The sequence below is a fragment of the Marichromatium purpuratum 984 genome, assembly GCF_000224005.2.
In the GTDB taxonomy this organism is placed as follows: domain Bacteria; phylum Pseudomonadota; class Gammaproteobacteria; order Chromatiales; family Chromatiaceae; genus Marichromatium; species Marichromatium purpuratum.
Genome location: NZ_CP007031.1, coordinates 170,182 through 227,852, shown reverse-complemented (window position 1 = coordinate 227,852; position 57,671 = coordinate 170,182). Strand labels below are relative to the sequence as shown.

The following is a 57,671-nucleotide window of genomic DNA, read 5'->3' as shown; positions in this document are numbered from 1 at the left end:
GAAGCTTTGCCGCAGCACACTGTCGATGGCCTCGGCGATGAACGCCTGATGACGGTAAGCCGGAATCACGACACTGACACATGGACTCTTGCTCATGATTCCTCTCTGTTGAAAACGGCGGCCATCATCACTCACGCCCCTTTCGCCGCAAGCCGTTCACCCGCCGCATCAGCCAGCGCAGCGGTGCGGTCATGGTCCAGGATCGGGAGGACTGGATGTCCCGCAGTGCGGCCTCGGCCGAGGCATGTCGCGACTGGCTCAGGTCGAGCGCCTGGTTGACCGACGCCAGCTCGGCGCGCTGACGTGCGACAACATCCTGCAGCGTCTCGACGTCGCGCTGGAGCTGGTGACAGATGCCAACATGGCGCTGCCAGAAGATATCCGTCTCGCCGGTGAGACGCAGATACGCGGAGAGTTCCGGGGCGCCCGCGGCCACGGGCTCGCCGGGCGCAAGCGCCCGATGAAGGATCTCCAGGGCCAGCGCGCGATGAGCCGGCGTCCCGATCGCCAGGGCGGTCCAGGCCAGGCGCAGGCGCGACGACGGCTCGTCTGGCGGCTGCGCCGGATGCGGCAGCGGAGACACATGCCCGTCGAGACCCTCGCTCAGATAGTGACGCAAGACCTGCAACCGCTCCCAAGGCTCGCGAGCAAGCACCTCGGGACGCGCGGCGCTGGCATTGCGCTCGCCGTCGAGGATGCGGAAGTCGACCAGCTGCGCGTCGAGGATATGGATCTCGTAATGCGCGCAGAGCCGCACCCACATGTCCAGATCGGGCAACTGGGCCAGACGCGGGTCATAACAGCCGACATGGTCGTAGCATGAGCGCCGGATCAGGACCGAGGGGTGACACAGACAGTTTCCGGCATGAAAGAAGTGATCCAGCCATGCCTGACGAGAACGGTTCGCCTCCTCGAAGATCAGATAGTCCTTGTGTCCCGCGTCGGTGAAGGGCGCGCCGCGCTCGTCGATCAGGCGCGGCTTGGCAAACACCGCGCCGCACTCGGGGTGGCGCTCGAGAAACGCCACCTGAAGCGCCAGCTTGTCCGCTCGCCAGCGATCATCGGAGTTGAGCACGGCGATGAACTCGCCGCGCGCCCGCGCGATGGCATCGTTGACCGCGATGCAGGCCCCCTGGTTGACGGCAAAGCCGTGAAAGCGGATGCGTCGATCCGAGGCGGCAAGCTCGCGGAGGATATCGGCGGTGCCGTCATGGGAGCCGTCGTCGGTGACGACCAGCTCCCAATCGGTGAAGGTCTGGGCCTGCACGCTCTCGATGCATTCACGCACAAAGGCGGCATGGTTATATGCAGCGACAACAACGCTGACTCGTGGACTACTCATGATCGATCCATCTCTGTACTCGGCGCCAAGGCCTGCCTATCCTGCCCGCGGCGGCCAGGACTCCATGTCCTATCGTGGCGCGTCCTCGCCAAGCAACGCCGCCTCCAGTCGCAGCAGCTCGCGCGAGCGCTCCTTGACGCGCCGCGCCGGGCGACCGGCATAGATGCCGAACGCCGCGCAGCGCTTGGTGACCAGGCTGAGCGCGCCGACCGCCACGCCCTCCTCCAGCGTCACCCCGGGCAGGATCACGCTCCCGGCACCGACGATCGCATGCCGCCCGAGCCTCACCTCGCCGTGGGCAACGGCCCGATAGCAATCGGGCACCGTCGGATTGGTCAGCGCGGCGCCGGAGTAGTCATCGCTGCTCGAATACACCGACACCCGCGAGGACAGACCGCTGAAGTCCTCCAGACTGATCCGCGCCGCGCCGATCAGGGTACAGCCGACGGCAAGATGCACATGGCTGCCGATCGCGATGCCTCCGGCACCCGCCGACACCACGCAGAAGTCATCGATGCGCACCGCATCGCCCAGGGTGATGCGCGATGCGCCATAGAACACCGCACGCTCGGAGATCTCGACGTCGCGACCGACGCCGGCGAACCCCAGCGCCTCGACCTCGGCACGCTCAAGCATCGCCATCACCGGCCTCCTGCAAGACCGCGATCACGCGCGCCTGATCCTCCGCCTCGAGATCCGGGTAGAGCGGCAGACAGAGCACCTGTTCGGCCGCGCGCACCGCGTTCGGCAACAGGTCGGGCTGCGCCGATGGCAGCCCCCGGTACATCGGGAACGCCGAGATCAGCGGATAGAAATAACGCCGGGCATGGATGTCTCGCGCCTTGAAGCGCTGGTACAGAGCATCGCGATCGATGGGGTACGCCGACTCCACCATGATCGGGAAATAGGCATGATTCGCCCCCTCCGGCACCGGGTCCGGGTGGCAGCGCAGTCCGGGGATCTCGTCGATGGCCGCGCGATAGATCCGCGCCAGCTCCGCGCGACGCGCCAGCGCGGCATCGACGTGCTCGAGCTGCAACAGGCCGAGTGCCGCGCAGAACTCGTTCATCTTGCCGTTGATGCCGGGGGCCACCACCGTCACCTCGTCGACGAAGCCGAAATTCTTCAGCCGATCGATACGCTGCTTGGTGCGCGCGTCCGGGCAGATGATCGCCCCGCCCTCGAAAGTGTTGAAGACCTTGGTGGCGTGGAAGCTCAACACCGACAGGTCGCCATGATCCACCAGACTGCGCCCCCCCACCCTGGCCCCGAAGGCATGCGCGGCATCATAGATCACCTTCAGGTTGTAGGTGTCGGCGATGCGCTCGATCGCATCCAGATCGCACGGATGGCCATAGACGTGCACCGCCAGGATCGCCGTGGTCTGCGGCGTGATCGCCGCCTCGATGCGCGCCGGGTCCAGGTTCAGCGTCACCGGATCGACATCGACGAACACCGGCTTGATCCCGTTCCACAACAGCGAGTGCGCCGTCGCCACGAACGAGTAAGGCGTGGTGATCACCTCCCCGGTGATGCGCAGCGCCTGCAGGGCCGTGATCAGCGCCAGCGTACCGTTGGCGAACAGCGCCAGGTGCTCGACCCCCAGGTACTCGCCCAGCGCGGCCTCGAAGCGTGCGTGGAAGGGACCAGCGTTGGTCAGCATCCGCGCATCCCAGATCTGCTCCAGATAGGGCATGAACTCCCGCAGCGGCGGAAGGGCGGGTTGCGTCACATAGAGGGGTCTGGAGGAGGACATGAGTGCCGATCAGCAGAGGTTAACGGAGAGATCCCGATGTCTCGCAGACGCTGCGGGCGCGCACCAGAGGCCGTCGGCAAGCGGGGCCGCGGCGACCGACGCGCGGTCGCGGCGACAGCCCCGGACAGCGCCCCTACGCCTCGCCCTCGAGCGTGCGGTGTGCCACCTCGTTCTGCCAGTGACAGGCGGCATGCAGCGGCAGGGTCTCCCCCCGCACCACCTTGAACGCCAGCGCGATGGGCACGAAGTCACACACATCGACCTGAGCGATCTCGAGATTCTCCGGGATCGACAGCATCGCGGCGATCGAGTAATCCCCCTCGCGCAAGCGCACGGTAAAGCGCCAGTCCGTCTGCACCACCTGGCCGGCGCGCAGATCGGTGATGGGGCGCGACTCGATCTCGGTGTCGGAGTAGATGATGTCATACCCCGTGCGATCGCGCACATGGTAGGCCATGCCGGCCAGCGCGATCGCCTGATTGGCGCGAAACAGCATGCGCAGCACCACCGTCTGGCCGAACTCGACGCACTCCAGCGGCTGGCCGTCGAGATCCGTCAGCCGCACATCGAGGAACTCCGCCTGACCGTTGCGGATGCGCTGAAAGTCCGCGCGCCGCGCGAACTCGGCCTGCGCCTCGAGATCCGCGGGATCGAACAGATCCTGCGCGGGCAGCTCGGGCGAGGCGGCCTCCGGCGTCGGTCTGGCGGCGCGCTCCGCCTGTACGCGTGCGCTGTAATAGGCCTCCACCACCCCGGCGGTCTCGCCCAGCGCCACCGGCTGCCCCCGGTCGAGATAGAGCGCGCGCTGGCACACCGACTTGACCGCGCCCACATCGTGGCTGACGAACAGCAGGCTGACCCCGTCGTCGATCAACCGCTGGATGTGCGCCATGCACTTGGCCTGAAAATACATGTCGCCGACGGCCAGGGCCTCGTCGACCACCAGCACGTCGGCATCGACGTTCACCGCCACCGCGAAGGCCAGACGAACGTACATCCCGCTCGAATAGGTCTTCACCGGCTGGTCGATGAAGGTGCCGATATCGGCGAAAGCGGCGATGCGCTCGAAACGCGCGTCGACCTCCGCCTGCGTCAGCCCCAGCACGCTGCCGTTGAGATACACGTTCTCGCGCCCGGTGAACTCCGGGTTGAACCCCGCGCCCAGCTCCAGCAGCGCGGCGATCCGCCCCCCGGTCTCGACCCGCCCGGTGGTCGGCGCCAGGGTGCCGCAGAGCATCTGCAACAGTGTCGACTTGCCCGAGCCGTTGCGCCCGATGATGCCGAGCGTCTCCCCCCGGCGCAGCTCCAGCGACACCTCGCGCAGCGCCCAGAACTCGCGATAATACTGCGGCGGCGGCTGCCCCCGCAGCCCGCGCCAGCGCGCCACAACCGATTGCTTGAGCCGGTCCTCCGGGCGTTCGTACACCCGATAGCACTTACCCAGCCCCTCGGCGCGGATCATCATCGGCTCAGACGACATCGGCAAACCCTCGGCGTGCCCGCTGGAACCACCAGAAACCGCCCCAGGCCACCATCACGCTGATGGCCGAATAGACCAGCAGACCGCCCCAGTGCGGCAACTGACCGAACAGCAACACCCGCCGGCTCTCCTCGATCACCAGCGTGAGCGGGTTGAGATACAGCAGCGTCTGCCCCAGCTCGGGCAGCGCCGAGAGCGGATAGAAGGTCGGCGACAGAAACAGCATCACCGTGGTCAGCAGACCGATGCTCTGCCCGATGTCGCGCAGATAGACCCCGGTCGCGGCCAGGAACCAGCCGCACCCGAGCGTCACCAGCAACAGCGGCGCGACCACCACCGGCAACAGCAGCGCGGTCCAGGGCAGCGACTGCGTCAGCAGCCACTGCCCCGCCAGCAGCACCACCAGACTGATGCCCATGTGGAAGAGCGCCGAGCCCAGCGCCACCCAGGGCAGCACCTCCAGCGGAAACACGACACGCTTCACATAACTGACATTGTCCAGGATCAGCCGCGGCGCGCGATTGGCCACCTCGGAGAACAGCGCATGCACGATCAGCCCGGCGAACAGCACCAGACCGAAGGCCGCATGCCCGTCCTCCACCGGACCACCCCAGCGCGCCTTGAACACCACCGAGAACACGAAGCTGTAGACCAGCAGCATCAGCACCGGGTTGAGCACCGACCAGGCCAGCCCCAGCCACGAGCCGCGGTAGCGACTGCTGATGTCGCGCCGGACCAACTGGAGGACCAGCCCCCGGTTGCGCCACAAACTCGCCGGCAGGGCCGACGGCGCGGTGGTGGATATATTGGAATACGGAGAGTCCATCGGCAGCTTGGGGAGGTCGGGTGAGCAGGTGACGGCGGGCCGCGCGGGACACGCGGGACACGCCAGGGCAAGTCAAGGGGCTCAGTGTAGCGATCCGGGGCGGACGGGACAATCTTGCGCACCACCAGCGGTCGCCCGAGGTGATGCTAAAAAGAGACACGTTTCAATATAGTGTCAGTCGCGCACTTTCAGGCTTGTTTTATGGAAAACTTTGAGTAGAATTTAGCAGTGCTCGTATCCAATGTTGCTTTTTGGGGACACCAAAATGAGTTCCTGGTACAGGTCGGCACAGCGGAATCGGGCGCACGAAAGCCTGTCGGCGCCACCGCCCACGCTGAACCGCTCTGGTACAGCAACTCGACGGCCGAGCGCTTGCGCCATGGCGTGAGTTGCTGATAGCGTCAGGCTGCGTTAGCCTAGCCGAGTTTCGGGCTCACCCACCACCCTAACATCCCACCGTAAAGGACTAAAACTCATGGCTCTCCAGACCTTCGTTCAAGACTACTATCTGCAGCAGAACCCCGACGTCCTCCAGGCCATCCTGCAGGGTGTCTTCACCAGTGCCGAGCAGCACTACACCCTTTACGGCGAGGCCGAGGGTCGTCAGCCCAACCCCTACTTCGAGCCGACCGGCTACTACACCCAGAACCCGGACGTGCTCGCCGCCGTGCAGGCCGGCACCTTCTCCAGCGCACTGCAGCACTTCGAGATGTACGGTGCCACCGAAGGTCGTCAGCCCGGCGCCGACACCTTCAACGAGGCCACCTACCTCGCGGACAACCCCGACGTCCAGGCTGCCGTCGACGCCGGCACCTTCAGCAGCGGTTACGAGCACTTCGTGCTCTATGGTGCGGACGAGGGGCGTGACTCGGGTGGGTCTGAGACTCCGACGAGTGGGGAGACTTTCACGCTCACTGAAGGTGTCGACAAGGCGACCGCCAACGTCTTCGATGCGCCGCGTGCCTACACGCCGGGCGGTACCGACCAGGTCAACTCGCTGAACGACGACGACGTTCTGACCGGCAAAGGTGACAACCCGACCCTGAACCTGACCTTTGTTGACGATGCCGATACCGGCAATGCCGTTATCGCTCCGGTGCTGAACGGCATCGAAACCATCAACACTGACGTGGTGGGTACGGCCAACAAGACCCTGGATCTCCAGGACGCTACCGGTGTTAACGAGCTCAACGTCTCTCGTATCAACAACACCAACTACACCACCCAGAACATCACCAGCGCGGTTGAGAGCTTCTCGCTCAACAACACCAACGCGCCGGCCGGCAACGTTACCTTCGTTCACTTGGCCTCTGCGCTGAGCGGCGATGCAGACGAAACAAGCCTCACGCTGAACAATGCCCAGGTCAACACCCTACGCGTTGATGCCGGCACGGCAGGCGCTACAACCGCCGGCGTTGGCTACGAGACCGTCAACCTGGAAAGCGCTGGCTCTGCCAACGCCGTGAACAACCTGAGCCTGGAAGATGTAGAAACGCTGAGCATCTCCGGCGATCAGAACCTGGTGATCGGTGGTCTGGGTAACGCAGCCGGCTCGCTGAGCAGCATTGCGGCTGGCGAGCTGACAGGCAACCTGGACATCAACCTGGACGGCGTGCTGAGCGCTACCCAGGACGGTACCTCGGGCACCAACATTGGCTTGTCTACCGTGACCGGTGCCGGTGACGACACCGTTCGCATTACCAACGACACCATCGGTACCACCGACAGCATCGAAGCCGGTGAAGGCGACGATACGCTGGCGCTGCAGGCCGACACCACCAACAACTTCACCCCGGCTCTGACCGGCGATGCGCTGGTGACGGGTGTTGAAAACGTCTCCATGACGCGTACCGATGACGGCCTTGTGGCTGATGGGGCAGACACGCTGACGCTGGATCTGGCGCGTATCGACGGTGACCAAGCCACTCGCCTCTTCAACAACGGCCAGAATGATGCAAGTGGTGACGGTGTCGCTACCTTCAACCTGAACAACGCCTCCGAAGGCGACGCAGCCAACATCAGCATTCAGCACAGCTCCAGCAACAACAACGCGCTGACTGACACGGTCGTCAACGTAGACGTGGAAGCCGGCGTTGATACCGTAGGCATGGCCATCGAAGAAGGCGTTAACGACGACCCGCGCTTCAACTTCGAGCTGAACGCTGACAGCGACGGCATTGTCGCCAATTCCATCAACAACGTGAGCAACATTGCGCTGGCGGACAACGACTCCGAGTCCAACACGGTCGAGCTGACCCAAGCGGCGCGTCACACTGGCACCATCAGCGTCACCGGCGGCACGGAAGGCACCTTCCTCAACCTGGATGCGACTGCTGGTGGCGGTGCCACAGCAGGCGGCTACGGCCACGTGCTGACCGGCGCTGCAGGCGATGCCACGACTGCCGCTGCTGCGGCTGCGGAGACTCGCGACACGGCCGTGGATCGCGTGTTCAACTCCGTTACCGGCGACCAGGTGCTGACCGCCTCCAACATCGATGCCGCCGACTTTGCCGGCAACTTCGAGGCGCGTCTGGGCGTGTCCAACACCAACGCTCAGTTGGGCTCCGGTGACGACACCCTGATCTTCGCCGACCGTGCCGGTATCTCCAGCGCGACCACCGGTCTGACCATTCAGGACACCGTTTCCGGTGGCGAAGGTTACGACACCATCATCCTCGATGGCGGCGCTGCTCCCATCACCCTGGGCGCGTCCGAGTGGACCAACCTGTCCGGTGTGGATGAAGTGCGTGTGGCCGGCCAGGCAGGTGGTAACTACACCGTGCGCCTGACCGATCAGCTGGTGACTCAGTCCGACAGCGGTGACACCATCAACGTCGTCAACAACGACGGTGATCTGACCACCAACGCTGAGAACACCCTGACCGTCGACACCCGTGCGCTGGCAGCTTCCAGCTCGGTGACCTTCACCGGTGCCAACGGCGACGGCTCCTTCGCTTTGGGTGCTCGCAACGCGCAAACCGTTATCTTGAACGACGTGACCGCCAACGGTAACAACGTTCTGGACGGTGGCGATGTCAACGTGGTGTCCGAGTACGTGGCCAACGGTCGTAACGTGTCTGGCGGTGCTAACGCCACCTTCGCCACCCAGGCGGCGGCGGATGCCCAGTACGTGGCTGACGTTGCTGCTGGCACCGAAGGCAACAACAACGTGCTGCAGATCTTCAACACGTCCGAAGTGACCGTGGGCGATCTGGCCAACACCCAGAACTTCAGCACCATTAACTTCACCAACGATCAGGCAGCCGTGCAAACGCTAAACCTGACGCTGGACAACGCCACCGTGGATTCGCTGGTTGACGCCAGCCACACGGCGACGGCCGAGCAGGTGGAGACGCTGACCATCACTGCCAACGACAACGCGATTGTTCCTGGTGCCACGTCCAACCTGAACGTACAGGCCGGCACCGTCGGTGCGCAGTTCAGCCTGAACGTGACCGGTGACGGCGGTGCTGACGTGATCGTGGCGGGTGCGGGCGCCGACATCATCACCGGCGGCGGTGGTGCTGACACCCTGACCGGTAGCGCGGGCAACGACAGCTTTGTAGTTGCTGCTGGCGATAGCGTCGAAAGTGGCGCGGGCAACCTCGACGGCGATGTTATCACTGACTTCACCTCCGCTGATGATCAAATCGATCTGGCAAACGTAGGTGCATACAGCGAAGCCGACCAGTCCGCTGCCGCTAACTACGCCGCGGTCGTTGCAGCTGTTGATGCCGCCTTCACTGGTGGCGGTGCAGGTAACGAAGACATCTACGCTGCCGTTGATGCTCTGGGCAGCGGCGACACTTGGGTATTTGTCGATACCAATGCTGACGGCTCTTACACTGCTGGTACGGATACCTTCATCACTCTGCAAGGTGTTAACACCCTCGCAGGCGTTGATGCAGCTGACTTCGTATAACACGCTAGTGAAAGCTTCAATGCCTATCCAACGATAGGCAAACACTTCCAACCCCCGGCCTTGGTCGGGGGTTTTTTTTTACTCAAGGGAAGAAAAAGGGAAGAAAAAGACACCCACTTACCTTTGACTTCCCTCCCCGCCTCTCCTACCTTCCTTTCATCACCCCTTGCGGAGAGACCTCATGACTCGTCCCCGCGCCTCGCTCGTCTCCCTCTCTGATACGCCTTGGTACCACCTCGTCACGCGCTGCGTGCGCCGGGCCTATCTGTGTGGCTTCGATCGGTTGACCGGACGGAGCTTCGAGCATCGGCGCGGCTGGGTGGAGTTGCGGTTGCGGCAGCTCGCCGGGGTGTTCGCGATCGATGTCGCGGCCTATGCGGTGATGAGCAATCACGTGCATCTGGTGGTGCGGCTCGATGCGGAGCGTGCTTCTCAGTGGTCGGATGAGGAGGTGTTACGGCGCTGGCGATGTCTGTTCCGGGGGCCGGTGGTGGTGGAGCGGTTCCTGTCGCCTGCGACGCGGGCGGGGATGACCGAGGCGGAGCTGGATGGTGTCGCGGAGCTGGTCGCGACCTACCGCGCGCGGCTGGTGGATCTCTCGTGGTTCATGCGGGTGTTGAACGAGTCGATCGCGCGGGCGGCGAATCGGGAGGACGGGGTGCGGGGGCGGTTCTGGGAGGGACGCTTTCGTTCACAGGCGATCCTCGACGAGACCGCGCTGCTGGCGGTGATGGCCTATGTCGATCTCAACCCGATTCGGGCGGGGATTGCGGAGACGCCGGAGGCGAGCGCGCACACCGGGATCGCGGCGCGGATCGCCGACTTGCAAGGGGACGGAGAGGAAGCAGAGGCGGCACCACAGCCCCGGCAAGGCTCATCGCATCCACCGCCCACCCCAGCGACAGCATCGACGCCGCCAGAGACCGAGGACACGGAGCCCAGGGCAGACGCACGCAGCGCTGAACTCTGGGAAGCCGCCCTCAGCCGTCTACCACCTGCCCCACTGATGCCATTCGGCAACCCCGCCGAATGCCCCGCCACCATCCCCTTCACCTTCGACAATTACCTGATCCTGGTCGACTCGCTCGGGCGTGCCCTGCATCCACGCAAGCGTGGCGCGATCCCGGCGGAGTTACCCGACATCCTCACCCGGCTCGGCATCGCCCCCGAGCGCTTCGTCGAGCACGCGGGATTCCTGCTCAAGGGGTTCGGTGCGGCGATCGGTGCGCCGGAGCGAATGACGGCGCTCGCCGCACAGCGGGAGTGTCGCTATCTGCGAGGCGTGCGACGCGCCAAGCAGTTCTTCACGGCTGCCGCCGCCACGGCCTGAGATATCGATCGCCCATCTGCCGGGGTCGTTTCGTGGGCCCAGCCTGAACCCACCCTGGGTCCAACGCGCCCCAACCCCTGGGGCCTGGCTGACCCCTGAACGGACGAATCCGAAAGCACGAATGATCGCTCCCCCGTGGCCCCCTCGGGGCGGGACGATGAGCGGGCGGAGATACGGCGAACGCGAGAGACGCCAAGGGTTGGCGCGGAGATGGGGAGGCTCGACAAGCCGGACTGGGCGAGGGTAGGATGGCCACCGTCGCGGGGGTGTTGGAGCACCTGACCGCGTAAAGCCCCGACTGACACAGAGTCGAGCGCACCAGTGGCCGGCGGTATTCTAGCAAAGTCCCCCAGGGGCTGGCGTGTGCCGTACTGCCCGTTCGCGATCCCTCTCAATCCAGTCGGTGGTCTCCGTTTCCGTATACTGGAGATTGCCGAATGTCCATTCAGTTCGCCACCTCGCCGGTGGAGATCCTGGCCTGGCAGCGCCGCGTGCTGTCCGAGCCGAGGCTGAGCCATACCGCCAGCCGCATCGCCACCAGTCTGTCGCTGCACATCAATTCGCACTCCGGCGTCGCCTGGCCGTCGCTGCGTACGCTCGCGCGGGTGTCGAACACCTCCTACAGCTCGGTCAAGCGCGCCATTCGCCGCATGGTCGAGCTACAGCTGCTGCAGGTCGAGCGCGGCGATGCCAGACGGGCGAATCGTTATCGGGCGATCCTGCGGCGCAACCCACCCCGGCCCGCGGCGCAACGCGCGCCCGACCCTGCGCCCAGACAGCAGGCCGAGCCGCGTCCCGTCGATGACGCCGCCATCGCGCGGGTCGTCGCCCACCTCAACCGCGCGGCCAACGCCTGCTTCCCCGACGCACCGGGCACCGCGACCTACCGCATCCTGCGCCGCGCACTGCGACGACACGCCCCGGAGACGCTGTGCGCCGTGGTCGACCTGAAGACCGCCCAGTGGGGCCGCACCGAGCAGGCGCGTTATCTGCGCCCATCGACGCTGTTCACCCCATCCCGGCTCGAGGGCTATCTCTCCGAGCTGCACCAGCGCGGACGACCGGCCTCGCCCCCTCCCCCACCGTCACCCGAACCCCCGCGCAACCCCGACCGCACCACGCGCCCGCCGACCGCACCGGGCAAGGTACGGCGCCATCTCGATGCGATGCGCCATATCCTCGGGCCGAGTCGCTCCTGAAAAGGACACCCACTTACCGGGAAGCGCTCCTGAAAAGGACACCCAGTTACCGCGGATACTGAAACGACATCGCCCCTTCCCCGGCGAGATCGCGCCGCGCACTCGCCCATGCGTGTCCAACACGCGCACGAAACAGCGAACAACACCTCAGGACGACAATAAATCGTCCACAGTCACTCCCCATCGATCGACATCCGTCATCGGACGTGTTGGAGTGGTTCGGGCACTTGCGCCCTTGTGACCGACCCCATCGACAGGAACTGGTCGACAACGGCGTATCGGCCCTCGAGCCCGGACGGCTCGATCTCCTCCCCGGCCATCACGGCGGGGAGGATTGTCCCGAACCCCGGTGCGCACGATGGAGAGATCGCAGATGGTTAGGTTTTTCGACGAAGACTTTTACTTGCGCAACAACCCGGATGTCGCGGCGAGCGTACAGGCCGGCACCTTCACCGCTGAGGAGCATTTCGAGCAATACGGACGTTTCGAGGGACGCAACCCCAACGCCTTCGTCGATCTCGATTTCTATTTGCAGCAGAACCCGGATGTTGCCGAGGCGGTCGCCAATGGCAGCACCACCGCTTACGACCATTTCGTCACCTACGGCGCGCAGGAGCAGCGCCAACCCTCGCCGCTGTTCGATCCAGCCTTCTATCTGGAGCAGAACCCGGATGTCGACAGCGCCGTGACGGCGGGCACGCTGACTCCCTTCGCGCACTTCTTCGACTACGGCCAGGGCAACGGCGAGCTTCGCGCCCCCGCCCCCGGCATCGATCTGCAGGCCTATGCCCAGGCCAACCCCGATGTGCTGGCGCAGGCCGAGGCCGGACAGATCGGTATCGCCGAGCACCTGTTCACCTACGGCTTCGCGGAAGGGCGTGATCTCGGCAATGGTCTGAATCTCGCGGACTTCGCCAACGATCCCGACTTCCAGGCTGCGGTGGCCTCCGGCAATGCCGCCGCCGCGCTCGCACGGGTCAACGAGGTCGCGCCCTTCCTGCCCGCGTTCACCCCGCCCGAGGGCTGGACACCTGCCGCCGACGCCTCGATCCCGGTCGACTTCATCCCCACCGAGGGCGTCAGACTACAGATCCCCCAGGGCGTCGAGGTCCCGGACGACATCGAGCTGCCCGACACCTTCGAACAACCCGGCTCGTCGGAAACGCCAGACGAGTCGGGCAGCGGTGGCGGCACGCCATCGACCCCGACGTTCAGCGTCACCGAGAGCGGCACCTCGCCCAACATCACTCTGACCTTCGCGGGATCGGCGACCGGTGACATCACCGTCACCGAGAACGCAGGCGCACTGACCTTCACCCGCGATGGTCACGAGGCCAGCACCAAGCCCGACCTCACCGACCTCGACGACGCCGGCATCCCGGGGCCGCTGACGATGAGCGCGGCCACCTTCGCCGTGACCGGCCTGGCGGCCAAACTCGCCGCTGGCGCCACCAAGGTCGACGCCAGCGGCGCCACCGCGGCGCAGCTCACTGCGCTGTCGAGCAATGCAGCCAAGCTGGCGGCCGACGGACTCAGCAACCTGACCCTGACCAACACCCAGAGCACCACCGAGATCGGCAACCTGCTCGGCAAGGCCACGGACGCGCAGGTCACCGCCACCAACATGGACGGCACCGACCTCGCGGCGGTATCCACCAACATCGCCAAGGTCGTCACCGACGGCATCACCGGCACCCTGGCGCTCTCCACCACCGGGCTCGACGAGACCGACATCGGCAACCTGCTCGGCACCCAGACGGCGACCGCCGCCACGGTCAACGTCGATGCCGCCAGCATGACCGATGCCGAACTCGGCGCCGTCAACACCGGCATCGTCAAGGTCGACGCCATCTCCAACCTCACCCTGACCGACACCCAGAGCGCCGCCGCGATCGGCAACCTGCTCGGCAAGGCCACGGACGCGCAGGTCACCGCCACCAACATGGACGGCACCGACCTCGCGGCGGTATCCACCAACATCGGCAATGTCGCCAACAACGGCATCACCGGCACCCTGGCGCTCTCCACCACCGGGCTCGACGAAACCGCTATCAGCAACCTGCTCGGCGCCAAGACGGCCGACGCTGCCACGGTCAACGTCAACACCGCCAGCGACAGCGACAGCGACAGCGACAGCGACAGCGGGATGACATCCGCGGAGCTGACCGCGGTCGCTCAGGGTCTCGCCAAGATCAACGCCCTCACCATCGACACCACACACCAGATTCAGGGGCAGGGGCAGGCGGCCGACATCAGCGGCCGGAGCTTCTCGCTGACCGGCACCAACACCACCACCGACTATCTGCAGCTGGGCACGACCTCGGGCGACGACACCATCACGCTGACCAACGTCACCACGACGGACGCGAGCGTGGTCGTTGACGCCTCGACCGGCACCGACACCATAGCCTTCGGCACCGGCACCTTCTCCGTACTGTTCGACCACACCGCTGATGGCACCGGCGGCAACTCCATCACCGGGTTCGATGTCGGTGACGGCGGCGATGTGCTGGCCTTCAAAGACAACGCCAATCTCGACCTCAGCGGCACGGCCAGCGAGACCTTCGACAAGGGCGACATCAGCAACGCCGATCAGGTGACGGGCAATGTCATCGTCGCCACCAACGCGATCACCGCGGCCAGCGACATCGAGACCATGCTGGCCAACCAGAGCGGGGTCACCGGTGGCGCCGTGGTGGTCGCCTACAACACCAACACCACCCAGACGGAGCTGTACTTCGACAGCGATGGCGCCAACGACGGCAGCGGCGCCGAGGTCACCCTGCTGGGCGTGGTCGACATCACCCAGGCCGACGTCGCCAACCTGACCGCCTACAACTTCCACGTCATCTGACGACAGCCCGCGCCCGCGACGGCGCCCCGAGCTGCGGGGCGTCGCGCACGATCCGGCCACCGAAGACGGCGACCGAGCTACACTGCCGAGATGAACCAGGCGCAAGCGCGCGTGGTCATATCGTCCATTCATCCCCGTAGCGAAGCCCCGCCATGGTCAGCACCGTCACTCGCGCGAACGATTCCACTCATCGAGCCGTCCCCGGCCTCGGCTACGACGGCGTGGTCAAGGTCAGCGCCGGCGGCTATTACGGCACCGGCGTACTGTTATCCGACGGGCAGGCGGTGCTCACCGCCGCGCACCTGTTCGATCCCGGCGTGACCTCGGCCAGCGTCACCTTCGAGACCACCGCCGGCAGCGAGACGCTGACGGCGAGCCGGGTGACGCTCCACCCCGACTACGACCCGGTCAACGGCAACCACGATCTGGCGCTGGTCTGGCTCGACCAGTCGGCCCCGGTCACCGCCGAGCGCTACGGGCTCTATCGCAGCCCCGACGAGATCGGGCAGGTGTTGACCCTGGTCGGCTACGGCACCCCCGGCACCGGCGCGAACGGGACCATCGATTCCTATTCCGGCGAGTCGTTGCGACTGATGGCGTTCAACACCTTCGATGCCGGGATCGAGACCCTGGACGCGCGCTTCGGTCGCATCCTCACCTGGGACCCGGCCACCGGCACCCAGCTGATCGCCGACTTCGACGACGGCACAGCACGGCGCGACGCGCTTGGCCAACTGCTCGATCTCGACCATCTCGGCATCGGCGTGAACGAGGGGCTGATCTCGCCCGGTGACAGCGGCGGACCGGCCTTCGTCGACGGGCGCGTCGCCGGGATCGCCAGCTATACCGCCAGCATCAACACCTGGCTCACCCAGCCCGATGTCGACAACCAGGTCAACAGCAGCTTCGGCGAGATCGCCTCCTGGCAGCGGGTGAGCCACTATCAGCAATGGATCGACCTGAGCCTGCGCGCCAATTACACCGACGCGCCGAGCAACGCGACCGAGGTCTCGCCGATGGTCCAGGAGGGCGACAGCGGCACCAGTCACGCCTACTTCCTGCTGGAGTTCAACGGCACCCGCAGCGGCCCCGAGGCCTGGCTGAGCGTCGACTACGCCACCCGTGACGGCACCGCGGTCGCCGGCCAGGACTATCTGCCGGTGAGCGAGACCCTGGTGCTCTATCCCGGCGAGGATCAGGCGGTGATCGCCGTCGAGGTGATCGGCGACACCATCCCGGAAGAGGCCGAGACCTTCTATCTCGATGTCTTCAATCCGGTCGGCGCCGACTTCGGCGCCGGCGTCACCCAGCTGAGCGCCACGCGCATCATCGTTGACGACGACTGGTGGGGCTGAGGCCGCGCCGCCGCGCCGACCTGCAGCGATCGCGCCATCCGCGTTATCATGATCGCCTGACTCGAACGCCCGTGCGCCAGGACCGACGCGCCGGTCGGCGACGCCCGGGATCGGCGCGTCCGATCCCCGCTCCAGCCGCGCCCTCGGCCACGCGCCACCCTGCCCCCATCTTCATCCGAGGTCGAATCCATGCCCAAGATCGCTGCCTTGTCACGCGAGCGCCACGCCGCTCGGCGCTGGAAACGCTATGACTCCTATGCCTTCGCCCGGGGCGCGGCGCTGGTTGATGTGGTGGCCGCCGAGCTGCCCAAGGCGACCATGAGCCTGCCGCTGGCCTTCGTCCGTCAGGGCGAGGGCTTCGCGCTGAGCGCGGTGCTGGGGCTCGCCCCCGGCCGCAACCTGTGCGTGACCCAGGAGGGCCGCTGGGTCGGCGGCGGCTACATCCCGGCGGCGCTGCGCGGCTATCCCTTCCGCCTGGTGCGCACCGAGGGCGACCAGCTGGTGCTGTGCATCGACGAGGACAGCGGCCTGCTCACCGACGACCCCGAGGACGAGGCGCTGTTCGACGATGAGGGCAAGCCCTCGGCGGCGATCACCAAGGTGCTCGAGTTCCTCCAGCAGGTCGAGACCAACCGCCAGGTCACCGCACGTGCCTGCGCCGCGCTGGCCGAGGCCGGGGTGATCGCGCCCTGGCCGATCAAGGTCCAGGGCGACGAGGGTGAGCGCGAGATCGAGGGGCTGTTGCGTATCGACGAGGCCGCGCTCAATCAGCTCGACGCCGAGACCCTCGCCGGGCTGCGCGCCAGTGGCGCGCTGTCGATGGCCTACTGCCAGCTGCTCTCGATGCAGCACCTGCAACGGCTCGGCCTGCTCGCCAAGGCCCACGCCCAACACGACGAGGCCGCGGCCAAGCAGGCGCGGGCGATGCTCGACCAGCCCGAGGAGGAGAGCTTCGAGTTCGACTGGGACGCGCTGACACGCTGAGCCCGACACCGCCAACCGCTTGACCCGACAAGAAGATCGCGCGCCGCCCGGCAGATCCCCGCCGCGGTGGCGCGGACACGGACGAGGCACGCCCTGTGCTAAAATTGCCCGTTGATCAATCGAGGAATCCCCATGGCCGAACTGCAGCCCGCGAAGACCCTCAAGGAAGCAATGGCGATCTGCCGCAGCTCCTTCTACGGTGCCGGTTTCTTCAGCCTGTTCATCAACTTGCTGATGCTGGTCCCGCCGCTGTACATGCTGCAGATCTACGACCGGGTGCTGGCCTCGTCGAGCGTCTCGACGCTGATGGCGCTGACCGTGCTGGTCGCCTTCCTGATGCTCACCATGGGGCTGCTCGAATGGGTGCGCTCGCTGGTGCTGATCCGCGTCGGCGCCCGACTCGACGGGGTGCTCAGCCAGCGGGTGTTCGACGCCACCATGGATGTCGCCGCGCGTCAGCCCGGCCAGGGCAGCGCGCAGCCGATCAGCGATCTCGGCGGCTTTCGCCAGTTCATGACCGGCAACGGGCTGTTCGGCTTCTTCGACGCGCCCTGGATCCCGGTCTACATGGTGGTCATCTTCATGTTCCACCCGCTGCTCGGGGTGATCGCGCTCGGCGGCGCGCTGATCCTCATCGCGCTGGCCTTCCTCAACGAGTTCCGCACCCGCAAGCCGCTGATGGCCGCCTCCAACCAGGCGATCCGCGAGCAGCACGTGCTCAACGCCAAGCTGCGCAACGTCGAGGTGATCGAGGCGCTGGGGATGCGTCCGCAGATCCAGCAGCGCTGGCACGACCACCACGCCGAGACCATCGGCTGGCAGGCGCGCGCGAGCGAGGAGGCGGCGCTGCTGATGGCCACCAGCAAGTCCTTCCGCATGTTCCTGCAGTCGCTGATCCTCGGCGCCGGCGCCTGGCTGGCGATCCAGCAGTCGATCACCCCCGGCGTGATGATCGCCGCCTCGATCATGATGGGCCGCGCGCTGGCCCCGGTCGACCAGATGATCGGCTCCTGGAAGGGCTTCGTGAACGCCCGCGCCAGCTATGGCCGGCTGCAGAAGCTGCTCACCGAGATCCCGCCGGGCAGCCGTCACATCAGCCTGCCGGCACCGACCGGCGCGCTCCAGCTCGAGGGCGTGGTGGCCGCGCCCCCCGGCGCGCGCAAGCCGGTGCTGCGCGGGATCTCGCTGGAGATCGCCGCCGGCGACGTGGTCGGCATGATCGGCCCCTCGGCGGCGGGCAAGTCGACCCTGGCGCGGGTGATGCTCGGCATCTGGCCCCTGGCCTCGGGCGCGGTGCGGCTCGACGGCGCCGATCTGGCGCTCTACAACCGTGACGAGCTCGGCCCGCACATCGGCTATCTGCCGCAGGACGTCGAGCTGTTCGACGGCACCGTGGCCGAGAACATCGCCCGCTTCGGCGAGATCGAGGACGCCGAGGTGGTGGCCGCGGCGCAGCGCGCCGGGGTGCACGAGCTGATCGGCCAGCTGCCCAACGGCTACGACACCCGGCTCGGCGGCGGCGGCGTGATGCTCTCCGGCGGTCAGCGCCAGCGCATCGGGCTCGCCCGCGCGCTCTACAAGAACCCCAAGCTGGTGATCCTCGACGAGCCCAACTCCAACCTCGACGACCGCGGCGAGGCGGCGCTGCTCGAGGCGATCGACAACCTGCGCGCCACCCACGCCACCGTGGTGCTGATCTCGCATCGCCCGAGCGTGCTCAAGGCGGTCGACAAGGTGCTGGTGATCAAGGACGGCCGCATCGAGGCCTACGGTCCGCGCCAGGAGGTGCTCTCACGCGTGCTCAAGCCTCGCTCGGTCCAGCCCGCGTCGCTGGACGCGGCCTCCAGCGCCAGCGCCTGACCCGAGAAACGACCGGCGCGGGCAGCGGCCCGCGCCATACCCCGCTCTACCCCACCCTCCCACTGACAGGTGACCCGACGTGTCGCAAGCATCCGATTCGACCACCCAGGCCCCGCAGGCCAGCATCCAGGATCAGCGCATACGCTGGTTCGGTATCAGTGTCATCCTCGTGATGTTCGGCGGCTTCGGGAGCTGGTCGGCGATGGCGATGCTCGACAGCGCCGCGGTGGCGCCGGGCGTGGTGACGGTGGAGTCCTACCGTCAGGCGGTGCAGCACCTCGAGGGCGGCATCGTCAGCGAACTGCTGATCACCGAGGGCGATCTGGTCGAGGCCGGCGACCTGCTGGTGCGGCTCGACGACACCCAGTTCTCCTCCCAGCTCGAAGCGGTACGCAGCGAGCTCGGCGCCCTGCTCGCGCTCGAGGCGCGACTGCAGGCCGAGCGCGATCGCAACGAGGCGATCGCCTTCCCCGAAGAGCTGATCGAGCAGGCCGAGCACGACTCCCGGCTGCAGGAGTTCATGGAGACCCAGCATCAGGTCTTCATCGCCCGCCGCGACGACCTCGAAGGCCGCGTCGGGGTGATGGAGCAGCGCATCGAGCAGCTGCGCGAGCAGGTCAACGGGTTCTCCGAGCAGGAACGCAAGTTCGAGAAGCGCATGGCGCTCTACGAGGACGAGCTCAAGGGGCTGCGCGCACTCTACAAGGACGGCATGGGCGACAAGGTGCGGATGCTCGCGCTCGAGCGCGATCAGGCCGAGGTCGAGGGCGATCTCGCCGCGGTGCGCTCGCAGCGCGCCAGCGCCACGCTGCAGATCGACGAGACCCAGCTGCAGATCGACCAGGCGTGGCGCGAGTTCCTGCGCGACGTGGTCACCGAGCTGAGCTCGGCGCAGGAGCGCCTGTTCGACGCCCAGCAGCGCCACCGTGCGCTCGCCGACCGGGTGCGCCGCACCCAGATCCGCGCGCCGGTCTCGGGCAAGGTGGTGGGGCTGCAGGTGCACACCCTCGGCGCGGTGATCTCGCCCGGCGAGCGGGTGATGGACATCGTCCCCGACAATGACCTGCTGGTGATCGACGCCCAGGTCACGCCGCAGGACATCGACAAGGTGTTCCCGGGGCTGGAGGCACAGGTGCGCTTCACCGCCTTCAACTTCCGCACCACCCCGACCCTCACCGGGCAGGTGGTCACGGTCTCGGGGGACCGCCTGATCGACGAGCAGAACGGCCATCCCTACTTCCTCGCCCGCATCGAGATCCCCGAGGACCAGAGCCAGCGTCTCGGCGACCTCAAGCTGCTGCCGGGCATGCCCGCCGAGGCGATGATCGTCACCGGCGAGCGCACCTTCCTCGACTATCTGCTGCGCCCGCTCAAGGATGCCCTGGCGCGTTCGATGCGCGAGGAGTGACCCGCAGGGGAACCGACCGCGGGCCGCGGCGCCGGTGGTCGATCCCGTCTCGAGCATCCTCGTGCCCGCGACAGGATAAGGCCCGCTCAGGCCGCTGTTCCTGCCTTTTGAGTATCGCCATCCTCTTGTGAAGGCCATCATCACGGTGCGCTCGACTCGGGGCTGCTCGCGATCGCTGTATGGCCGTGCCGACTGGCGTGGCAGTCGTTTTTTCGATAGTGCCCTGACCGATACGTTTCGATAAGATCAGAATCTCTTGCGAGGTTCCCCCCGAATTTCGTCCCCCAAGGATTGACGATCAACGCTTGGAGAGCACGATGCAGAAGATCCCGAAGCGGGTGTACACGCAGGAGTTCAAGGAGCAGGCGGTCAAGCGAGTGCAGTCGGGGCGCAGTATCGCCCGATGGCGCGCGAGATGGGCCTAGTGGAGCAGACGGTACGCAACTGGGTGCGGCGCAGCGAGGCGGGGAAGCTGGTGGCGAGCGCGGGCCAGGCGGTGACGCCCGAGGGGATGGAGCTATCGCGGCTGCGCGCCGAGGTTGCCGAGCTTCGCGAGGAGAACACGATCCTGCGAAAAGCGACGGCGTACTTCGCGAAGGATGCGCTGTGAAGTCCGCCTGGATCGATGCGCATCGCGGCGCGCACGGCCTGCGTCGGCTGTGTGCGCTGCTGGGCGTCAGTGCCAGCGGTTATGGGGCCTGGCAGCGCGGCGGCCAGCGCCAGGGGCTGAATGATGCGCAGCTGACGTTGCTGCTGCAGGCCATTCACGCCGAGACCGGTGGCGCCTATGGCAGTCCGCGGATGGTGCGAGCGCTGCGCGCCCGCGGCCTGAGCGCGAGCAAGGCGCGTGTGGAGCGGCTGATGCGTGCGCACGGCCTACGCGGGCGTCATCGGCGTCGCTATCGCGTCACGACCGACTCGAGCCACCGCCTCCCCGTCGCCGAGAATCTGCTCGCCCGGGACTTCCGGCCCAGCGCCCCGAATCAGGTATGGAGCGCCGATATCACCTACCTCTGGACCGACGAGGGCTGGCTCTATCTGGCCGTCGTCCTCGACCTGTTCAACCGCGAGGTCGTCGGCTGGTCGATGCGCGCCCGCATGGACGCCGAGCTGGTCATCAGCGCCCTCGACATGGCCCATGCCCGGCGCCGGCCGCCACCAGGGCTGCTGCACCACTCCGACCGGGGCAGCCAGTACGCCAGCCACGCCTTCGAGCAACGCCTGCGTCGCTACGCCATGCGTTGCTCGATGAGCCGGCGCGGCAACTGCTGGGACAATGCCCCGACCGAGAGCTGGTTCAACAGCTTCAAGCACGAGCGCGTCTTCGGCGAGCGCTTCCCGACCCGCGAGGCGATGCGCGCCACGGCCTTCGAGTACATCGAGGTCTTCTACAACCGCAAGCGACTGCACTCGACACTCGGCTATCGCTCACCCGTCGAGTTCATGCAACAGTGGGAGGCGAGACAGCGCCGCGACCAGACGGTCGCATGAGAACAACCCCTTGGGGGACGAAAAAACAGGGCAACTTCACTTGCTTTAAGGATGAAGAAGATGTATCTGACATGTCCGCGGTGTCACTCCAACCATGTGACCAAAAATGGATTCAACCGGCTGAACAAGCAGTTGTACAAGTGTCAAGATTGCGGTTGTCAGTTCGTTCTCCATCCTGCCAAGGAACCGGTTTCTCAGGAAACCCGCGAACTGATCGATCGGTTGCTACTGGAAAAATCTCCCTGGCCGGAATTGCCCGTGCGGTGAAGGTCTCCAATGCCCGGCTTCTGTGGGATTCCATCCCAGCGCAATATCAGACTTTCGCTCCCGTCTACACAGATTTCTGGAGCGCCTATGCGCGGATCATCCCAGCACACCGACATTACCCCAGTGCGAAGTCCCAAGGGGAAACCAAGCACATCGAACGGTTCAACGGTACACTCCAGCAGCGTATCTCCCGCCTGGTGAGAAAGTCGCTCGCGTTCTCGAAGAACCAGGAAAACCATCTAGGTGCACTCTGGAACTTCATTCATCATTACAACGCCACGATGTGCGTGTGATTTATTATGGGTGAGCCGAACATGCCGAACGATTCAAAATCCTATCGGTCAGGGCACTACCGTTTTTTCCTCCTCGCCGAGGGTGCGCGATCAAGGTCTGGGGCCGATTGCTGGCATCGGGATGTGACCTTGTCCGCCAGTGGTGACCACCGGTGGCATTGTGCCGCTTCGAAATCCGTGTTCTCGTTGCGCCGGACGATGCCATGACACCTGCCCGGATTCCCACCAACAGATAAAAACAACATCCATGTATTTGCCGAGATGCTTTTCAATTCATCTGCGTTCATTTTTGTCTTTCTGCCGATCGCCTTCTTCGTCTATTTCGCACTCAACAGTAGGCGCTGGGTGGCAGCAGGACGGTTCTGGCTAGTCTTCTGCAGTCTTTTCTTTTACTCCTACTGGAATCCCATCTACTTGCCGTTGATCCTCGCTTCGATGGCGGTCAACTATTTCCTGGGAGGCGCGCTCAAGCCAGGAAAGAGAAACGATTTCGTGTTGCTTCGGCCTTTCTCGGCTGCCCGCAGGAAGCAGGTCATTCTCGGTATCGGCGTCGCTTTCAACCTCTCGGTACTGGGATACTTCAAGTACGCGGATTTCTTTATCTCCAACCTCAATCATCTCGGTGCCGATCTCGATCTGCTCGGGATCGCGCTGCCGCTGGCGATCAGCTTCTTCACCTTCCAGCAGATCGCTTATCTCGTCGACAGCTTCCGTGGCGAGACGCAGGAATATCGCTTCATCAACTATGCGCTGTTCGTGACCTTCTTCCCGCAGTTGATCGCCGGACCGATCGTTCACCACAAGGAGATGATGCCGCAGTTCGCATCGACGCGTCTGCTGGTGATAAACCACAAGAACATTGCCCTGGGACTTTTCATCTTTTCGCTCGGGTTGTTCAAGAAGGTCGTGATCGCCGATTCTTTCGCGGTCTGGGCCGATGCCGGGTTCTCTTCTGCGGTACCGCTGGTCTTTGTCGAGGCCTGGACCACCAGTCTGAGCTACACCTTTCAGCTCTATTTCGACTTCAGTGGTTATACCGATATGGCCATCGGTGCTGCCCTGCTCTTCAATATTCGCCTGCCGATCAATTTCAACTCGCCTTACAAATCCCTTGATATTCAGGATTTCTGGAGACGCTGGCACATCACCCTCGGTCGTTTCCTCAAGGACTATATCTACATCCCGCTCGGTGGCAACCGCAAGGGCAAGACGCGGACTTACATCAACCTGTTGATGACCTTCCTGCTCGCGGGGCTGTGGCATGGTGCGAGCTGGATGTTTGTGTTGTGGGGGGCGCTCCACGGGATGGCGCTGATCATCCACCGCTTTTGGAAACGGCTGGGGCTGTCCTTACCGGCTCTGGCTGCGTGGCTGGTGACCTTCAACTTCGTCAATCTTGCCTGGATATTCTTCAGGGCGCCGGACCTAGCGACAGCGACCAATGTCATCTCCGGCATGTTCGGTCTGAACGGTTTCGGTGGGGTCGGTTATGAGCACTTCACCACCGCACAGTTAGCCTGGCTCGGAACCATCCCAGATGCCCTGAGCGGTACTCAGCTGATATTGCTGACCAATGCCATCCCACTCTTCGCCAGCGTTCTGGCGTTGGCGCTGATCTTCCAGCGCAATACGATCCAACTTGCCCGAGAACGCTTAACCATGACCCGGATCTCGTTGGCATCGTTGTTTTTCTCCATTGCCGTCATGGTGATGGTGAACAGCGTCAGCAACGTCTTCCTGTACTTCAATTTCTGATCAAGATGAAGAAAAAAGTCATCGTTTTCTTGTCGTTGGCGGCATTGCTATTGGCGATTCTTCCCGTGACCAACGTGGTTTATCTGCTGCGTTCCGATCAGGAGATCAAGAGCAAGTTACTCTATCGTCTAGATCCCATACTGCCTGACCTGAGTGCGATGATGAGTCGCTTTGGGATCAGCCTGTTCCCTTCCCAGGTCGTCATCGGCAAGGATGGCTGGCTCTTTCTGGGCGACAAGTACTCAGAGGCAATCACGAAAAAAAGGGTTGGAGCCGAGTCAGAGCACACCGAACGTGCAAGGGTCTCTGGCGCTACCCTGGAGTTGTGGCGGACTCACCTGTTGGCGACGGGAGTGAAGGATGTCGTGCTGATGCTCGCGCCCGACAAGTCGACCATCTATCGCGATTACTTGCCTGAGTGGATGCGTCCGGCCCCGGTGACGCTGGCCGATGTCTTTGTCGGCTCGATGTCGAGCGATGCCTGTATCGATCTTCGCGGATTCATCGCAGAAAGATCCCGTCAGGAAGATCGTCTTCTTTACTACAAGACAGACACCCACTGGAACAACCACGGGGCTTGGCTGGCTTACGACTTTTTCATGACCGATGTGTCGTCCAGGCACTCTGAGATCAAATATGCCTTGACGGGTTCCGTAAGCGATCAAAAGACCATTCCCGGTGGGGATCTTTCACTCTTTTTAAGAATGAGTGATGTGCTTGAAGACTTTTCCCCCGTGCTTCAGGTCGAACCGGAAAAGCAGATCGATGCCAAGCAAATCGATTTTCAAACCAAGGCGGTCAAGTCGGCGGCAGGGAATCCTCCCGTGTTCTTCCAGCTCGAACCGTTGCTGGTCGTTTCCAGTGATGCCGAAAACGATTTGAAGGTGATATGGCTGAGGGATTCCTTCGGGACAGCGCTCTCACCCTATGTCGCGCGATCCTTTCGTGAGGTTTTGCAGGTTCATTATTCCGCCATGACGCCCGCCAAGCTGGATGCGCTGGTTGAGGCATTCCGGCCCGACTACATCTTCATCACGGGCGTGGAAAGAGATGTCACGACATTTTTCGCCTACTTTGCCGATCATCCGTTCAGATGAGTTGGACTGCCCCCACCGATCTTCAATCCATGACTTCGTCGGCTGGGTCGCCGTTTGGCAACCCAGCAAGGCGTCGGTACTGGGGCCACGAGGCGATGGCAAAGTTGGCCCCGTGGCCCAATCGCTATCACCGCATCTCAGTCGCCGAGGTCGTCGAGCCTGATCTCGACATAGGCCTCGTCGCACAGTTGACGCAGCCACAGCAATCGGTGCACAGCGAACTCTGCGCCTTGCTCGCGCTCGAACGTGATCAGGCCGAGGTCGAGGAGGATCTCGCGGCGGTGCGCTCGCCGACCGGCTGCGCCCGCTCAATGATGCCCTGGCGCGTTCGATGCGCGAGGAATAATCATCCGCCACCCCGGAGACCCCAGGCGCGGCCATCGATCGCCGCGCCCGGGGGCCGCTACGACGTCTCCCATCGCTCCGCCAGCCCGCTTGGCAGCACCCCGCCTCGCCCCAACCCATGCCATAACCATGGGCATCGCCCATGATGGTCATCCGCACAGATCGCAGGGCACCTAGCCCGCAAGGACAGGCACGATGGAGCATCTCTCACGCATCCTCTATGTCAGCCGTACCAGCCAGGGGGTCGGCGAGGCCGAGCTCAAACAGATCCTCGAACAGTCGAATCGGCACAACAAGGAGCAGAGGATCTCCGGCATCCTCTGCGCCGGTGGCGGCCACTTCATCCAGGTGCTGGAAGGACCGCAGGAGGCGGTGTTCCGGCTCTATGGCCGTATCCTCGACGATCGTCGTCACTACGACAGCTTGCTGATCGGCGTCGCCCCGATCAAGCAGCGGATGTTCCAGGGGTGGTCGATGGGCTATCTGTCCAACCCACCGGAGGTGATGGAGGCCAGGCGCAAGCAGCTGCTGGCGATGTGGGAGAGGCGCGCCGAGGCCGACGAGCTGGTGGTGCTGATGCGCAAGTTCCTCGAACAGCTGCGCGGCTGAGGCCTCAGCCCCCGCCCATGCGTCGGGCACGGGCGGGGAGACGGGGAACGCACACGACCGCGCCCGCTCAGGAGTGCTGGGCGGCGGTCTGGGGAACCACGGCGGGGGCCGACCACAGCCGCTCGAGGCTGTAGAAGTCGCGGACCTTTGGCAGCATGACGTGGAGCACGATGCCGTTGAGGTCGACCAGGGCCCACTCGCCCTCGGCCACGCCCTCGGTGCCGAGCGGCGCCTCGCCGGCGTCCTTGGCGCGGAAGGCAACGGTCTCGGCGATCGCCTTGACGTGACGATCCGAGGTGCCGGAGGCGATGATCATGAAGTCGGTGACGGCGGTCTTGCCGCGCACGTCGATGACCTCGATGTCATTGGCCTTCATGTCGTTCAGGGTCTCCACGACCAGTTCCCGAAGTTGCTCGAGCTGCATGCGATCTCCTCTGCTTTGAGAGTGTTTGGGGTGCCTGTGCACCGGTCACGACAGGTCGCGATCATCGCGACGCCTGCCCTCCTGGCCCTGGCCGGTCGACGACGTTGCAAGCGTGATCGCCGGCGCCGCGCCATCCCTGGCACGGCCTTGTCGGACGGGGAACGCCCCATCCCGCGGAAAAAGACTGACTCAGGCGGGCAGCTCGCCCATGCCGCAACCGTCATAGACGCCGGTGCGCGCGATATAGGCGCGCACCGGCTCGGGCAGCAGGTAGCGCGGGCTCTGCCCGGTGGCGAGCAACCGCCGGATGCGGGTCGCCGAGATATCGATCTGGGTGACCTCCTGGAAGAGGATGCGCCCACCCGGCGCGCGCGCGAGTTCGGCGCGCGTGTCGCTGCCGCGACGCGCGTACAGCGCCTCCAGCTCGGGATCGACCAGCGCCCGGTGACCGGGACGACGCATCACCACCAGATGCGCCAGCTCCAGGATCTCCTGTGGCCGGTGCCAGCGCAGGAAGGCGGCGAAGGCATCGGCGCCGACCAGCAGACACAACGGCCGCTGCGCGCCGAGCTCGGCGCGCAGCGAGGCCAGGGTGTCGTAGGAATAGGAGCGTCCGGGACGCTCGAGCTCGCGCGCATCGACCATGAACCTCGGCTCGTCGGCAATGGCCGCCTCCAGCATCGCCAAGCGGGCGGCCGGTGAGGCACAGGGCTGGGGTCGATGCACCGGAACCTTGAGCGGGATGAAGCGCAGCTGCTCCAGATCCAGTCCCTGCAGACACTCCAGTGCGGGTCGAAGATGGCCGAAGTGGACCGGATCGAAGGTACCACCGAAGATGCCGATCATCGCTGCCGCGGTCCTGACGCCAGGGCGACGACGATGACTCGGGGGCGGACGCGACCGACCCCGAGCGGGGCGCGCGCATGGACCGGGGCGGTCACTGACGGACGATGGCGAGCGGCGAAACGGGCCTGTTGCAAGGTCTCCTGTCCAGATCGGTGGGTGATCGATACATGGATCGAACGCTAGCAGAAAGCGCGGCCTTTGTCGCCATCTTCGACCCTGCCGAGCGCACACGCCAGGGCACGACTTTTGCCGCCGAGGGTCGTTCGGCTACACTCCATCGAGGATCGAGCCCACCCGGATGTCGACGGCCGGCGGCCCGCTGCATCCCCGACCCGCGTCACCAGGAAGACCATATGTCATGAAAGCCATCCACTCCTCCCTGCTGGCACTCGGCCTGCTGGCACCGTTGCACGTCGTCGCCGACTCGCTCGGCGGCTATCCGGACAACTGCGGCACGGCAAGCGACGAGGCCTACGGCAGCGGCTTCGAGGCCGGCGTCTCGTCCTGCTACTCGGACCCTGGCAGTTGCGGCATCAGCCTCTCCTCCTGCCTGCCCGCGCCGAGCTTCGGTGAGACCGAGCCCAACGACAACCTGGTGAGCGCCGACCCGCTGCTGCTCAACGCCAATTTCTGGGGCCAAAGCTACGGCCCGCAGGACCAGGACTGGTACTACACCCAGACCACCAGCCCCAACCAGAACATCATCGTCAACTTCTCCACCCCCGGCTCACCCGACCCCTCGGGCTGGAAGGTGACCATCCGCGACGCCGCCGGCAACGTCTTCGCCGAGTTCGACACCGGGGTGGTCGGCTCCGGCGGCGTCGCCGGAGACACCATCGTCTACCGCGCCACCCTCGGGCTGGTCGGCAGCTACTACGTGGTGGTGCAACCCTACGACAGCGCCAAGGTCTACAGCGCCTACCAGCTCGCCGTCTCGCTGCAGGACTCGGGCCTCGGCACCCCCAACTACGTCGTCGGCTTCCACGACGTCGAGACCGAGCCCAACGACTTCCCGAACATCTCCGATCCGCTGGCGACCAGCGTCACCATGTACGGCGTGGTCAACCTGAGCTTCAACGACACCGTCCCACCGAGCGATGGGGAAGACCCGGACGCCACCTACACCTGGGGCCAGGGGGAGGAGGACTGGTTCGTCTATTACAGCCAGGGCAACGAGCTGATCTCGGTGACCTTCTGCGAGCGCGAGGGCTGCGGTCTCGGCGACTGGCAGATGGAGGTCTATAACATGGCCACCGCCACCCAGATCGTGAACGGCGTCCCGCGGACCTCGGTGGTCCCGTTGCTGTCGTTCAACACCAAGAACACCGACTCGGACGGCGATGCCGTCGACCCCGAGACCTTCCTGCTCGGGCTCGACCAGCCGGGCTATTACTTCGTCCGGGTCAGTCACAAACGACTGTTCACCGCACCTTGTGAAAACTACAACTTCGTCTCCGACAATATGCCGGGAGGACATGGCGATACTTGTGGTCCATGCGACCCGAGCAACGGCAACAGCTGCTACGTCCCGGTCGACAGCGCAAGCTGCAGCGCTGGCCTGACCTGTCGCAACGAGACGGTCGACGAGTGTGTCCCCGGCATCGAGACCGGGTGCGTCCTGGACGGCGCCTCCGGCTCCTACTACAAGACCACCGCGCTCTGCGGCTGCTCGGTCTTCGGCGGCGTGGTCGAGACCCCCGAAGGGGCCTACACCAGCCCCTACAACTTCACCTGGTTCGCCACCCAGCTGCCGCCCCATACCTACGACACCGAGGCCTATCAGGACTTCATCAACCGGGCCAACCCCTACAACTGAGGCCCTGACGACACGCGGCCGCCCCGGTCCACCGGGGCGGCCGCGTCGTGTCCGCTCAGCCGATCGATCGCCCGGTCGCGCCGCGCGACCGGGTCACGCCGTTCAGCCGCGCACCTGACCGTCGCCAAGCACCACGAACTTGAGCGAGGTCAGCCCCTCCAGCCCGACCGGGCCACGGGCGTGGAACTTGTCGGTGCTGATGCCGATCTCGGCACCGAGCCCGTACTCGAAGCCGTCGGCAAAGCGCGTCGAGGCGTTGACCATCACCGAGCTGGAGTCGACCTCGCGGAGGAAGCGACGCGCGCGACCATAGTCCTCGGTGACGATCGACTCGGTGTGCGCCGAGCTGTGCCGGGCGATGTGGTCCATCGCCGCGTCGAGACCGTCGACCACCCGGATCGAGAGGATCGGCGCCAGATATTCGGTATCCCAGTCGGCCTCGCTGGCGGGCAGCGCCGCGGGCAGCTGCTCGCGGGTGCGCGCGCAGCCGCGCAGCTCCACCCCGCGCTCGGCGAAGGCCGCGCCCAGGCGCGGCAGGATCTGCCCGGCGACGGCGGTGTCGACCAGCAGGGTCTCCATGGTGTTGCAGGTGCCGTAGCGCTGGGTCTTGGCGTTGAGCGCGATGGCGAAGGCCTTGTCGAGATCGGCGTGGGCGTCGATGTAGACGTGACAGATGCCGTCGAGGTGTTTGATCACCGGCACCCGCGCCTCGCGGCTGATGCGCTCGATCAGCCCGCGGCCACCGCGCGGGATGATGACGTCGATCGACTCGGGCATGGTGATCATCGCCCCGACCGCGGCGCGGTCGGTGGTGGCGATCACCTGCACCGCGTCGGCCGGCAGCCCGACCTCCTCCAGCCCGGCGTGGATGCAGCCGGCGATCGCCTGGTTGGAGGCGAAGGCCTCGGAGCCGCCGCGCAACACCGTGGCATTGCCCGACTTGAGACAGAGCGCGGCGGCGTCGGCGGTGACGTTGGGACGCGACTCGTAGATGATGCCGACGACGCCGAGCGGCACCCGCATGCGCCCGACCTGGATGCCGGAGGGACGATAGTCGAGATCGGTGATGGCACCGATCGGATCGGGCAGCGCGGCGATCTGGCGCAGCCCCTCGATCATCGCGTCGATCCGCGCCGGGGTCAGTTCGAGCCGATCGAGCAGCGCGGCATCGAGCCCCTTGGCGGCGCCGGCCTCGAGGTCGCGACCGTTGGCCGCGGCGAGCTGGTCGCGCGCGGCATCGAGCCGCGTGGCGATGGCGAGCAGGGCGCGGTTCTTCTCGGCGGTGGTGGCACGCGCCAGGGCGCGGGCGGCGGCGCGGGCGCGCACGCCGAGATCACTCATGTAGGCGTCGATGTCGTGGATGCTGGATTCGCTCATGTCGATGACCTTCGATGGATGGAAAAGGCGTTCAGTGCGCGTCGCCCCGAGCGAGATCGTCGGCGATCGCGGCCAGGCGCTGCCAGGGATCGCCCGGAGCAAGCCCCTTGATCGCCAGATCGGCCTCGGCGCAGCGCCGCAACAGACCGTGGAGCTGACCCGACGAGCGTCCACGCAACGCGCGCTCGACCACCGGCATCCGTGGCCTGGGCACCCGGTGGGCGGCCAGCACCTTCGCCGGGGACTGTTGCCGGGCGACGGCCTCGGCGGCCTCGGCGAGCATTCGCAGCTCGCGCGCGAGCACCCAGAGTACCAGGCTCTCGGCGCTGCCCTCGGCGCGCAGCACCGCGATGATCCGCTGCACCCGGGCGCGATCGCCGACGAGCGCGGCGTCGGTGAGGGCGAAGAGATCGAAACGGGCGCTGTCGGCAAGGGTGCCGAGCAGGTCGTCGAGCCCGAGCGGGCCCGGCTCGCCGAGCAGGCGCAGCTTCTCGATCTCCTGGGAGGCGGCCAGCAGGTTGCCCTCGGCGCGCTCGGCGAGCAGCGCGGCGACCCCGTCGGCGGGCGCGAAGCCGACCCCGCGCAGCCGTTGCTCGACCCACTGCTCCAGCTCGCGCCCCTTCAGCGGCCACACCTGCAGCACCGCGCCGCATTCCTCGACCGCGCCGACCCAGCGCGCCTTCAGCTCCTTGCGCTCGAGCCCGGGGGCGAGGATCAGCAACAGGTTGTCGGCACAGGGCCGGGCGCAGTACTCACGCACCGCCGCGCCGCCTTCCTTGCCGATGCGCGCCCCACCCAGGCGCAGCTCGATGAGCTTGCGGGTGGAGAACAGCGACAGCGCATCGGCCGCCGCGCCGAGCGCGTTCCAGTCGAAGCCGCCGTCCTGGTCGAGCACCTCGCGCTCGGCGAACCCGGCCTTGCGCGCCGCGGCACGGATCAGCCGCGCGGCCTCGTCGAGCTGGAAGGGCTCCTCGCCGCAGAGCAGATAGACCGGCGCGAGTCCGCGCGCGAGCTGGGCCTGGAGTTGATTGAAACGCAGACGCATGATGTACCAGGGGTCCGAACAAGGGAGCAGCGCGCGCCGGCGTCAAGGCAGGGCGCGCGCCGGGGAGCACGCAAGGTCGGCACCGACGCGACCGGCGGGCCGGGTGATGCCGCCGCGCCAGCGGCGCTCAGCGCAGCGCCACGCGCAACCGGGTGAGGATACGATCGGCGGCCTCGGTGGCGAAGTCCTCGAAGATCAAGTCCTGCTCGAGCCGCTTGCCGAGGACTTCGACGTCGGGGTTGTCGAAGGTGCGCACCAGATCCAGACCCTGCGGCGCGACCAGCTGCACCCCAGCCTCGCCGAGGGCGTCGAACTGCACCATGTAGTGCAGCTCGTAGGCCAGGGTCTTGCCGTTGATATCGACCGCGGCGACCCGCGAGGAGCTGGTCTCGGCGAGGATGCGCAACACCATCCGCGCCTCGGTGGCGTTGCGGGTCACCTCGACGTCGCTGCCCGCGAGCAGATCGAGCAGGGCGCGCCGCACCGGCGAGCCGGCATCGGCCTGGATATAGAGCGGGTTGAGCGTCGGCGGGATCTCGACGCTGCCGCGCAGCTGGAAGCCACAGCCGGCGAGCGCCAGCAGCACCGCCGTCAGCAGCACCATCCACGGACCCCGGCCACCGGGCATCGATCGGCTCATTCGTTGCTCACTCCGTCTCTCGCGTCTCGCGACACCCCTCGCCGGGAGCGGCCCCGAGGAGGGGCGCACCTCAGGCGACGATGTTGACCAGCTTCTTCGGTACCACGATCACCTTGCGCACGGTCTTGTCGCCGATGAACTTGCGTGCGTGCTCGTCGGCCAGCGCGGCGGCCTCGATCGCCACCTTGTCGGCGTCGGCCGCGACCTTGATCTTGGCGCGCACCTTGCCGTTGACCTGCACCACGTATTCGATGCAGTCCTGCACCAGCGCCGACTCGTCGACCTCGGGCCAGGGCGCGGCGAGGATGTCGTCGCCGAAGCCGAGGTCGCGCCACAGATGGTGGGTGACGTGCGGCGCGATCGGGCCGAGCAGCCGCAGCACGATGCTCACGCCCTCGCGCAGCACCTGCGCGCGCGCCGCCGACTCCAGCCGATAGAGGGTGTTGACCATGCTCATGCAGCCCGACACCACGGTGTTGAACTGGTTGCGCTGATAGTCGAACAGGGCCTTCTTGAGTGCGCCGTGGATCTCCAGACGCGCGGCCTTGGCCGCCTCGTCGAGGTCGGCCGGCGCGGCACCGGCGCGGATCGTCTCGGCCTCAGCGGCGGCCAACGCCCACAGCCGCTTGATGAAGCGGAAGGCACCCTCGACACCCTCGTCGTTCCACTCCAGCGACTGGTCCGGCGGCGAGGTGAACATGGTGTAGAGCCGCACCGTGTCGGCGCCGTAGCGCTCGGTGAGCGTCTGCGGATCGACACCGTTGTTCTTCGATTTCGACATCTTCTCGATGCCGCCGTAGGTCACCGGCTCGCCGTCGGCCTCGAGCACCGCCGAGACCACCCGCCCCTTGTCGTCGCGCACCGGCACGACCTCGGCGGGATTGAACCACTGCTTGCGCCCGTCGGCGTCCTCGCGATACCAGGTCTCGGCCACCACCATGCCCTGGGTGAGCAGCTTGGTGAAGGGCTCGTCGCAGTCGACCAGGCCCTCGTCGCGCATCAGCTTGTGGAAGAAACGGGCATAGAGCAGGTGCAGCACCGCGTGCTCGATGCCGCCGATGTACTGATCGACCGGCAGCCAGTACTTGGCGCGCTCGTCGAGCATGGCGGTGTCGCAGTCCGGCGAGCAGTAACGGGCGTAGTACCAGCTCGACTCGAAGAAGGTATCGAAGGTGTCGGTCTCGCGGGTCTCGCCGTTACCGAGCTCGGAGAACTCGGGCATGCGCTTGAGCGGCGAGCCGGAGCCGTCGACCACCACGTCCTCGGGCAGACGCACCGGCAGCTCGGTCTCGGGACGCGCCTCGCCGTCGGCGGTATTGACCACCGGCAGCGGACAGCCCCAGTAGCGCTGGCGCGACACGCCCCAGTCGCGCAGGCGGAAGTTGACGGTGCGCTCGCCCTTGCCCTGCTCGCCGAGCCAGGTGGCGATGGCGTCGAAGGCCTGCTCGGAGGTCAGACCGTCGAACTCGCCGGAGTTGAACAGCACGCCCTTGTCGGTGAGGGCCGCGGCGCTGATGTCGCAGCTCTCGGCATCGGCCGGGCGGATCACCGCGCGCTTGGCGATGCCGTAGCGCTCGGCGAACTCCCAGTCGCGCTGGTCGTGCGCGGGGACGGCCATCACCGCGCCGGTGCCGTAGCCGATGAGCACGAAGTTGGCGGCATAGATCGGCACCGGCTCGCCGGTGATCGGGTGGATGGCGTCGATGCCGAGGGGATGACCCTTCTTCTCCATGGTCTCGATCTCGGCCTCGGAGATCCCGCCCTGGCGACATTCCTCGATGAAGGCGGCGAGCGCCGGATCGGTCTCGGCGGCGCGACGCGCCAGCGGGTGCTCGGCGGCGACGGCGACATAGGTCACGCCCATCACGGTGTCCGGGCGGGTGGTGTAGATGCCCAGCGTCTCGTCGCTGTCGGCCACGCCGAAGGTCATGTGCACGCCCTCGGAACGGCCGATCCAGTTGCGCTGCATGGTGCGCACCCGCTCCGGCCAGCCGTCGAGACCGTCGAGCGCGGTGAGCAGCTCCTCGGCGTAGTCGGTGATGCGCACGCACCACTGGGTGATCTCGCGCTTCTCGATCGGCGCACCGGAGCGCCAGCCGCGCCCGTCGATCACCTGCTCGTTGGCGAGCACGGTCTGGTCGATCGGGTCCCAGTTGACCATCGCCTTGGCACGATAGGCCAGGCCCTTGTCGATCAGCCGGGTGAACAGCCACTGCTCCCAGCGATAGTAGTCGGGGTCGCAGGTGGCCAGCTCACGATCCCAGTCGTAGCCGAAGCCGAGCTTCTTGAGCTGGTCCTTCATGTAGGCGATGTTCGAGCGCGTCCACTGCGACGGCGGAATGCCGTGGGTGATCGCGGCGTTCTCCGCCGGCAGGCCGAAGGCGTCCCAGCCCATCGGCTGGAGCACGTTCTTGCCGAGCATGCGCTGGTAGCGTGCGATCACGTCGCCGATGGTGTAGTTGCGCACGTGCCCCATGTGCAGCCGCCCCGAGGGATAGGGGAACATCGACAGGCAGTAGAACTTCTCGCGCGAGCTGTCCTCGACGGCCTTGAAGGACTGGTGCTCTTCCCAATAGCGTTGGGCCGCGGCCTCGACGGCGCACGGATCGTAATCGGTCTGCATGGGTCTTCGGTCTTGTGACAACTGGGGTTGGAATGATGACGAAAGCATAACCCAGCTCGATGATGCACGGCGACCGGGGGGGAGGCAGCCGTCGGTGGCCGGCGATCGAGAGATTGAACCGCAAAGACCCAAAGGACGCGAAGAGAGCGACAGCCTTCAGCGAACAGCCTCCAGTATCGGTGTGCGGTCAACCGCGACGCGACGAGACAAGCCAGCCCCCTCACTGGAGGCTGGCAGCTGGAAGCCTTTCTTCATCTTCGCGCTCTTAGCGCCTTTGCGGTTCAAGCCCCCGGTGTCTTTGCGGTTCAAAATCCTAGCCGCCGAGTCCCGCTAGCGCCCTTTTGCTATGCTGGAGTCGACGCGATCCACACCGGGTGTCGCCCGATGCCCGCTGTCTTCGCCCCGGGCCGATGCCGGCCCAAGATGGTCCAGTGGACCACTGGAGAGACAGATCATGAGCGATCAAGACAGGAACCCGAAAGACGACCGGCTGGTGCGCGCCTACGAGCGCATGCTCGAGGACGCCCACGAGGCGATCGAGCAGGCGCAGAACGAGACGGCACCGCGGTTGCGCGAGGTGCTCGACAAGACCCGCGACAACCTGGTCGAACTCGGCGAACTCAGCCGCGAGGAGGCGCAGCGCGTCGCCGACTACATCCGTCGCGACATCGAGGACGCCGCCGGCTTCGTCGCCGAGACCGGCCAGGACATCCGCGACTGGTGGCGCTTCGATCTGGAGCTGATGGAGCGACGGCTGTTCGAGGCCTTCAGCCAGGTCGCCGACCAGACCCGGCTGCAGCTCGCCCAGATCGCCGAGACGGCGCGGCGGATGAGCCTCTACCAGGCCGGCGAGATCACCGGACCCGGCACCCTGGTGTGCGACAAGTGCGGCGCCGAGACCCACTTCGTCAAGGCCGGTCGCATCCCGCCCTGCGCCGAGTGCGGCGCCACCAGCTTCCGCCGCAATCCGGTCGGGCGCGAGGACCAACAGGGCTGAGCCATCCAGCGCGCGCGGGTGCGAGCCCGCGCGCGGGGCTGGAAATCGACCGGGGGCACGCTTATAGTGGCCGCTCGTGTCATGTCCCGCGGGAGAGACCGGCAGCTTCGCCGGCGCCGAAGGCGCAACATCGCCCGGAATCGCTCAGGCAAAAGGACTGCGGGAACGAGGACCGACTCTGGAGAGTGGCCGCCACAGGCGCGGCCCACCGACGGGGCAGCGGTGGAACCACCCGGTCACCACCAGCAAACTCTCAGGTCTAAGACAGAGGGGCGATGCCGCGGATCGAACGATCCGCGACGTCGTTATCTGGCCGCGCGCGCGGCATCCCGAACAGTCTAGCGGAGAGTCGAATGGGATCACGTACCCCCCTGTTTGCAGAGCACGTGCGTCTGGGCGCGCGCATCGTCCCCTTCGGCGGCTGGGACATGCCGCTGCACTACGGCTCCCAGCTCGAGGAACACCACACGGTGCGCCGCGCCGCGGGCATGTTCGACGTCTCCCACATGCGTCCGGTCGACATCGAGGGTGCGCAGGCGCGCGACTTCCTCCGCCACCTGCTCGCCAATGACGTCGCCCGTCTCACCCAGCCCGGCAAGGCCCTCTACAGCTGCATGCTCAACCCCGAGGGCGGGGTGATCGACGACCTCATCGTCTATCTGCGCGGCCCCGAGCGCTATCGTCTGGTGGTCAACGCCGCCACCGCCGCCAAGGACCTCGACTGGATGGCGCAACAGCGCGCCGGCTTTGCGGTCGACATCCAACCGCGCGAGGACCTGGCGATGATCGCCGTGCAGGGCCCCGAGGCCCGCGCCAAGACCCTCCCGCTGCTCGCCGCGCCGCTGGCTGAACGGGCACAGGCGCTCGCCCCCTTCTTCGCCACCGAGCACGAGGACTGGTTCGTCGGGCGCACCGGCTATACCGGCGAGGACGGCTTCGAGATCATGCTTCCGGCCACCGAGGCCGCCACGTTGTGGCAGGCGCTGGAGCAGGCCGGGGTACAGCCCTGCGGCCTGGGCGCGCGCGACACCCTGCGCCTCGAGGCGGGCATGAACCTCTACGGTCAGGACATGGACGAGGAGACCAGCCCGCTCGAGGCCGGGCTCGGCTGGACCCTCGCCTGGGAACCGGCCGAGCGTGACTTCATCGGTCGCGCCGCGCTCGCCGCGCAGCGCGAACGCGGCGGACTGCGCCGCTTCGTCGGTCTGGTGCTGGAGGGGCGCGGCGTGCTGCGCGGTCACCAACAGGTGCTGATCGACGGCGAGGTCGCCGGCGAGATCACCTCCGGCGGCTTCGCCCCGACCCTCGGCGGCTCGATCGCGCTGGCGCGCGTCGCCCCGACGATCGGCGAACGCTGCGCGGTGCTGATCCGCGACAAGGCCGTGCCCGCGCGCGTGGTCAAACCGCCCTTCGCGCGTCACGGCAAAGCATTGATCGACCTCGCCTGAACCCCGACCCCTATCCGAACCTGCCGGGTCTCTCCCGGCAGCCATGACATCGAGCGTCTGCGCGCAGACCGCAACGGAGAACCCCCAATGAGCGACATCCCCGCCGATCTGAAATACACCAAGAGCCACGAGTGGGTGCGCGACAACGGCGACGGTACCGTCACCGTCGGCATCACCGATCACGCCCAGGAGGCGCTCGGCGACATCGTCTTCGTCGAGGTCCCGGAGACCGGACGCCAGGTCGCCGCCGCCGAGGCCTGCGCCGTGGTCGAGTCGGTGAAGGCCGCCTCCGACATCTACGCCCCGCTCGCCGGCGAGGTGGTCGAGGCCAACGAGGCGCTCGGCGACGCCCCCGAGCTGATCAACGCCAGCGCGCACGCCGAGGGCTGGATCTTCCGTCTCGCGCCGAGCGACGCCGCTGCGCTCGACGCCCTGCTCGACGCCGCGGCCTACGCCAAGGTGCTCGAGGAAGAGGACTGAGCCCAGCCACCGGCCCCGATCGGGGCCGGCACCTCGCCCGGCGCGCGCGGCGCGCGCTGGTCCCGTTCAAGGCAGACGCGCCCGCGCCGCGGGCCCCGGAATCCAGACCATGCCCTTCATCCCACACACCGACGACGACGTCGCCGCGATGCTCCAGGCCATCGGGGCCCCCTCGATCGAGGCGCTGTTCGACGAGATCCCCGCCGCGCTGCGCAGCGGCGAGCGCGCCGAGATCCCGCCCGCGCTCTCGGAGCAGGAGATCACCCGACTGATGCGCCTGCGCGCCCAGACCGACGAGCAGCCGGCCTGCTTCATCGGCGCCGGCGCCTATGATCACTACATCCCGGCGGCGGTGTGGCAGATCGCCACCCGTGGCGAGTACTACAGCGCCTACACCCCCTACCAGGCCGAGGCCAGCCAGGGCACGCTGCAGGTGCTCTACGAATTCCAGTCGATGATGACCGCGCTCACCGCGCTGGACGCCTCCAACACCTCGCTCTACGACGGCGCCACCGCGCTCGCCGAGGCGCTGCTGATGGCGGTGCGCGCCAACCGTCGCTGCAAGTCCAGGCGCGTGCTGATGCCGCGCGCGCTGCACCCGCTGTACCGGAGCACGGTACGCACCATCGTCGAGCCGCAGGGGCTGGAGCTGGTCGAGGTCGACTTCGACGCCGCCAGCGGCCAGACCCCGGTGGAGCGCTGCGCCGCGCTCGCCGGCGACCAGGGCGTGGCGGCGGTGATGATCAACCAGCCCAACTTCTTCGGCGTGCTCGAGACGGTCGACGCCCTCACCGACTGGGCCCACGAGCAGGGCGCGCTGGCCGTGGCGGTGGTCAACCCGCTGGCCCTGGCGCTGCTCACGCCCCCCGGCGAATGGGGCGCGGCGGGCGCCGACATCGCCTGCGGCGAGGCCCAGCCGTTCGGCATGCCGCTGTCCTCGGGTGGCCCCTACGCCGGTTTCCTCTGCTGCAAGCAGGCGCTGGTGCGCCAGCTGCCGGGGCGTATCGTCGGGCGCACCCTCGATGCCGACGGCAAGCCCGGTTTCACCCTCACCCTGCAGGCGCGCGAGCAACACATCCGCCGCAGCAAGGCGACCTCCAACATCTGCACCAACCAGGGGCTGATGGTGACCGCCGCGACCATCCACCTGGCGCTGCTCGGCGCCGAGGGGCTGGAGCAGGTCGCGCGCGCCTGTCATGCCAACACCCTGGGGCTCGTCGAGCGGCTCTGCGCCCTCCCCGGGGTCGAGCCGGCATTCACCGGCGCAATCTTCCACGAACAGGCGCTGCGCCTGCCGCGCGCGCCGCGCGAGGTGCTCGACCGGCTCGCCGCCGAGGCCGACGTGCTCGGCGGCTTCGCCCTCGGCGCCGACTATCCCGAACTCGACGACGCGCTGCTGGTGTGCGCCACCGAGCAGCGCAGCGAGGAGGAGATGCGCCGCTACGCCAGCGCCCTCGCCGAGATCCTCGAGGCCGGCTGAACGCCCGGCCACGGCTTCCCCATCGCAGCGGAGACATCACCCATGGTACAGACCGCACTGCAAGGCTCGCCCGTCACCCTCACCGGCACCCTGCCCGCCGTCGGGCAGCAGGCCCCCGACTTCACCCTGGTCGACAAGGACCTCAACGACCGTACCCTGGCCGACTTCGCCGGGAAGAAGAAGCTGCTCAACATCGTCCCCAGCCTCGACACCCCGGTGTGTGCGCTCTCCACCCAGCGCTTCAACGCCGCCATGGCCGAGCGCGACGACGCCGTGGCGCTGGTGATCTCGGCCGACCTGCCGTTCGCCATGGGCCGCTTCTGCGGCGCCGAGGGCATCGACAACTTGATCCCGCTGTCGCTGATGCGCTCGCAGGCGTTCGCGCGTGACTACGGGGTGCTGATCGCCGACGGTCCGCTGGCCGGCATCTGCGCCCGCGCCGTGGTGGTGCTCGACGCCGAGGACCGGGTGATCCACTGCCAGCTGGTCCCCGAGATCACCGAGGAACCCGACTACGCGGCCGCCCTCGCCGCGCTCTGAACCGACCCGCGCCGCGCCCCGAGGTGCGGCGCGGCCCCAGCTCCCGGGCCCGCCGACGCGGGCCGCACCACCCGACGGACCCTATCGCCATGCTGATCCACGACCAATCCCGCCCCGGACGCCGCGCCAACGTCCTGGCCCCGAGCCACACCCCAGAGCCGAGCGACATCCCGCAGGCGCTGCGCCGCCGCGCGCGTCCGCGGCTGCCCGAGGTCTCAGAGCTGCAGGTGGTGCGTCACTACACCCGGCTGTCGCAGCAGAATTTCTCGATCGACACCCACTTCTACCCGCTCGGCTCCTGCACGATGAAATACAACCCGCGGGTGTGCAACAGCCTGGCCGCGCTGCCCGGCTTCGCCGAGCGTCACCCGCTGGCGCCGGTCGAGCACGGTCAGGGGGTGATGGCCTGTCTCCACGACCTGCAGGAGATCCTCAAGGCGGTGACCGGGATGAGCGCGGTGTCGCTGGCGCCTGCCGCCGGCGCCCAGGGTGAGCTGACCGGAGTGGCGATGATCCGCGCCTATCACCTCGCGCGCGGCGATCACGCCCGCACCGAGATGCTGATCCCCGACGCCGCCCACGGCACCAACCCGGCCTCGGCGGTGATGTGCGGCTACCAGGCGCGCGAGATCCCCACCGGTCCCGACGGCGACGTCGACGTCGAGGCGCTGAAGGCAGCGGTGGGGCCGCAGACGGCGGGCATCATGCTCACCAACCCGAGCACCGTCGGGGTGTTCGATCGCAACATCGAGGAGATCGCCCGCATCGTCCACGACGCCGGCGGCCTGCTCTACTACGACGGCGCCAACCTCAACGCCATCCTCGGCAAGGTGCGTCCGGGCGACATGGGCTTCGACGTCATCCACATGAACCTGCACAAGACCTTCTCCACCCCGCACGGCGGCGGTGGTCCGGGCGCGGGTCCGGTGGGCGTCTCGGCGCGGGTCGCGCCCTATCTGCCGGTGCCGCTGGTCGAACGCGAGGGCGACGACTACCGCTGGCTGACCGAGGCCGACCGCCCCGAGACCATCGGTCGCATGACCGCCTTCGGCGGCAACATGGGCATCCTGCTGCGCGCCTATGTCTACGCGCGGATGCTCGGACGCGAGGGCATGGCGCGGGTGGCCGACTTCGCCACCCTCAACGCCAACTATCTGATGGCGCGGCTGCAGGCGGCGGGCTTCGAGCTGGCCTACCCGGAGCGGCGCGCCAGCCACGAGTTCATCGTCACCCTCAAGCGTGAGGCCAAGGAGTACGGCGTCACCGCGATGGACTTCGCCAAACGGCTGCTCGACCATGGCTTCCACGCCCCGACCACCTACTTCCCGCTGCTGGTGCCCGAGTGCCTGCTGATCGAGCCGACCGAGACCGAGACCCAGGAGTCGCTCGACGGCTTCGTCGAGGCGATGATCGCGATCCGTCGCGAGGCCCAGGAGGACCCCGAGAAGCTCAAGGGCGCGCCCTACACCATGCCGCGGCGCCGTCTCGACGACGTGCGCGCGGCGCGCCACCTCGACCTCGCCTGGACCCCACAGCAGGCCGACGGGGGCGGCGATGGCCAATAACGGCGGCAATCAGGGCTGGCGCCGGGTGGTGCGCGCCTTCGGCTACTCGATGAAGGGCTTCCGCGCCTGCTACGAGCTGGAGGAGGCGTTCCGCCAGGAGCTGTTCCTGCTGATCCCGCTGGTCCCGCTCGGGCTGTGGCTCGGCGAGACCCCGGTCGAGCGCGCCCTGCTCGTCGGCAGCCTGCTGGTGGTACCGATCGTCGAGCTGCTCAACTCGGCGATCGAGGCCAACGTCGATCGCATCGGCACGGAGCGCCACGAACTCTCGGGGCGCGCCAAGGACATCGCCTCGGCGGCGGTGTTCTCCAGCATCACCCTGTGCGTGGTGATCTGGGCCCTGCTGCTGGTGCCCAAGCTCTTTTGACCGCAGCGGCCGGCTACCAGCCGCCAGCCGTCAGCCCCGGCCACCAGTCCCGGTGGCTGGTGGCTGGCGGCTGACGGATGATTCAAGCGACGCTCCCCAGCGGGCGTCCGCGGGTAGCGATCATGAGCGGCAGCGGACCGCCGCGCCTCACTGGCGGCTGGTGGCTGGTGACTGACGACTGGCGGCTGGCGCAAACGGCGCTCGATCGCCTGGAGCGACCACCCAACCGAAACATCCTTGCTTCGCGCGCTTGGCGTCTTTGCGGTTCGAATCAGCGTCCAGCCATCAGCCCCGGCGGCTGACGACTGGCGACTGGTGGCTGACGACTGGCGGCTGGTGGCTGACGGCTGACGGCTGACGGCTGACGGCTGGCGCAAACGACGCTCGACTGCCTGCAGCGGCCATCCAACCGAAACATCCTTGCTTCGCGCGCTTGGCGTCTTTGCGGTTCGAGTCAGCGTCCAGCCATCAGCCCCGGCGACTGGCGGCTGGCGGCTGGCGGCTGGCGGCTGGCGGCTGGCGACTGGCGACTGGCGGCTGATAGCTGGCCGCTGGGAGCTACCCTCCCCCTTGCCAGCCCCGCAGCGGGCGGCGATGATGACCCGACGCGTGGCGTGTACACGCCCGTCTCGGATCACTGAGCCAGCAGGGAGTCTTGCCGCATGTCCCAGACGACCGGATCGCCCGAGTTCCTGCCACTGCGCATCGCGCTGATGACCGTCTCCGACAGTCGCGACCTCGCCAGCGACACCTCGGGGGCGCTGCTCGAGGAGGCCGCGCGCACGGCCGGGCACCAGGTGGTGACGCGCTGTGTCGTCGCCGACGACATCTACCGACTGCGCGCCCAGGTCTCGCAGTGGATCGCCGACCCCGCCGTCGATGTCGTGATCAGCACCGGCGGCACCGGGGTGACCGGCCGCGATAGCACCCCGGAGGCGCTGCGCCCGCTGCTCGACAAGGAGATCGAGGGCTTCGGCGAGCTGTTCCGACACTACTCGCTCGCCGAGATCGGCCCCTCCACGCTGCAGTCGCGCGCCTTCGCCGGGCTGGCCAACGCCACCTTCCTGTTCTGCCTGCCGGGCTCGACCGGGGCCTGTCGCACCGCCTGGGAGCGCATCCTCGCCCCCCAGCTCGACCGCCGCACCCGCCCCTGCAACTTCGCCCAGCTGCTGCCCCGTCTCCACGAACGTTGAGGTCCGCGATGTCCGCCAGTTGTCCCGCCTCTCCCCGCGCCCTGTCACTCGAGGCCGCGCTCGCGCGGCTGCTCGAACAGGCGCCGACACCCAGCACCAGCGAACCGGTGGCGCTCGCCGCCGCGCTCGGTCGGGTGCTCGCCGCACCGCTGCGCAGCCCGCTGGCGGTCCCGCACTGGGACCACAGCGCGATGGACGGCTATGCGCTGCGCCATGCCGACCTCGCCGCCGCCGACGGCTGGCTGCCGATCGGCCAGCGCATCACCGCCGGCACGGTCGGCACGCCGCTCGCGCCGGGCAGCGCGGCGCGGATCTTCACCGGTGCCCCGGTGCCCGAGGGCGCCGACACCGTGGTGATGCAGGAGCAGTGCGAGCGCGACGGCGAACGGGTACGCATCCCGCCCGAGTGCAAGGCGGGCGGCAACATCCGCCACGCCGGCGAGGACTTCGCCGCCGGCACCGAGGTGATCGCCGCCGGCACCCGGCTCGGCCCCCAGCACCTCGGGCTCGCCGCCAGCCTGGGGCTGGCCGAACTCATGGTGCGCCCCCGGCTGCGGGTGGCGATCGGTGCCAGCGGCGACGAGCTGGTCGCGCCCGGCGCACCGCTCGGCCCCGGCCAAATCTACGACTCCAACCGTCTCACCCTGGGGGCGATGCTCAGCGCGCTCGGCTGCGAGGTGATCGATCTCGGGCGCATCCCCGATGACCTGGAGGCGACCTGCGCGACCCTCGCCCGCGGCGCCGACGCGGCCGATCTGGTGATCGCCAGCGGCGGGGTCTCGGTCGGCGAGGAGGATCATGTACGCCCGGCCGTCGAGCGCATCGGCACACTCGCGCTGCACCAGGTGGCGATCCGCCCGGGCAAGCCGGTGGCCTTCGGGCGGGTCGGCGACACCCCGTTTTTCGGCAGCCCCGGCAACCCGGTCTCGCTGTTCGTCACCTGTGCGCTGCTGGTGCGCCCGCTGGTGCTGCGGATGCAGGGCGTCGGCGGCGACCTCGCGCCGCGTCGGCTCAGGCTGCCCGCCGCCTTCGCCTGGCCGCGCCCGGACAAGCGCCGCGAATTCCACCGCGCCCGGCTGGTCGAGGACGACAGCGGACAGCCCCGGGTCGAGGTCTTCGCCAGCCGCTCCTCGGCCTCGCTGCGCTCGCTGGTGTGGGCCGACGGGCTGGTCGACCTCGCCCCCGGGGTGACGATCGCCCCGGGCGACCCGGTCGAGTTCATCCCCTTCACCGAGCTGCTGCACTGAGAGCGCGATGATCCACGTCCGCTACTTCGCCAGCCTGCGCGAGCGCATTGGTCACGACGAGGAGCACATCGAACTCCCCGCCGGGGTCGACACCCTGGGCGCGCTGGTCACGCACCTGAGCGCGCGCGGCGCCCCCTGGCGCGAGGCCCTCGCAGCCACCCCTCGGCTGATGATGGCGCGCAACCAGACCCTCGCCCGCGCCGAGACCGAGATCAGCGACGGCGACGAGATCGGGCTCTTCCCACCGGTGACGGGGGGGTAGCGCGTCGGGGAGATGAACCGCGAAGATGAACCGCGAAGGCGCTAAGGACGCGAAGGAGAGGAGTGCCTCCAGCCGTCAGCCACCGGAGCTGGCGGCTGGGAGCTGACAACTCAGGTCCGGACGTAGGTTGGGTTGCCATCGGCAACCCAACACCGGACAGCGATAGAACAATAGACGCACGGGCAACCCAACCGGCAAAAACTTTGCGCGCTTGGCGCCTTTGCGGTTCAGTCTTTAGCTGTTCGGTCTTCTGCGCCGACGAGGGTTGGGTTGCCGTCCTGGCAACCCAACCAACGTACCGGCGATTGGCGGGACGATCAGCCGGTGGCGCGGCGGATCCACTCGACGCGCTTGTGCATCACGCCGTAGTAGACCACCGGGATCACCACCAGGGTGAGGACGGTGGAGACGAACAGACCGAACAGCAGCGACACCCCGAGCCCGGAGAAAATCGGGTCGTCGAGGATGAAGGCCGCACCGGCCATCGCCGCGACCGCGGTGAGCGCGATCGGTCGGGCTCGGACTACCGCCGAGTCGATCACCGCCGAGGCGAACGCCTTGCCCTCGCGCACCTGCTGGTTGATGAAGTCGACCAGCAGGATGGAGTTGCGCACGATGATGCCGGCCAGGGCGATCATGCCGATCATCGAGGTGGCGGTGAACTGGGCGCCGAGCAGGGCGTGCCCGGGCATGATCCCGATGATGGTCAGCGGGATCGGCGCCATGATCACCAACGGCACCAGATAGCTGCGGAACTGCGCCACCACCAGCAGATAGATCAGGATCAGTCCGACCCCATAGGCAGCACCCATGTCGCGGAAGGTCTCGTAGGTGATCTGCCACTCGCCGTCCCACTTGAGGCTGTACTCATAGGGGTTGTCCGGCTGCTGCAGGAACCACTGATCGAACCCGATGCGCTCGTCGAGCGCGGCGGAGATGGCGAACATACCGTAGAGCGGGCTGTCGGTATCCCCGGCGACGTCCGAGGTGACATAGACCACGGGCAGCAGATCCTTGTGGTAGACGCTGTGCTCGCGCTCGGTCTCGACCACCTCGACGATCTCCGAGAGCGGCACCAGAGCACCACCCTCGGCGCGCACCCGCAGCGCCAGCACCTGCTCGACGTCGGCCTTGTCGGCCTCGCTGTACTCGACGCGGATCGGCACCGCGTACTTGACCCCGGCGCCGTGCAGATAGCTCATGTCGTCGCCGTCGAGCACGCTCGCCAGCGCCTGGGCGATGCTCGACTGCGCCACCCCGAGCCGCGCGGCCTTGGCGCGATCGACCACCACCACCAACTTGGTGGCCGGGTATTCGACCGAGTCGTCGACGTCGACGACGCCCGGGGTCGACTCGAACAGCGCCCGCACCGCCCGCGCGGTCTCGATCTGACCGCTGTAGTCCAGACCGTAGACCTCGGCGACCAGCGGCGAGAGCACCGGCGGACCGGGCGGGATCTCGACGATCTTGGCCACCGCACCGTGACGCTCGGCGATCTCCTGCAGCGGCGCGCGCAACGCCAGCGCGATCTCGTGGCTCTGGCGATCACGATGATGCACATCGACCAGGTTGACCTGCAGGTCACCGAGGTGTGCGCCCTCGCGCAGATAGTACTGACGCACCAGACCGTTGAAGTTGATCGGCGCGGCGGTGCCGGCGTAGGACTGGAAGTCGGTGACTTCCTCGACCCCGGAGAGATAGTCGCCCATCTCGGCGAGCACCTGGGCGGTGTGCTCGAGACTGGTGCCCTCGGGCATGTCGAGCACCACCTGGAACTCGCTCTTGTTGTCGAAGGGCAGCATCTTGAGGATCACGGTGCGGTTGACCGCGAGGCTCACCGAGGCGGCGATCAGCGCGAAGATGCCGAACAGCAGGAACCAGCGGTTACGCCAGCCGCGTCGCCCCTCAAGGAAGGGGGTCATGATCCAGACGAAGAAGCGGGCCAGTCGGCCACCGGCGGCATCCTCTTCCTGGTGACCGGCCGCGGCCCGTGGGTCGGCGTCGTAGTGGCGCGCGAGCATGGCGTTGGTCATCCACGGGGTGAAGACGAAGGCCACCACCAGCGAGATCAGCATGCCCATCGAGGCGTTGATCGGGATCGGGCTCATGTAGGGGCCCATCAGACCGCTGACGAAGGCCATCGGCAGCAGCGCCGCGATCACCGTGAAGGTGGCAAGGATGGTCGGCCCGCCGACCTCGTCGACCGCGCCCGGGATCAGCTCGAGCAGGCGACGGCGCGCGCCGCTGGCGTGCAGCGCCATGTGACGGTGGATGTTCTCGACCACCACGATGGCGTCGTCGACGAGGATGCCGATCGAGAAGATCAGCGCGAACAGCGACACCCGGTTGAGGGTGAAGCCCCAGGCGAGCGAGGCGAACAGGGTCAGCGCCAGAGTGACGATCACCGCCGCGCCGACGATCACCGCCTCGCGCCAGCCGATGGTCAGCCACACCAGCAGGATCACCGAGCTGGTGGCGAAGATCAGCTTGGTGATCAGCTTCTTGGCCTTGTAGTCGGCGGTCTGGCCGTAGTCGCGGGTGATGGTGAACTCCACCCCGTCGGGGATGAAGATGCCGCGCAGCTGCTCGAGCCGCTCGGTCACCCGCCCGGCGACGTCGACGGCATTGATGCCGGGGAGCTTGGCCACCGCGATGGTCACCGCCGGCACGCTGCCGGCCAGCTCCAGCCCGGTGTGCGTGGCGCCGAGCCCGGCGCCCATGCGCACCGAGGTGGTCGGCTGCTGCGGCCCGAGTTCGACCCGGGCGACGTCACGCAGATAGACCGGACGCCCGGCGTGCAGCCCGACCACCAGATCGGCGATCTCCTGCGGGCTGGTGAGGAAGGTGCCGGCCTGCACCAGCAACTCGCGGTTGTCAGCGGTCACCGACAGGTTGTCCCTGGTGGCATTGCCGGCCTGTAGCGAGCGGCGCAGGTCGTCGAGATCGATGTCGTACCCGGCCAGCGCCTGCGGGTCGAGCAGCACCCGCACCACCTGGTCGGCGGCACCGACGGTGTAGACGTCACGGGTGCCGGGGACGCGCTTGATCTCCTGCTCGATGGCATGCGCCACCTGCCCGAGTTCAAAGGCGCCAACGGCGGGATCGTCCGACCACAGGGTGGCGGTGAGGATGGGCACGTCGTCGATGCCCTTGGGCTTGACGATCGCGCTGCCGACGCCGAGGTTCTGCGGCAGCCAGTCCTGATTCGACAGCACCTTGCTGAACAACCGCACCACCGCGTCGGTGTTGTCCTCGCCGACCTCGTACTGGACGGTGAGCACCGCCATGCCGGGGCGCGAGACCGAGTAGATGTGCTCGATGCCCTGGATCTCGGCGAGCACCTGCTCGGCCGGACCCGAGACCAGGTGCTCGATCTCGCTGGCCGAGGCCCCGGGATAGGGGATGAAGACGTCGGCGAAGGTGACGTCGATCTGCGGCTCTTCCTCGCGCGGGGTCACCAGGATCGCGAACAGCCCGAGCAACAGCCCGAGCAGCGCGAGCAGCGGGGTGATCTCGCTGTTCTGGAAGCGCGCGGCGATGGCGCCCGCGAGCCCCTGTTGCGCCGGCTCAGTCATGACCGTTCTCCGCTGCCGCGCGCCGGGCCTCGGCCTGGGTCTTGATCGCCACCCCGGCGGCAATCGGATCGAGGGCGACGCGCTCGCCGGCGTTCAGCCCGGCGAGCACCACCACCACGTCATCCAGCTCACGCCCGAGACGCACCTGGCGCAGGATCAGGTGGCCCTCGTCGGTCAGCACATAGACCCCGGTGACCTCGGAACGACGCGCCACCGCCGCGCGCGGCACCACCAGCTCGTCCTTCACCCCGACCACGAAGCCGGTCTTGACGAACATGCCAGGGAACAGCGACGGCGTGCCCTCGGGCAGCTCGACGCGCACCTTGAAGGTGTTGGAGCCGAGATCGGCAAAGGGGAAGACGGTGATGCGATCGGTCTCGACCCGCTCACCGTCGGGCAGATAAACGCGGGCCTGCGGCTCGCGACGCACCGAGGCGATCGCGCTCTGCGGCACGTCGACGATCACCCGCAACTGATCGAGCGAGATGCCGGTCATCACCGGCTGCCCCGGCGACAGGGTCTCGCCGACCTCGACATGACGGTGGGTGACGATGCCCGAATAGGGGGCACGGATCTGAGTGTAGTCGAGCTGCTCCTGGGCCTGCTCGAGCCGCGCGGTGGCCGAGTCCAGCTCGGCCTGGGCGGCGGCGAGATCGGCGGTGGCCTTGTCCATCGCCGAGTCGGAGACGTTCTTGCGCGCATAGAGGCCCTTGATGCGCTCGAACTCCTCGCGCGCCTGCAGCAATCGCGCCGAGGCGGACTTGAGGTCGGCCGCGGCCTGGGCGACCTTGGCACGGTGCTCGGTATCCTTGATGCGGGCGACCACGGTGTTCTGCTCGACGTAATCGTCGACGTCGAAGGTGATCTCCTCGACCCGACCCTGGGTCTGAGCCGAGACCGTGGTGCGGTTGACCGCCTCGACGATGCCGTCGAGGCGGTACTCGCGCGGCAGCGTGCGGTATTCGGCGACCGCGGTCTCGAGAGCGGGGCTATCGGCGGCCTGGAGCAGGCCGGGGGCGAGTGCGGCGAGCGCCGCAATCAATCGGATGGTACGCATGGGAGTCAGAGTCGTCAAAATATTAGAATTTTATTATATTTGCGGCGCAGTTGACCTTTCAACAACTCCCAACACATCACTGCACCGCGGTCCGCCCCCAGTATGGCGCCATCGGGCGAGAAAACGGGACGATCGGGGGTGCGGAAAGATTGCAAATCGGTGACGGCCTTTATACCGTAGCCCGGCTCGGGTCGAGCAGCGCCGCCCCATGGGGCGGCGGCGATACCGACCGCTCGCACGCACCGATCGGTCCACGGGGCTCGAGCGCATCCAGACGGACGGTCGACGCCAGACCGTCCGGTCCAGACAGCAACACGGCGGAGAGGGCAGTTTCGTGAGCCGATGGTCCGAGGATTTGATCCCGATCGACCGAGCAAGAACCCTGGACGGGCTCTTCCTGCAACGGGTGGCACGCTCGCCACAGCGCATCGCCTACACCCATTTCGAGCGCGGCAGCGGGTGGAGGGATCTGACCTGGGCCGAGGTCGGTGAGGCGACGGCGCGCTGGCGTCAGGCGCTCGCCGACGAGCAGCTCGAGCCCGGTGACCGGGTCGCGATCCTGCTGCGCAACTGTCCCGAGTGGGTGATGTTCGACCAGGCCGCGCTCGGGCTCGGTCTGGTGACGGTCCCGCTCTACACCGACGACCGCGCCGACAACGCCGCCTACATCCTCAACGATGCCGCGGTGAAGGTGCTGCTGGTGCAGGATCTCGGTCGCTGGCGTCGTCTGGCCGAGGCCATCGGCGACTCGCCCTGGCCGCTGCGGGTGGTGTTGCTGGAGGCGAGCGAGGCCTCGCGCGCCTGCGCCGCGACCGACCCCCGGGTGGTGGTCGCCGAGGACTGGCTGCCGGCCACGGCCCCGGCGTCGACCTCGCGCGAGGGAGATCCCGACGCGCTGGCGACCATCGTCTACACCTCGGGCACCACGGGTCGCCCCAAGGGGGTGATGCTCAGCCACCGCAACATCCTCAGCAACGCCCACGGCGCGCTGACCCAGATCGATGTCTACGGCGAGGACGTCTTCCTCTCCTTCCTGCCGCTCTCGCACATGCTCGAGCGCACCGGCAGCTACTATCTGCCAATGATGGCCGGCTCGCGCGTGGCCTATGCGCGCTCGATCGGCCAGCTCGCCGAGGACCTGCAGACCATCCGCCCGACGGCGATGATCGCCGTGCCGCGAGTGTTCGAGCGCGTCTACCAGCGCATCCTCGATCAACTCGACAAGCGACCCAAGCCAGCACGCTGGCTGTTCAACGCTGCGGTGGCCGCCGGTTGGCGCACCTTCGAGCGCGAACAGGGCCGCGCCGGCTGGCATCCCTGGCTGCTCGTCTGGCCGCTGCTGCGGCGCAAGGTCGCGCTCCCGGTCCAGCAACGACTCGGCGGACGCCTGCGCGCCACCGTCAGCGGCGGGGCGCCGCTGTCGACCGAGGTCGCGCGCACCTTCATCGGTCTCGGCGTGCCGCTGCTGCAGGGCTACGGCCTCACCGAGACCAGCCCGGTGATCAGCTTCAACACCCTGCAGTCGAACATTCCGGCGAGCGTCGGCGTGCCGCTGCGCGGGCTGCAGGTGCGCATCGGCCCGGAGAGCGAGCTGCTGGTGCGTGGCGACAACACCATGCTCGGTTACTGGAACAACCACGCCGCCACCGCCAAGATGCTCGCCCAGGACGGCTGGCTGCACACCGGCGACCAGGCGCGCATCGAGGACAACCACATCTACATCACCGGGCGCATCAAGGACATCCTGGTGCTCTCCAACGGCGAGAAAGTCCCACCCGGCGACATGGAGCTGGCCATCGCACTCGACCCGCTGTTCGATCAGGTGGTGGTACTCGGCGAGGGGCAGTCCTATCTCAGCGCGCTGCTGGTACTCAACCCCGATCTCTGGCCGGGGCTCGCGCTCGAACTCGGACTCGAGCCCGAGGACCCGACGAGCCTCGCCAACGCTCGGCTGCACAAGGAGGCGGTCAAGCGCACCCGCATGGCGCTGCGCGACTTCCCGGGCTACGCCAAGATCCGCCGCGTCACTCTCACCCTGGAACCCTGGACCATCGAGAACGGGTTGCTGACCCCGACCCTCAAGGTCAAGCGCAACAAGGTGATCGAGCGCTACCAGACGGCCATCGAGCACATGTACAAGGACTCGGAGCTTGCCTGAGCGGGGCTGAACGCATACAATCGGGGACGAATGCGGGTGTAGTTCAATGGTAGAACCTCAGCTTCCCAAGCTGATGACGTGGGTTCGATTCCCATCACCCGCTCCACTCCCCAGTCCTCTATGCGTCCACTCTATCAAGCAGGCGACCGCATCGAGGCACAGCTCCTCCACGATCTGCTCGATCGCCATCTGATCCGTACCGTCATCCTCGGCGACGCTCTTGCCGGTGCCGCGGGCGAGCTGCCGCTCGACATCCATCCGACCCTCTGGCTCATCGACGACGACGATCGTGAGCGTGCCGAGGCCGTGCTCGCGAGTTTCCTGCGCGAGGGGCTCGGCGGCCACCCGACCCCGGCCTGGACCTGCCCGCACTGCGGTGAGCAGGTCGAGGCCGGATTCGCCCTGTGTTGGAATTGCGCGACCTCCTACCCCGAATGAGCACACCCGACCTCTTCGCCAGCGAGCCGCCTGCCCCCTGGCCATCGACCGATTTCGCCGCCGCCGTGCTCGACTGGTTCGACCGGCACGGACGCAAGGACCTGCCCTGGCAGCATGAGCCGACCCGCTACCGGGTGTGGGTCTCGGAGATCATGCTGCAGCAGACCCAGGTGGCGGTAGTGATCCCCTACTTCGCGCGCTTCATGACGCGCTTTCCGGACTTGGCGAGCCTGGCCGCAGCCCCGCTCGACGAGGTGCTGTCGCTGTGGTCCGGGCTCGGCTACTACGCCCGCGCGCGCAACCTGCACCGCGCCGCGCGTACCGTCGTCGAGAGCCACGGCGGGCGCTTCCCCGACACCCTGACAGCGGTCGAGGCACTCCCCGGCATCGGTCGCTCCACCGCCGGCGCCATCCTCTCGCTCGCCGACGGCCAGCCCCACCCGATCCTCGACGGCAACGTCAAGCGGGTGCTGGCGCGCTGCTTCGCCATCGACGGCTGGCCGGGACAGAGCGCGGTGCTCAAACGGCTGTGGCAACTCAGCGAGCGCTGCACCCCGCACCAACGCACCGGCGCCTACAACCAGGCGATGATGGATCTCGGCGCCACCCGCTGTACCCGTGCCACCCCGGACTGCGCGCACTGTCCGCTCGCCGCGCGCTGCCAGGCCCTGCACCAGGGACGCCAGCGCGAGCTGCCGGCACCGCGTCCGCGGCGCACACTACCCGAACGCCGCACCCGGATGCTGCTGGTCCGCGACGACACCGGCGCCGTCCTGCTCGAGCGCCGTCCCGCGAGCGGTATCTGGGGCGGGCTCTGGAGCCTGCCCGAGATTCCCCCCGACAGCGACCCGAGCAGCTGGTGCCTGGACCGCTTCAACCGCGCTCCGGATACGGTTGAAACCCTGCCCGGACGCCGTCACACCTTTACCCACTTCATACTGGAGATCGAGGTCGTAGCGCTCGGGCTGACCGCCCCCGAGGCCGACGTGGGCGAGGACGGATGGCGCTGGAGCCCACCCGGGGAGCGCACCGCGATCGGTCTGCCGGCGCCGGTGGCGGATATCCTCCAACGGCTCTGACCCCTCGATCTCCGTGACCGTCACGCCCAACAGGAGTCGGAGCATGAGCCGTACCGTGCACTGCGTGAAGCTCGGCCTGGAGGCCGAGGGACTCGACCGCCAACCCTACCCTGGCCCGCTGGGCGCACGCATCTTCGAGCAGGTCTCGAAACAGGCCTGGCAGGAATGGCTGCGTCACCAGACCATGCTGATCAACGAGAACCGCCTGAGTCCGATGGACCCCAAGGCCCGCCGCTTCCTCGAGACCCAGATGGAACACTTCTTCTTCGGCGAGGGCGCCGAACTGCCCGAGGGCTATGTGCCACCAGGCAGTTGAGCGACCAGCGACCAGCGACCAGCGACCAGCGACCAGCGACCAGCGACCAGCGACCAGCGAATTGAACCGCAAAGGCGCGAAGGGCGCAAAGTGATTCAAGCTGCCAGCCACCAGCGGCCAGCCGCCAGTGGAGGGACGCCCTCGACGATAGCGCCACGCTCCATTCACTGTCGGCACACCGGGTGGCGTGCCAACACTCGAAGGCAGACAGCCACTGGCAGCTGGAGGCTGATCGCCGGAAGCTCTTTCCTTCTTCGCGGCTTTGCGGTTCAAGCGGCTGGCGACTGGCGGCTGGCGACTGGCGACTGGCGACTGGCGACTGAGAGCTTGAAAAAAGACTTGACGGACCAAAATTCGGTTGGTTTAATACTGCGCTCAAGCCAAGCAGCACGCTTGCACATGAACTACCTGCCCAGGTAGCTCAGTTGGTAGAGCAGGGGATTGAAAATCCCCGTGTCGGCAGTTCGATTCTGTCCCTGGGCACCATCATGAAAAGGCCCGTCGATGTCATCGACGGGCCTTTTTCTTTGTCTCGGGATCACAAAAAAGGCCCGCACATGGCGGGCCTCGGTGAGGGCTGCGCGCATCCAGCGCGCCCGGGCTCATCATATCTCCAACTGCAGGCGCAGCTTCTTCATCGCGTTCTTCTCGATCTGGCGGATGCGCTCGGCCGAGACGCCGAACTGTTCGGCCAACTCGTGCAGGGTCTGCTTGCGCTCAGAAAGCCAGCGCTCGCGCAGGATGGTCTTGCTGCGCTCATCGAGCCCCTGGAGTGCGGCATAGAGACGCTCGCGTTGATTGCGCTCGGAGTCCTCGCGTTCGAGCAACCGGCCCGGCTCCATGCTGTTGTCGGGCAGATAGGTCGAGGGCGCCGAGGGGGCGTCGTCGTCATCGTCGTCGAGACCGTCGAACGACAGGTCCTGGTTGGCCAGACGCGACTCCATCTGCAACACCGTCTCCGGCTTGACCCCGAGATCGGCGGCCACGTCCTCGACCTCCTGACGGGTGAACCAGCCCAGACGCTTCTTGGCACTACGCAGGTTGAAGAACAGCTTGCGCTGGGCCTTGGTGGTGGCGACCTTGACGATGCGCCAGTTGCGCAGGATGTACTCGTGGATCTCGGCGCGGATCCAGTGCACCGCGAAGGAGACCAGACGCACGCCCATGTCGGGCTCGAAGCGACGCACCGCCTTCATCAGGCCCACGGTGCCTTCCTGGATCAGGTCGGGTAACGGCAAACCGTAGCCGAGATAGCCGCGAGCGATGCGGATCACGAAGCGCAGGTGCGAGGTCACCAACCGCTTGGCCGCATGGGCATCTCCATGATCGCGCAGCTGCACGGCCAGGGAGCGCTCTTCCTCTGCAGTCAGGACTGGGATCTGGTACGCGGCGCTGATGTAGGCATCGATGGTGCCCGTAGGCACGAGAGTGAGATCCTTCGCCATAGTCCAACACCTGAGTTGTAAGCTTGGATAATTATCCTAGCAGTGCGCTAAGGAATATGCCAGCACTTTTGCCGCGGATTTTGAGGCTGGAGCACGACAAAAGTTCAATCAGACTCTAGGCAAGCATCGGCATAGGAACAAGATCCGAGCGGTTAATCAGGGATCGTATCTTTCGATAACAACCATAGGCGAAGCTGATAACTGTTTTTTTATTCAAAAAAACAGTTAGTTAAAAAATCACTCAAGATCATTCCGGGCATCTCCACCGAGAGATGAGCGAGTGTCGAGAAGGTCTCCGAGAGTTGGACAAAACCTGAACAGCGGCTCTTCCGTCGCTATGGCGCCGACAATCTCGGGCCAGGTCGGAGCATTGCGCCGCGAGGACGATACTGAAAAGATAGTTGGTTACATCCAGACCGGAGAAGGGATGCGGATGCCAGACAACGAGAGACCTCCAGCTCATGGCATCGGTGTGGTCGCTTCCTGAAGACATGGACCGATCCGCACCGCCCTGCCCGATGATCGCCGACCTCCGCCCGAAGATCGCCGTCCACGACCACGCTCCGCCACCAGAGGACTCGCGCCCGGCGGAGATGGCCTGCTCGACGACACCTCGGGCATGTCCGGCGTCACATCGACAACGGCCAGCGCCGCCAGGCTCACCGCAAGCGGATGCAGCGACCCGCTCCGGACGCCCAGGCGACCGTCGGCCGCGGCGCTGAAGACCTTTCCCTCGAGCGACCGTCCAGCGGAGACTTGCGATGCGGACTCGACAGCAATGGCTCATCGGCCTGATCCTCGCCACCACCCTCGCCTCGGGCAACGCCGACACTCTCGACGAGGTCCGCGCGCGCGGCGAGCTACGCTGTGGGGTCAATCAGGACGTACCCGGGCTGTCGCACCGCGACGCCGACGGCCACTGGCACGGATTCGATGTCGACTTCTGTCGCGCGGTGGCCGCCGCCACGCTCGGCGATGCCCGGCGCGTACGCTTCATCACCACATCCCCGAAAGATCGTCTCGCACGACTGCGCGACGGCGAATTCGATCTGTTGGCACGCAACACCACCTGGACCCTGACGCGCGATACCGAGCCCGGCATCACCTTCGTCGGCGTCCTCTATCACGATGGTCAGGGCTTCATGGTCCATGACGACAGCATCATTCAAAGCGCGCTCGAACTCGACGACCAGTCGATCTGCGTGATCGCCGGGGGTACGGGGCCGGACAATGTCACTGACTATCTCGCGCGCCACCGGATGCGCGCACGGCTCGTCATCAGCGCCGATATCCGCAGCGCCACCCAGGCCTACCTGGATCATCAGTGCGAGACATTGAGCACCGACCAGTCACAGCTGTTCGCGATACGCTCGATGCTGCCGCGGAGCGACACCAGGCACCGTATCCTCCCCGAGGTGATCTCCAAGGAGCCGCTCTCGCCGGCGGTACGCGACGACGACCGACGCTGGTTCGACATCGTGCGCTGGACGCTGTTCGTGCTGATCGATGCCGAGGAGCAAGGCATCGACAGCTACAGCCTCAGCATGTCCATGACGGACGGCACTCCGGTACTCTCGGATGACGATGCCCGGATCAGCGCCCGACTCGGCCTGACACCAGGCTGGCGCCAGCGCATCATTGCCCAGGTCGGCAACTATGCCGAGCTGTTCGAGCGCAACCTTGGCGCGCTCTCGCCGCTCGGGATCAGGCGCGGCCTCAACGCGCTCTGGCGCGACGGCGGCATCCTCTACGCACCGCCGAGCCGCTGACGAGATTCGCCCACGAGGCCATCATTCCCTGGACCACTCAACAGCGAGAGACCCCATGTCCCTGATCAAGCCCTTCACCGGCCTGCGCCCGGCACCCGGTCGCGCCGAGGCCGTCATCGCCCCGCCCTATGACGTCATCAACGTCGCAGAGGCACGCGCGCTGGTGGACGAGCGCCCCTGGAGCTTCCTGCACATCTCGCGCGCCGAGGTCGACCTGCCGGAGGGCACCGATCCCCATGACCCGAGCGTCTATGCCCGGGCTCGCGCCAACCTCGAGCACATGCTCGAGGCCGGCGTGCTGCGACGCGACCCGACCCCGAGCTACTACATCTATCGGCTGACCATGGACGGACACCGCCAAACCGGATTGGTCGCCGCCGCCTCGGTGGCGGCCTATGACAGCGGACGGATCAAGCGCCACGAGTTCACCCGCCCGGCCAAGGAGGACGACCGAGTGCGCCAGATCGAGGCACTCGACGCCCAGACCGGCCCGGTGTTCCTCGCCTACCGCGCCCAGGCTGCGGTCGACGACCTGCTCGTCGCGACCACCGAGCAGCCACCCGAGGTCGACGTCACCGCAGCCGACGGCGTACGCCACGAGCTGTGGCGGCTCGGCGAACCAGCGCAGGTGGCCGCAATCGACGCCGCCTTCGCCGCGATCGACACGCTCTATGTCGCCGACGGCCATCACCGCTCGGCGGCCGCCTCGCGGGTGGCCGCCGCCCGCCGTGAGGCCGGCGCCGCGCCGGGCGGTGCGCACGAATCCTTCCTCGCGGTGATCTTCCCCCACGATCAGCTGCGCATCCTCGACTACAACCGGGTGGTGCGCGATCTCAACGGCCACAGCCCGGAGACGCTGCTCGCGGCCATCGCCGAGCGCTTCACCGTCGACCCGGCGGACACCCCGGTCGCGCCCGCGCGCCCCGGCGAGTTCGGGCTCTATCTCGCCGGGCACTGGTACCGATTGACGCTCGCCCCCGACCGGATCCCCGCCGACGACCCGGTCGCCAGCCTCGATGTCAGCCTGCTCCAGCAACACCTGATCGAGCCACTGCTCGGCATCGACGACCCGCGCCGCGACTCGCGCATCGACTTCGTCGGCGGCATCCGCGGACTCGACGGGCTGCAGCAACGCGTCGACAGCGGCGAGATGGCGCTCGCGCTCGCCCTCCACCCCACCCCCATGGCATCGCTGCTCGCCGTCGCCGACGCCGGCGCGGTGATGCCGCCCAAGTCCACCTGGTTCGAACCCAAGCTCGCCGACGGACTGGTGAGCCACGTCCTGGACTGACACTGCAAGACGACGGAAGACGA

43 protein-coding genes, 2 tRNA genes, 2 pseudogenes and 1 riboswitch (1 of these 48 running past the window's edge) are annotated in these 57,671 nt (G+C 66.9%); of the genes and pseudogenes, 32 read left to right on the top strand and 15 right to left on the bottom strand.

What is annotated here, in order from left to right:
- From MARPU_RS16465 to MARPU_RS00985, 6 genes are all read right to left on the bottom strand, one after another.
- A protein-coding gene (locus MARPU_RS16465; protein ID WP_005221842.1) for a glycosyltransferase crosses the window boundary here: on the bottom strand, nucleotides 1–96 show its start. It extends 960 nt beyond the left edge of the window; 96 of the gene's 1,056 nt are visible here — the first part of the coding sequence; the start codon lies at nucleotides 94–96; its stop codon lies off the left edge, out of view.
- Nucleotides 97–127: 31 nt separating this feature from the next.
- Nucleotides 128–1,342, bottom strand: coding sequence for a glycosyltransferase family 2 protein (locus tag MARPU_RS16460; RefSeq protein ID WP_005221843.1), 1,215 nt, complete (start codon nucleotides 1,340–1,342; stop codon nucleotides 128–130).
- Between the two features lie 69 nt (nucleotides 1,343–1,411).
- Nucleotides 1,412–1,984, bottom strand: a complete 573-nt coding sequence (locus MARPU_RS01000; protein WP_005221844.1) for an acyltransferase — start codon at nucleotides 1,982–1,984, stop codon at nucleotides 1,412–1,414.
- Nucleotides 1,971–3,098, bottom strand: coding sequence for a DegT/DnrJ/EryC1/StrS family aminotransferase (locus tag MARPU_RS00995; protein ID WP_005221846.1), 1,128 nt, complete (start codon nucleotides 3,096–3,098; stop codon nucleotides 1,971–1,973). The genes MARPU_RS01000 and MARPU_RS00995 overlap by 14 nt, the downstream gene beginning before the upstream one ends.
- A gap of 133 nt (nucleotides 3,099–3,231) precedes the next feature.
- Complete coding sequence (locus MARPU_RS00990) at nucleotides 3,232–4,578, bottom strand: ABC transporter ATP-binding protein (protein ID WP_005221847.1); 1,347 nt, start codon at nucleotides 4,576–4,578, stop codon at nucleotides 3,232–3,234.
- Nucleotides 4,568–5,404 carry an ABC transporter permease gene (locus tag MARPU_RS00985; protein WP_005221854.1) on the bottom strand — a complete coding sequence of 279 codons (837 nt, stop codon included), beginning with the start codon at nucleotides 5,402–5,404 and terminating at the stop codon, nucleotides 4,568–4,570. The genes MARPU_RS00990 and MARPU_RS00985 overlap by 11 nt, the downstream gene beginning before the upstream one ends.
- A 475-nt stretch (nucleotides 5,405–5,879) precedes the next feature.
- Between MARPU_RS00985 and MARPU_RS00980 the strand changes: the two genes are divergently transcribed.
- From MARPU_RS00980 to MARPU_RS00920, 13 genes and pseudogenes are all read left to right on the top strand, one after another.
- Nucleotides 5,880–9,326, top strand: a complete 3,447-nt coding sequence (locus MARPU_RS00980; RefSeq protein ID WP_005221856.1) for a beta strand repeat-containing protein — start codon at nucleotides 5,880–5,882, stop codon at nucleotides 9,324–9,326.
- A 181-nt stretch (nucleotides 9,327–9,507) separates the two neighbouring features.
- Entirely contained in the window at nucleotides 9,508–10,656 is a 1,149-nt protein-coding gene (locus tag MARPU_RS00975; protein ID WP_005221857.1) for a transposase, read from the top strand.
- Between the two features lie 437 nt (nucleotides 10,657–11,093).
- Nucleotides 11,094–11,855: a conserved phage C-terminal domain-containing protein gene (locus MARPU_RS00970; protein ID WP_005221859.1), complete on the top strand. Its 762-nt coding sequence runs from the start codon at nucleotides 11,094–11,096 to the stop codon at nucleotides 11,853–11,855.
- Nucleotides 11,856–12,213: 358 nt separating this feature from the next.
- Nucleotides 12,214–14,709, top strand: a complete 2,496-nt coding sequence (locus MARPU_RS16455) for a beta strand repeat-containing protein (RefSeq protein ID WP_156929205.1) — start codon at nucleotides 12,214–12,216, stop codon at nucleotides 14,707–14,709.
- A gap of 152 nt (nucleotides 14,710–14,861) precedes the next feature.
- Complete coding sequence (locus MARPU_RS00960; RefSeq protein WP_005221862.1) at nucleotides 14,862–16,064, top strand: trypsin-like serine protease; 1,203 nt, start codon at nucleotides 14,862–14,864, stop codon at nucleotides 16,062–16,064.
- 189 nt (nucleotides 16,065–16,253) lie between these two features.
- Nucleotides 16,254–17,048, top strand: coding sequence for a SapC family protein (locus tag MARPU_RS00955; RefSeq protein ID WP_005221872.1), 795 nt, complete (start codon nucleotides 16,254–16,256; stop codon nucleotides 17,046–17,048).
- 132 nt (nucleotides 17,049–17,180) lie between these two features.
- Nucleotides 17,181–18,908 carry a type I secretion system permease/ATPase gene (locus MARPU_RS00950; RefSeq protein WP_005221875.1) on the top strand — a complete coding sequence of 576 codons (1,728 nt, stop codon included), beginning with the start codon at nucleotides 17,181–17,183 and terminating at the stop codon, nucleotides 18,906–18,908.
- 79 nt (nucleotides 18,909–18,987) lie between these two features.
- On the top strand, nucleotides 18,988–20,316 hold the full coding sequence (locus MARPU_RS00945; protein WP_005221877.1) for an HlyD family type I secretion periplasmic adaptor subunit: 1,329 nt from the start codon (nucleotides 18,988–18,990) through the stop codon (nucleotides 20,314–20,316).
- A 317-nt stretch (nucleotides 20,317–20,633) separates the two neighbouring features.
- Nucleotides 20,634–21,807, top strand: a pseudogene (locus MARPU_RS00935) (IS3 family transposase).
- Between the two features lie 66 nt (nucleotides 21,808–21,873).
- Nucleotides 21,874–22,367 (top strand): annotated as a pseudogene (locus tag MARPU_RS16890) (IS1 family transposase).
- A gap of 261 nt (nucleotides 22,368–22,628) precedes the next feature.
- Nucleotides 22,629–24,122 carry an MBOAT family O-acyltransferase gene (locus tag MARPU_RS00930; RefSeq protein ID WP_005221893.1) on the top strand — a complete coding sequence of 498 codons (1,494 nt, stop codon included), beginning with the start codon at nucleotides 22,629–22,631 and terminating at the stop codon, nucleotides 24,120–24,122.
- Between the two features lie 5 nt (nucleotides 24,123–24,127).
- Entirely contained in the window at nucleotides 24,128–25,219 is a 1,092-nt protein-coding gene (locus MARPU_RS00925; RefSeq protein ID WP_005221894.1) for an alginate O-acetyltransferase AlgX-related protein, read from the top strand.
- Between the two features lie 540 nt (nucleotides 25,220–25,759).
- A complete protein-coding gene (locus MARPU_RS00920) occupies nucleotides 25,760–26,173 on the top strand; it encodes a BLUF domain-containing protein (protein ID WP_005221896.1) in 414 nt (137 codons plus the stop codon).
- A gap of 67 nt (nucleotides 26,174–26,240) precedes the next feature.
- Here MARPU_RS00920 and rsfS read toward each other — a convergent pair whose 3' ends face one another.
- Nucleotides 26,241–26,597, bottom strand: a complete 357-nt coding sequence (rsfS, locus tag MARPU_RS00915; RefSeq protein WP_005221898.1) for a ribosome silencing factor — start codon at nucleotides 26,595–26,597, stop codon at nucleotides 26,241–26,243.
- 189 nt (nucleotides 26,598–26,786) lie between these two features.
- A complete protein-coding gene (gene nadD, locus MARPU_RS00910) occupies nucleotides 26,787–27,443 on the bottom strand; it encodes a nicotinate-nucleotide adenylyltransferase (RefSeq protein WP_005221900.1) in 657 nt (218 codons plus the stop codon).
- A 358-nt stretch (nucleotides 27,444–27,801) separates the two neighbouring features.
- Between nadD and MARPU_RS00905 the strand changes: the two genes are divergently transcribed.
- A complete protein-coding gene (locus MARPU_RS00905; RefSeq protein ID WP_005221903.1) occupies nucleotides 27,802–29,259 on the top strand; it encodes a hypothetical protein in 1,458 nt (485 codons plus the stop codon).
- Between the two features lie 102 nt (nucleotides 29,260–29,361).
- Here the strand turns inward: MARPU_RS00905 and MARPU_RS00900 are convergent, their stop codons facing one another.
- The 4 genes from MARPU_RS00900 to leuS form a co-directional block, all read right to left on the bottom strand.
- Entirely contained in the window at nucleotides 29,362–30,636 is a 1,275-nt protein-coding gene (locus MARPU_RS00900) for a glutamate-5-semialdehyde dehydrogenase (protein ID WP_005221906.1), read from the bottom strand.
- A gap of 31 nt (nucleotides 30,637–30,667) precedes the next feature.
- On the bottom strand, nucleotides 30,668–31,681 hold the full coding sequence (holA, locus tag MARPU_RS00895; protein WP_005221908.1) for a DNA polymerase III subunit delta: 1,014 nt from the start codon (nucleotides 31,679–31,681) through the stop codon (nucleotides 30,668–30,670).
- Nucleotides 31,682–31,808: 127 nt separating this feature from the next.
- The gene (locus tag MARPU_RS00890) at nucleotides 31,809–32,321 is read right to left on the bottom strand and encodes an LPS-assembly lipoprotein LptE (RefSeq protein WP_005221910.1); all 513 of its coding nucleotides are present in this window, start codon (nucleotides 32,319–32,321) and stop codon (nucleotides 31,809–31,811) included.
- A gap of 70 nt (nucleotides 32,322–32,391) precedes the next feature.
- Nucleotides 32,392–34,944: a leucine--tRNA ligase gene (gene leuS, locus MARPU_RS00885; RefSeq protein ID WP_005221912.1), complete on the bottom strand. Its 2,553-nt coding sequence runs from the start codon at nucleotides 34,942–34,944 to the stop codon at nucleotides 32,392–32,394.
- Nucleotides 34,945–35,398: 454 nt separating this feature from the next.
- On the opposite strand from leuS, the gene MARPU_RS00880 reads away from it, so the two are divergent.
- From MARPU_RS00880 to moaD, 10 genes are all read left to right on the top strand, one after another.
- Nucleotides 35,399–35,941 carry a zinc ribbon-containing protein gene (locus MARPU_RS00880; RefSeq protein ID WP_005221914.1) on the top strand — a complete coding sequence of 181 codons (543 nt, stop codon included), beginning with the start codon at nucleotides 35,399–35,401 and terminating at the stop codon, nucleotides 35,939–35,941.
- Between the two features lie 79 nt (nucleotides 35,942–36,020).
- Nucleotides 36,021–36,111: riboswitch (glycine riboswitch) on the top strand.
- Nucleotides 36,112–36,294: 183 nt separating this feature from the next.
- Nucleotides 36,295–37,389, top strand: a complete 1,095-nt coding sequence (gcvT, locus tag MARPU_RS00875; protein WP_005221915.1) for a glycine cleavage system aminomethyltransferase GcvT — start codon at nucleotides 36,295–36,297, stop codon at nucleotides 37,387–37,389.
- 87 nt (nucleotides 37,390–37,476) lie between these two features.
- Nucleotides 37,477–37,869, top strand: a complete 393-nt coding sequence (gene gcvH / locus MARPU_RS00870) for a glycine cleavage system protein GcvH (RefSeq protein WP_005221916.1) — start codon at nucleotides 37,477–37,479, stop codon at nucleotides 37,867–37,869.
- Nucleotides 37,870–37,978: 109 nt separating this feature from the next.
- Complete coding sequence (gcvPA, locus tag MARPU_RS00865) at nucleotides 37,979–39,349, top strand: aminomethyl-transferring glycine dehydrogenase subunit GcvPA (RefSeq protein WP_005221917.1); 1,371 nt, start codon at nucleotides 37,979–37,981, stop codon at nucleotides 39,347–39,349.
- A gap of 42 nt (nucleotides 39,350–39,391) precedes the next feature.
- Nucleotides 39,392–39,889, top strand: coding sequence for a thiol peroxidase (tpx, locus tag MARPU_RS00860; protein WP_005221918.1), 498 nt, complete (start codon nucleotides 39,392–39,394; stop codon nucleotides 39,887–39,889).
- Between the two features lie 89 nt (nucleotides 39,890–39,978).
- Entirely contained in the window at nucleotides 39,979–41,454 is a 1,476-nt protein-coding gene (gene gcvPB, locus MARPU_RS00855; RefSeq protein ID WP_005221919.1) for an aminomethyl-transferring glycine dehydrogenase subunit GcvPB, read from the top strand.
- The gene (locus tag MARPU_RS00850; RefSeq protein WP_005221920.1) at nucleotides 41,444–41,818 is read left to right on the top strand and encodes a diacylglycerol kinase; all 375 of its coding nucleotides are present in this window, start codon (nucleotides 41,444–41,446) and stop codon (nucleotides 41,816–41,818) included. The genes gcvPB and MARPU_RS00850 overlap by 11 nt, the downstream gene beginning before the upstream one ends.
- A 662-nt stretch (nucleotides 41,819–42,480) precedes the next feature.
- The gene (gene moaB, locus MARPU_RS00845) at nucleotides 42,481–43,011 is read left to right on the top strand and encodes a molybdenum cofactor biosynthesis protein B (protein ID WP_005221921.1); all 531 of its coding nucleotides are present in this window, start codon (nucleotides 42,481–42,483) and stop codon (nucleotides 43,009–43,011) included.
- Between the two features lie 8 nt (nucleotides 43,012–43,019).
- Entirely contained in the window at nucleotides 43,020–44,258 is a 1,239-nt protein-coding gene (locus MARPU_RS00840; RefSeq protein ID WP_005221922.1) for a molybdopterin molybdotransferase MoeA, read from the top strand.
- 7 nt (nucleotides 44,259–44,265) lie between these two features.
- Nucleotides 44,266–44,520 (top strand): molybdopterin converting factor subunit 1, encoded by a 255-nt coding sequence (gene moaD / locus MARPU_RS00835; RefSeq protein ID WP_005221923.1) that lies wholly within the window; start codon nucleotides 44,266–44,268, stop codon nucleotides 44,518–44,520.
- Between the two features lie 317 nt (nucleotides 44,521–44,837).
- Here moaD and MARPU_RS00830 read toward each other — a convergent pair whose 3' ends face one another.
- Nucleotides 44,838–48,095, bottom strand: a complete 3,258-nt coding sequence (locus MARPU_RS00830; protein ID WP_005221925.1) for an efflux RND transporter permease subunit — start codon at nucleotides 48,093–48,095, stop codon at nucleotides 44,838–44,840.
- Nucleotides 48,088–49,152 carry an efflux RND transporter periplasmic adaptor subunit gene (locus tag MARPU_RS00825; RefSeq protein ID WP_005221927.1) on the bottom strand — a complete coding sequence of 355 codons (1,065 nt, stop codon included), beginning with the start codon at nucleotides 49,150–49,152 and terminating at the stop codon, nucleotides 48,088–48,090. Before MARPU_RS00825 ends, MARPU_RS00830 begins: the two co-directional genes overlap by 8 nt.
- A gap of 334 nt (nucleotides 49,153–49,486) precedes the next feature.
- Between MARPU_RS00825 and MARPU_RS00820 the strand changes: the two genes are divergently transcribed.
- From MARPU_RS00820 to MARPU_RS00795, 6 genes are all read left to right on the top strand, one after another.
- Nucleotides 49,487–51,310 carry an AMP-dependent synthetase/ligase gene (locus tag MARPU_RS00820; protein ID WP_025275046.1) on the top strand — a complete coding sequence of 608 codons (1,824 nt, stop codon included), beginning with the start codon at nucleotides 49,487–49,489 and terminating at the stop codon, nucleotides 51,308–51,310.
- Nucleotides 51,311–51,342: 32 nt separating this feature from the next.
- A tRNA-Gly gene (locus MARPU_RS00815) sits at nucleotides 51,343–51,416 on the top strand.
- Nucleotides 51,417–51,430: 14 nt separating this feature from the next.
- Complete coding sequence (locus MARPU_RS00810) at nucleotides 51,431–51,748, top strand: putative signal transducing protein (protein WP_005221931.1); 318 nt, start codon at nucleotides 51,431–51,433, stop codon at nucleotides 51,746–51,748.
- Complete coding sequence (gene mutY / locus MARPU_RS00805; RefSeq protein ID WP_005221932.1) at nucleotides 51,745–52,827, top strand: A/G-specific adenine glycosylase; 1,083 nt, start codon at nucleotides 51,745–51,747, stop codon at nucleotides 52,825–52,827. Before MARPU_RS00810 ends, mutY begins: the two co-directional genes overlap by 4 nt.
- A 43-nt stretch (nucleotides 52,828–52,870) precedes the next feature.
- Entirely contained in the window at nucleotides 52,871–53,143 is a 273-nt protein-coding gene (locus MARPU_RS00800; RefSeq protein WP_005221935.1) for an oxidative damage protection protein, read from the top strand.
- A 410-nt stretch (nucleotides 53,144–53,553) separates the two neighbouring features.
- A tRNA-Phe gene (locus MARPU_RS00795) sits at nucleotides 53,554–53,629 on the top strand.
- Between the two features lie 119 nt (nucleotides 53,630–53,748).
- Here MARPU_RS00795 and rpoH read toward each other — a convergent pair.
- On the bottom strand, nucleotides 53,749–54,588 hold the full coding sequence (gene rpoH / locus MARPU_RS00790; RefSeq protein WP_005221943.1) for an RNA polymerase sigma factor RpoH: 840 nt from the start codon (nucleotides 54,586–54,588) through the stop codon (nucleotides 53,749–53,751).
- A 761-nt stretch (nucleotides 54,589–55,349) separates the two neighbouring features.
- Between rpoH and MARPU_RS00785 the strand changes: the two genes are divergently transcribed.
- Nucleotides 55,350–56,357 carry an amino acid ABC transporter substrate-binding protein gene (locus MARPU_RS00785; protein WP_005221945.1) on the top strand — a complete coding sequence of 336 codons (1,008 nt, stop codon included), beginning with the start codon at nucleotides 55,350–55,352 and terminating at the stop codon, nucleotides 56,355–56,357.
- Between the two features lie 55 nt (nucleotides 56,358–56,412).
- Nucleotides 56,413–57,648: a DUF1015 domain-containing protein gene (locus tag MARPU_RS00780; RefSeq protein ID WP_005221947.1), complete on the top strand. Its 1,236-nt coding sequence runs from the start codon at nucleotides 56,413–56,415 to the stop codon at nucleotides 57,646–57,648.
- Nucleotides 57,649–57,671: the final 23 nt, after the last annotated feature.

Bases quoted from the DNA above. Each gene is read 5' to 3' on its own strand.
- MARPU_RS00830 (WP_005221925.1), bottom strand. From the start codon at position 48,095: ATGACTGAGCCGGCGCAACAGGGGCTCGCGGGCGCCATCGCCGCGCGC.
- mutY (WP_005221932.1), top strand. From the start codon at position 51,745: ATGAGCACACCCGACCTCTTCGCCAGCGAGCCGCCTGCCCCCTGGCCA.
- MARPU_RS00785 (WP_005221945.1), top strand. From the start codon at position 55,350: ATGCGGACTCGACAGCAATGGCTCATCGGCCTGATCCTCGCCACCACC.
- MARPU_RS00990 (WP_005221847.1), bottom strand. From the start codon at position 4,578: ATGTCGTCTGAGCCGATGATGATCCGCGCCGAGGGGCTGGGTAAGTGC.
- MARPU_RS01000 (WP_005221844.1), bottom strand. From the start codon at position 1,984: ATGGCGATGCTTGAGCGTGCCGAGGTCGAGGCGCTGGGGTTCGCCGGC.
- MARPU_RS00980 (WP_005221856.1), top strand. From the start codon at position 5,880: ATGGCTCTCCAGACCTTCGTTCAAGACTACTATCTGCAGCAGAACCCC.
- moaD (WP_005221923.1), top strand. From the start codon at position 44,266: ATGATCCACGTCCGCTACTTCGCCAGCCTGCGCGAGCGCATTGGTCAC.
- gcvPA (WP_005221917.1), top strand. From the start codon at position 37,979: ATGCCCTTCATCCCACACACCGACGACGACGTCGCCGCGATGCTCCAG.
- MARPU_RS00960 (WP_005221862.1), top strand. From the start codon at position 14,862: ATGGTCAGCACCGTCACTCGCGCGAACGATTCCACTCATCGAGCCGTC.
- MARPU_RS00780 (WP_005221947.1), top strand. From the start codon at position 56,413: ATGTCCCTGATCAAGCCCTTCACCGGCCTGCGCCCGGCACCCGGTCGC.
- MARPU_RS00985 (WP_005221854.1), bottom strand. From the start codon at position 5,404: ATGGACTCTCCGTATTCCAATATATCCACCACCGCGCCGTCGGCCCTG.
- MARPU_RS16455 (WP_156929205.1), top strand. From the start codon at position 12,214: ATGGAGAGATCGCAGATGGTTAGGTTTTTCGACGAAGACTTTTACTTG.
- MARPU_RS00800 (WP_005221935.1), top strand. From the start codon at position 52,871: ATGAGCCGTACCGTGCACTGCGTGAAGCTCGGCCTGGAGGCCGAGGGA.
- nadD (WP_005221900.1), bottom strand. From the start codon at position 27,443: ATGATCGGCATCTTCGGTGGTACCTTCGATCCGGTCCACTTCGGCCAT.
- MARPU_RS00850 (WP_005221920.1), top strand. From the start codon at position 41,444: ATGGCCAATAACGGCGGCAATCAGGGCTGGCGCCGGGTGGTGCGCGCC.
- MARPU_RS00995 (WP_005221846.1), bottom strand. From the start codon at position 3,098: ATGTCCTCCTCCAGACCCCTCTATGTGACGCAACCCGCCCTTCCGCCG.
- tpx (WP_005221918.1), top strand. From the start codon at position 39,392: ATGGTACAGACCGCACTGCAAGGCTCGCCCGTCACCCTCACCGGCACC.
- gcvH (WP_005221916.1), top strand. From the start codon at position 37,477: ATGAGCGACATCCCCGCCGATCTGAAATACACCAAGAGCCACGAGTGG.
- MARPU_RS00880 (WP_005221914.1), top strand. From the start codon at position 35,399: ATGAGCGATCAAGACAGGAACCCGAAAGACGACCGGCTGGTGCGCGCC.
- MARPU_RS00950 (WP_005221875.1), top strand. From the start codon at position 17,181: ATGGCCGAACTGCAGCCCGCGAAGACCCTCAAGGAAGCAATGGCGATC.
- MARPU_RS00900 (WP_005221906.1), bottom strand. From the start codon at position 30,636: ATGAGCGAATCCAGCATCCACGACATCGACGCCTACATGAGTGATCTC.
- MARPU_RS00970 (WP_005221859.1), top strand. From the start codon at position 11,094: ATGTCCATTCAGTTCGCCACCTCGCCGGTGGAGATCCTGGCCTGGCAG.
- holA (WP_005221908.1), bottom strand. From the start codon at position 31,681: ATGCGTCTGCGTTTCAATCAACTCCAGGCCCAGCTCGCGCGCGGACTC.
- MARPU_RS00825 (WP_005221927.1), bottom strand. From the start codon at position 49,152: ATGCGTACCATCCGATTGATTGCGGCGCTCGCCGCACTCGCCCCCGGC.
- rsfS (WP_005221898.1), bottom strand. From the start codon at position 26,597: ATGCAGCTCGAGCAACTTCGGGAACTGGTCGTGGAGACCCTGAACGAC.
- moaB (WP_005221921.1), top strand. From the start codon at position 42,481: ATGTCCCAGACGACCGGATCGCCCGAGTTCCTGCCACTGCGCATCGCG.
- MARPU_RS00810 (WP_005221931.1), top strand. From the start codon at position 51,431: ATGCGTCCACTCTATCAAGCAGGCGACCGCATCGAGGCACAGCTCCTC.
- rpoH (WP_005221943.1), bottom strand. From the start codon at position 54,588: ATGGCGAAGGATCTCACTCTCGTGCCTACGGGCACCATCGATGCCTAC.
- gcvPB (WP_005221919.1), top strand. From the start codon at position 39,979: ATGCTGATCCACGACCAATCCCGCCCCGGACGCCGCGCCAACGTCCTG.
- MARPU_RS00890 (WP_005221910.1), bottom strand. From the start codon at position 32,321: ATGAGCCGATCGATGCCCGGTGGCCGGGGTCCGTGGATGGTGCTGCTG.
- MARPU_RS00975 (WP_005221857.1), top strand. From the start codon at position 9,508: ATGACTCGTCCCCGCGCCTCGCTCGTCTCCCTCTCTGATACGCCTTGG.
- MARPU_RS00930 (WP_005221893.1), top strand. From the start codon at position 22,629: ATGCTTTTCAATTCATCTGCGTTCATTTTTGTCTTTCTGCCGATCGCC.
- MARPU_RS00925 (WP_005221894.1), top strand. From the start codon at position 24,128: ATGAAGAAAAAAGTCATCGTTTTCTTGTCGTTGGCGGCATTGCTATTG.
- MARPU_RS00955 (WP_005221872.1), top strand. From the start codon at position 16,254: ATGCCCAAGATCGCTGCCTTGTCACGCGAGCGCCACGCCGCTCGGCGC.
- gcvT (WP_005221915.1), top strand. From the start codon at position 36,295: ATGGGATCACGTACCCCCCTGTTTGCAGAGCACGTGCGTCTGGGCGCG.
- MARPU_RS00840 (WP_005221922.1), top strand. From the start codon at position 43,020: ATGTCCGCCAGTTGTCCCGCCTCTCCCCGCGCCCTGTCACTCGAGGCC.
- MARPU_RS00905 (WP_005221903.1), top strand. From the start codon at position 27,802: ATGAAAGCCATCCACTCCTCCCTGCTGGCACTCGGCCTGCTGGCACCG.
- MARPU_RS16460 (WP_005221843.1), bottom strand. From the start codon at position 1,342: ATGAGTAGTCCACGAGTCAGCGTTGTTGTCGCTGCATATAACCATGCC.
- leuS (WP_005221912.1), bottom strand. From the start codon at position 34,944: ATGCAGACCGATTACGATCCGTGCGCCGTCGAGGCCGCGGCCCAACGC.
- MARPU_RS00920 (WP_005221896.1), top strand. From the start codon at position 25,760: ATGGAGCATCTCTCACGCATCCTCTATGTCAGCCGTACCAGCCAGGGG.